We start from the raw sequence: 48,052 nt of genomic DNA on the forward strand, positions 1-48,052 counted from the left end.
CTCTGAATGTTGTACAGTCATTTTCCAAGAAAGGATATCCTTTCGATAATGCCTGCTGTGAATGTTTCTTCAAGTACCTCAAAAAAGAAGAAGTTAACCGTAAAACATATCATTCTCTGCAGGAACTCCGGTTATCTGTATTCGAATACATCGAAGGATTCCATAATGCCAAGAGACCGCATAGTTCTCTCGGAATGATGACACCAAATGAAAAAGAAGAATGGTACTGGGCACAGCACTAAGCAGCTGTACTCGGCACTTTTCTTTATAAATTGTGTCCACTTTATTGACTATAGTCCATTTCTTTACTCCAACTCACCCCACTTCCCCTCATTTCCTATTCCTTCCCATGTTTTCTTTTCTTCAAAATCAAACCACACTCGCAGCCCAAAAAATACCTCTTCTCCAAAATCCAAAACCAGAAAATCCCTTTGTCCTTTCTCAATGCAGCACTCCCTTCGCAGAACCATCATCTTCTTTCCCCCCTACAAAAAAAATAAACGCTCACCCCGCTTCACCAAAAACGCCCCCTTTTCAAAATTTTCGCTTATTCCATTTTCCCGCTGAATTTTCTCAATTCACTTTTCCTCCCCATCCCTTTTCCCCACAAAAACAAAAAAAGGATAAATCCTTTCGGATTTATCCTTTTTTGTATCCCTTATATTAGAATCTGTTTACAAATTCCAAATTAGTTTCTGGGGAAGTTGATCTGAGCCTGAGCTGCTGCCAGTCTTGCGATAGGTACGCGGAAAGGAGAGCAGGATACATAGTCCAGACCGATCTGGTGGCAGAATTCTACGGAAGAAGGATCGCCGCCATGTTCGCCGCAGATACCCAGGTGGATGTCAGGGCGTACGGGTTTTGCTTTTTCTACAGCAATCTGCATCAGCTGGCCAACGCCTGTTCTGTCCAGTCTAGCTGTAGGGTCGCATTCATAGATGTTTTTGTCGATGTAGTCAGCCAGGATTTTACCAGCGTCGTCACGAGACAGACCATATGTCATCTGTGTCAGGTCGTTTGTACCGAAGGAGAAGAATTCAGCTTCTGTAGCGATCTGGTCAGCTGTCAGAGCAGCTCTGGGGATTTCGATCATGGTACCTACCAGATATTTCAGTTTTTTGCCTTTTTCTTCCATTACTTTTTCAGCTGTTTCTACAACAACATTCTTAACGTATTTCAGTTCCTTGATTTCGCCAACCAGAGGAATCATGATTTCGGGTACGATTTCGATACCTTCTTCTACAGAAACTTCAACAGCAGCTTCGATGATTGCTTTTGTCTGCATTTCTGCGATTTCAGGATAGCTTACAGCCAGACGGCAGCCTCTGTGACCCATCATAGGGTTCAGTTCGTGCAGACCTTTTGCTTTGATTTTCAGTTCTTCAACAGTTTTGCCTGTTTCTTTAGCCAGAACTTCGAATTCTTCATCTGTGTTAGGCATGAATTCATGCAGAGGGGGATCCAGCAGACGGATTGTAACAGGTCTTTCGCCCATTGCTTTGTAGATGCCTTTGAAGTCTTCTTTCTGGAAAGGTTCGATACCAGCCAGAGCTGCTTTTCTTTCTTCTACTGTTTCAGCCAGGATCATTTTTCTGAATTTCATGATTCTGTCGCCTTCGAAGAACATGTGCTCTGTTCTTGTCAGACCGATACCTTCTGCGCCGAAGTCGATCGCTGTCTGAGCGTCGTGAGGTGTATCAGCGTTTGTTCTTACTTTCAGCACTCTCTTTTCGTCAGCCCAAGCCATGAATTTTGCAAAGTTGCCGCTGATTTCAGGGTCAACTGTAGGGATATCTTCGCCATAGATGTTACCTGTGGAACCATCCAGGGAGATGTAGTCGCCTTCTTTGAATGTTTTGCCGCCCAGTGTGAATGTTTTTGCTTCTTCGTTCATTTTGATTTCTTCACAACCGGATACGCAGCATGTACCCATACCACGCGCAACAACGGCTGCGTGAGATGTCATACCGCCACGAACTGTCAGGATACCCTGTGCAGCTGCCATACCTTCGATGTCTTCAGGAGATGTTTCCAGACGAACCAGAATTACTCTGTCGCCAGCTTCAGCCTGCGCTTTTGCGTCTTCTGCTGTGAAGCAAACTTTACCAGCAGCAGCGCCGGGAGATGCAGGCAGACCTTTGCCGATAGGAGTCGCTGCTTTCAGTGCTTTCTGGTCGAAAGCAGGGTGCAGGATCTGATCCAGCTGTTTAGGATCTACTTTCATCAGCGCTTCTTCTTTTGTCAGCAGACCTTCGTCTACCATTTCTACAGCGATACGCAGAGCAGCGTTAGCTGTTCTCTTGCCGTTTCTTGTCTGCAGGAAGTACAGTTTGCCTTCTTCAACTGTGAATTCCATATCCTGCATGTCTTTGTAGTGGTTTTCCAGTTTATTTGCGATTTCCATAAACTGCGCATATACTTCAGGCATATCTTCTGCCAGTTTCGCGATGGGCTTAGGAGTACGAACGCCGGCTACAACGTCTTCACCCTGAGCGTTAACCAGGTATTCACCCAGCATCGCTTTTTCACCAGTTGCTGCGTTTCTTGTGAAAGCAACACCTGTACCGGATGTATCACCCATGTTACCGAATACCATCATCTGTACGTTAACTGCGGTACCCCAGCTGTAAGGGATGTCGTTCATTCTTCTGTAAACGAATGCACGAGGGTTATCCCAGCTGCGGAATACAGCCATAGCAGCTTCAAACAGCTGTTCCTTAGGATCCTGAGGGAATTCTTTGCCCTGGTCTTCCAGATAGATCTGTTTGAACATTTCAGCAACTTTCTTCAGGTCGTCTGCGGACAGGTCTGTGTCGTATTTTGCGCCAACCTGTTCTTTGTATTCGTCCAGTTTTCTTTCGAATTTGGATTTGGAAACGCCGATAACAACGTCTGCGAACATCATGATAAATCTTCTGTAGGAGTCATAAGCAAATCTGGGGTTGCCAGTTTTTCTTGCCAGACCTTCTACGGAAACATCGTTCAGACCCAGGTTCAGGACTGTGTCCATCATACCGGGCATGGATGCTCTTGCACCGGAACGAACGGAAACCAGCAGGGGATTTTCGGGATCGCCCAGTTTTTTGCCAGCCATTTCTTCCAGTTTGCCCAGAGCCACTTCGATCTGTTCGATCATTTCGTCAGTCAGCTTTTTGCCGCCTTCGTTGTACTCTGTGCAGGCTTCAGTTGTGATTGTGAAACCCTGGGGAATCGGCAGACCCAGGATTGTCATTTCTGCCAGGTTTGCGCCTTTACCGCCCAGCAGGTTACGCATGGAAGCATTACCTTCGCTGAACATGTAAACATACTTTTTGCTCATACTTTTTACCTCCTGTAAACACTTTATAATGATAAAGATGATTTGGGATACATACAAAAATCAAAATCCGCCGTCCTATCAACCGGCGCATCTTGTAAAAAACTTTGCAAGCCGCCTCGCCTTCCCTTTTTTCTTCCCAATAAGAAACAGACGTAATTTCTTCTTCAGGGCAAGTGTTGATGCAGTTTGCCATGCTTTTTCTTTTGCAGAATTTTCCCTATACTAAGATTATACCAAAACGCCATGGAACGCAAGCCGATTTTTTTGATTTTTTTGAATTGTTTTTGACGTATTTTGCCGCAGGGCTATGTATACAATGTATGCTTTTCAATGAAATGCACAAAAATTTCCATGCGTTTTGTCCAAAACCACCAAAAGAAAAATCAACCTTTCTTTTCACATTTTCTTTTCCCCGTTTCTTGTCAGCAATCTCCTTGGCTTCTGGGGCTTTCCATTGACCCGGAAGCCCCTTGGTTTTACAATATCCATAACGGCATAAGAGGTGCTTTCCACCCCCTCATCATTACCTGCTTTCCATATATATTGATCGGAGGAAATCTTCATGCATAAAGAAACAAAAGCACTGCTTCAGGAAAACAACCAACGGGAAACCCTTCTTTCTCCCAATTTTCAATCTGTCCTCACCGACATGGTGGTCTATCTAAGAGCCTCTCGTCTGCCATTTTCCCTTCAGGAACAAGTGCGTCGGGACATTACGGATATGTTTTTGGCAGGTCAGGAAAAAGGGGCTTCTCCTGCCGAAATCATCGGCATGGACTTTCAGGAATACTGCGATAGGCTTTTGCAGGAACTTCCTCAGAATAACCGCCGCACGCAAACGCTCTGTACCATCCGTGATATGTCCCTGGTTCTCTGCGTGGGAATGGCTGTTCTGTTCCTGCCGGAACTAATTGGTGTGCTGCTGTCACACACCCCCTTTCTGACACTCACGTTGGGGAAACTGATTTTTCTCGTAATCCTCATTACCTTTGCTTATGCCCTCGTGGAGAATATCTGCAAAAACGCTTTCACCTCTACGGAAAAACAAAACGCTCTCATCAAAAACATGCATTTTCTATGGCTGTTTGTGGGTTTTATACTACTGTTTTTCCTGAAAAAACCCGCTTGGGAAATTCCATTCTTCATTTCCCTCCTCGTTTGTGCCGTCCTGCTTCTGTGCTACGGACTGCTGAACCATTTTCTGGACTGATTTCAAAAAGAAAGCACGAAACCTTCTATTATATATAGAAAGATTTCGTGCTTTTTCATTGCCGATTTTCAAATATTGCCGATTTTCATGGAAGATTAGAATTCCATTTTTTCTTTCAGGTAAGGAATCAGGTCTGCGATAGGCATTCTTACCTGTTCCATCGTATCTCTGTCACGAACGGTTACGCTCTGATCTTCTTCGGATTCAAAGTCGTATGTGATGCAGAAAGGTGTACCGATTTCATCCTGTCTTCTGTAACGTTTACCGATGGAGCCGGTTTCGTCGTATTCGCAGTGGAATTCTTTGGACAGCATGTTGTAAACTTCGATGGCTTTGTCACCCAGTTTCTTGGACAGAGGCAGTACTGCTGCTTTTACGGGAGCAATTGCGGGATGGAAATGCAGAACAGTTCTTACATCGTTTTCACCCACTTCTTCTTCGTCGTAAGCTTCGCACAGGAATGCCAGTGTCATTCTGTCTGCACCCAGGGAAGGTTCGATGCAGTAAGGAATATATTTTTCGTTCTTTTCCTGATCGTAGTATGTCATATCCTGACCGCTTGTTTCCTGATGGCATTTCAGGTCGTAGTCTGTTCTGTCTGCAATGCCCCACAGTTCGCCCCAGCCGAAGGGGAACAGGAATTCAATGTCTGTTGTGCCTTTGCTGTAGTGAGACAGTTCTTCGGGAGAGTGGTCACGCAGTCTGATGCTTTCTTCGGACATGTTCAGATCCAGCAGCCACTGTCTGCAGAAGTTTCTCCAGTAGTGGAACCAATCCATATCTTTGCCGGGTTCACAGAAGAATTCCAGTTCCATCTGTTCGAATTCTCTTGTTCTGAATGTGAAGTTACCGGGTGTGATTTCGTTACGGAAGGATTTACCAATCTGACCGATACCGAAAGGCAGTTTCTTTCTGCTTGTTCTCTGTACGTTTTTGAAGTTTACGAAAATACCCTGAGCTGTTTCGGGACGCAGGTAAACCACGTTTTTCGCATCTTCTGTAACACCCTGGAATGTTTTGAACATCAGGTTGAACTGACGAATATCTGTAAAGTTGTGGGCGCCGCAGGAAGGGCAAGCTACCTGGTGTTCGTCAACGAAAGCTTTCATCTGTTCGTTGCTCCAGCCGTCAACAACTTCTTCAGGCATGTTGTGTGTTTTCATGTGGTCTTCGATGAGTTTGTCAGCACGGAATCTTTCTTTACATTCCTTACAGTCCATCAAAGGATCACTGAAGCCGCCAACGTGACCGGAAGCTACCCATGTCTGAGGGTTCATAAGGATCGCGCAGTCAACACCTACGTTGTAAGGGCTTTCCTGAATGAATTTTTTCCACCAAGCTTTCTTTACGTTGTTTTTCAGTTCCACACCGATGGGACCGTAATCCCATGTGTTTGCCAGACCACCGTAAATTTCAGAGCCGGGGTATACAAAACCTCTGTTTTTTGCCAACGCTACGATTTTTTCCATTGTCTTTTCTACCATTTGAAAAACCTCCTTCAAAAATTCCATTAGAAACTTTTTTCGAGGAATAAAAAAAGCCTTTTCATCCCTCGCCGTAAAGCAAGGGACGAAAGGCATCGTGTCTTCCGCGGTTCCACCCTCATTGATTTGCATTGGTTTATGCAAACCCACTCTTGTGAAAAATTGCTGCTCCCAAGTGCCATTCTTCGCTTTGTCCTGCCGGTCTTGCACCAACCGCCGGCTCTCTGAAAGTCCGCCGCAAATACTCCTCTTGTTCGTCACAGCTATGTAATTTGGTATCAATCTAACACGTTTCCAGAAGAATGTCAAGGGGAATTTTGATTTTTTCAAAAACAAATGTCCGCCGCAAAACGTCTGCTTTTCAAATCCAGTCCCACGTGCATCTGCAAATACTGCCGCATGACCTTGTCCAATTGTTCCAAGGCTTCGGGAGAAAGACGGAACCCGAAGATCTGTTTTCCCTCGTTTTCCAGCACATGAGAAAGAGCCGCTCCCACTGCCGGCAAAAGGGGCTTTGCTCCCGGTCTTGTGTGGTTCTGACAGGTGAATCCTTCCCCGTCGAAATATAGCTGCGCCGGCGTTTCCTCGCACACCATGCAGTCTGCCGATGCCAGCAGACCGGATAGCTGCAAATACTTGATTTCAAAGATACGCCCTGCCAGTTTTGGCTCCAGATGTCCCTTTGCCATACCCTGCAAGGTAAAGAGAAGGAGCTGCATGATTTCATCCTGTTCCATGCCTTCGGGACAGGTTTTCTCCACCAGTTCCGCCAGATACACCGCCTGAGAAAGAACAGCCACGTCATTTCGCAGACCGTAAAAACTTTCAATCAAATCAATCTGCGTCACCGACCAGAAGCCCCGCCCTTCGTAGATGGTAAAATCGCAGTAGGCAAAAAGCTGTGTCCCTGCCAGCAGATGACTTTTGGCATTTTTTGCCCCTCTGGCAGACAGACGCACCTTCCCCATCCCTTTGGCAAGAACGATAATCTGCTTGCTGCTTTCGCCCCGCTGGGCTTCCCCTATGACGATGCCTCTGATTTTCCCTACGCTCATGGTCTGACTCCCTTTTTTCATAAAACCAACGGAGAAAGCCATGAGCTTCCTCCACTCAGGGTGTCGAAAAAGTCGACACCCTGTCGTCAAAATCAGGATTTTGACGAGATTCCTGTATGTATAAACAGTACGTTCCATCGGCATAAAAATGCCTTGAAACGTGCTGTTTTCCTCGTCGGAAGTGAATTCCGACTGCGGATTCCAGTTGGGAAACGCTTTGTTTCCCAATCCCTTCCGCGTTCTTGAAAAAATATATACCTTCGTTTTTCTACAGTTTGAACGGAGAAAGCCACAGGCTTCCTCCGCTATGTCAATAAAATTCTTTATATTTCGAGCTGTTTTCGATGCGTCTGCGTCCGTTTTCCTGCTCCCGTCTGGTGCTTTCGTGATACCGCAGATAATCGCTGACCTGCCCTGTCTGTGTGAACCGCTGCCATAATGCCGTCTGTTTTTTGTCCATATCCATCGTCCCTTTCCGTTTTTAGAATATGAAAGAGAACCAAAACCATACGGCACAATTCCTGCCAGTTCTTCCAGTGAATTTTTTAAATATTTTTCTTGTCGTAACCGAAATTTTTCAGCAGGAAATCGCTGTCCCGCCAGTCTTTCTTCACCTTTACCCAAATCTGCAAAAAGATAGGAGAGCCCAACAGCCGTTCCATATCCTGACGGGCATAGGTGCCGATTTTTTTCAGCATACTGCCGTGTTTGCCGATAATGATACCTTTATGGGAATCTTTTTCGCAGTAAATGAGTGCCTGTACGTCTACCATGTTCTGGTCAGGACGTTTTTTCATGGACATGATTTCCACAGCGATACCGTGAGGAATTTCATCCTGCAACAGATACAGCGCTTTTTCACGGATGATTTCAGACGCAATCTGTCGTTCCGGCTGGTCTGTCACCATTTCCGCAGGGAAATACTGAGGACCTTCCGGCAGGAATTTCCGAATGACAGAAAGCAGTGTTTCTGTGTTGCTGCCTGTTGCCGCGGAAATAGGCACCACTTCTTTGAAGGGGTACAGTTTCCGATATGCGTCGATGATCGCCAGCAGTTTTTCCTTATCGGGTACGGTATCGATTTTGTTGATAACCAGCACCACAGGTGTTTTTACGTTACCCAGTTTTTCCAGCACATACTGGTCTGCTTCCAGCACCTTGTCTGTGGGTTCCACCAAAAACAGTACCAAGTCCACTTCCTTGAATGTGTTTTCAGCAGAACGCACCATAAACTCGCCCAGTTTATGTTTGGGCTTATGGATACCGGGTGTGTCCAAGAATACACACTGGAAATCGTCTTTTGTCAAAATACTTGTGATTTTATTTCTTGTGGTCTGGGGCTTATTGGACGTAATGGCAATCTTTTCCCCAATGAGGCAGTTCATCAGTGTAGATTTCCCTACGTTTGGTCTGCCGATGAGAGATACAAATCCAGAATAAAATTTCTTCATCTTTCACTCTCCAATTCTTTTTATATTATTTTCCAACAGTTTCTAAAAATAAATCTTCTTGTTCTTCGTCCCAGTATAGAGTTTCTCCATCAATACTCAAATAGAACAAAGTTGCTTGTCCATTTTGATACTTTTCGTTATGTCCAATTCTAGCAGAATATGTATGCTCTTTCTTTGTGGTTAAATCTGTAAAGCCGTTTTTACAAGTCCACAACCCACAACCCATAGGGTCTGTTTCGACATAGTTTAATGTATCAAAATCAATGCCATTTTTCCAAATATCTTGAACACTATCTTCAATACTTAAACGATAATATCCATCTATTACACCGTCAGTGTTTTTGTTTTCTGTAAGATTTTGTTCTACCACTTGTCCTATTTCTGAATTCGCAGAGCCCGAATGATTACTCGAAGTTGGTAAAATCATTGGCAGAATATAAAGCGACATAAGTACACAATATACAAGACATCCAATAGTTGCTTTTTTCTTGAACGGAGATTTACCCAATAAGAATAGCACTGCTATTGGTGGTAATAAAATTATTAACCCTATAACTACCGCTTTATATCCTGTACCACAGTTTTCTTGTATTCCGTAATTAGAATAACCGCCACTTTGCCTTACAGCATTTCCTTGCCCATTTTCATTAGATTCCAAAATACCCGAATTTTCAGAAACAATAAAATTACAATTAGGACATTTGTTAAATTGAACATAGTTTCTTCTTAAAGTTTCGATTTGCTCACTTTGTTTCAAATATTTTTTACCATGGAAAAGCGTCCCTTTTTGCAATGTTTCTGCCTTGGATATATCTTTTGCTAGTTTTTTATTGCGAGCTATTTCTGTTGATGAAACAAACCATGTCTTTCCACAATGAGGGCAGGTAAACTTATATTGTGCCATAGCTACCTCCTTACGCCTGTTCTGCTTTTTCCGCTTCTTCCGCAGCCTTTGCCGCCGCTTCTCTGGCGTCCCATTCTGCCTGCATTTCCAGCATCATCATATACTGGAGCCATCTGTCGTTTTTGGTGTCGATGTCTTCCTGTGTCAGACCTTTCAGTACGGTCAGCGCCTGATAATACTTCATGCCGTCCTCAACGGTGATATATTCGGATTTCATACCCAGCACAATGCCGATGCGGTTGGGCAGCATATACCGGCGGATTTCTTCCTGTACGCCTTCAATGGGTTTGCCCAGACGTTTCATAAATTCCAGGGCATTTTTGTAGTGGATGATGTATTCACTTTCTTTGATTTTCACCCGCTGACCCTGCCATTTTGTTTCGATGTATTCCACGATTTCATCCATGGTTTTGGGATTTGCCTGTACTTCGATGCCTGCAAATCTTGCTTTCAATGCTTCAATGCCTTTTGCTTCCATTGTTTACACTCCTTGTTCTTTCAATTCATCATATTTTTTCCGAATGGCCTGCATATCTTCCCAAGCCGGTCGTTTTTTCGTTTCGTCCCGTAATAATGCGGAAGGGTGGTAAGTGGCGATGATGTGATAGCCTTTTCGCTCGATCCACTGCCCCCGCTGTCTTGTGATTTTAAAATCAGGAGAAATGATGGTGGTTGCCGCAATCCTGCCCAGACAAACAATGATCTTCGGGTGAATCATGGCAAGCTGATATCTGAGATAATTCAAGCACGCTTCTTTTTCGTCATCATGGGGATCTCTGTTTCCGGGGGGTCTGCATTTGACGATATTTGCCACATACACATCCTCCAGAGAAAGATTCACCGCCGCCAGCATTTTATCCAGCAGCTGTCCCGCGGAACCCACAAAGGGAATCCCCGTCAAATCTTCCTGCTGACCGGGGCCCTCCCCAATGAACATAATATCCGCGTTGCGGTTGCCCTTGCCAATGACCACGTTTGTCCGCATTTCGCTCAAGCGGCACTTTTTGCAGCTATAGCAGGCACCCTCTAAAATTTCCCAGCTTTTTTCCATAAACCATCACTCCAACATATACTGACGCAAAGCATCTTCCGCCAGTTCCACAAAGTCTTCTCCTGCGCCCCAGTCAAAGCGGAAAATAACGCCTTGTCCACCGCCGCCTGCCGCCAGATGCACATGAGTCACCCCATCAAAATCCGTAGCAAGAACTGTCAGTGTCGCCCGATTGCTGGAACGTATATAATATTTTTCAAATAATCCCATGGCTACAGTCCCCTGTTCTGTTTCCTGAATATATTTATCCAGAAATTGTGCGGAAATGGCATTGTTTATCTGCTGCCACACCAGTTCCAGCACCTCCTTGGGCGCAACGGATACTTTCAAATCTTTCACTTCCATGAGAAATCCCCCTTTTCCTCAGGTTCTTACTTGATGTCCTCCCCGCGGAAGCCAAAGGGCAGCAGTTCCGTCAGGGCAAATTCCTTCTCCCCTTCTAATTCGCTCCAAAGGACCACTTTTCCTTCTGGTATGAACTCAAAAAGTACCTGTCTGCAAATGCCGCAGGGAGCCGCATACTCGCCGCTGCTTGCCACAATGGCGATTTTCTCAAATTCTCGCACACCTTCAGAAACAGCTTTTGTCACCGCTGTCCGCTCTGCGCAAATGGTCGCTCCATAAGTGGCGTTTTCCACGTTGCATCCTGTAAAGACCCTGCCGTCCTTTGCCAGCAGTGCCGCCCCCACCTGAAAATGAGAGTAAGGGGCATAAGCCCTTGTCATGACTTCTTTTGCCTTTGCGATGAGTTCCTGATTTGTCATGGAAACACTTCCTTTCCCTTATGCGCGGGGAATTCCCGCCAGTTCCAGAATCTCTTTCTGTTTGGCGAACATTTCTTTTTCTTCTTCCGGCTCCATATGGTCATAGCCCAAAAGATGGAGCATGCTGTGAGCGGTGAGGAAGGCAATTTCCCGTTTCAGAGAATGACCGTATTCCTCCGCCTGTTCTCTTGCCCGTTCCAGAGAAATGATGATATCCCCCAGCACCACTTCGCCCTTCTCGTTTCTGTCCATGATTTCCCCTTCTTCAAAGGTGAGCTGGGGAAAACTCAGCACATCCGTCGGGCGGTCGATGCCGCGGAATTGTTTGTTAATCTGATGGATTTCCTCGTTATCCACGATGGAAATGCTGATTTCGCATTCTTCCTGAAAGCCTTCGTATTTCAGGCTGTCCAGAGCAATTTTTTCCATAACGGCTTCCATCTCTTCCGGGAAGCCCTCTGTCCGTATATCAATCAGTACTGTCACTGTTTGTTTCCTCCTGTTCTGTGTCTGCCTTTTTCTTGGCAGCCTCTTGGATTTCCTTCTGTTCGGGATAGGAAACCCGTTCATGATACATGCCGTGGAACACCTTCAGAAAAGCCAGTCGGATGGTTTCCAGTTCATTCAGGGTTAAACCGCTGTTGTTCAGCTGTCCATCGTCCAGTTTGTCTTTCATCAAGTTTTTCACAGCCGCTTCCGCTTCTTCCATGGTCTTGCCATGACCCAGCATGGAGCGCACCGCCGCTTCCACCGTATCCGCCAGCATCACCACTGCCGACTCCCGGCTGGAAGGGATGCGTCCCTGATAGCGGTAATCCGCTTCGTTCACATTCTCCGCGCCATAAAGCTTCAAAGCTTTGAAATAGAAAAATTTCACCAGAGAATTGCCGTGGTGCTCCACGATCATATCCCGCACCACCGGCGGCAGTTTATACCGTTCTGCCAGTTCCAGCCCGCCTTTGGTGTGTCCCGTGATGATTTTCGCACTTTTTTCCGGCGGCAGTTCGTCATGGGGGTTATACCCAGACTGATTTTCCGCAAAAAACTGTGGATACCGCAGTTTTCCCACGTCGTGATAGTAAGCCCCGGCTCTTGCCAGCGCCGTATTGCCGCCAATGTCATAGACGGCTGTTTCCGCCAGATTTGCCACAATCAAACTATGGTGATATGTCCCCGGTGCCTCAATCATAAGCTTGCGCAGCAGTTCGTTGTTGGGATTGGTCAGTTCCATCAGTCGCAGTGGTGTATTTGCCTCAAACATATTTTCCCAGAAAGGCAAACTGCCCACAGCCACAATCATGGACAGCAGCCCTGTTACGGCGCCAATGCCGCCTTGGAACAGCAATTCCGTAGAATACCCTTCCCCGAAGAAAAATCCCAGAGAAATGGTAGTCACAAAATCCACTGCCGCCATACCCAGCGCCGCCGGAATCAGATGGGAACGCTTGTCCGTTTTCTGAATGATGAGGGCAGCAAAGGTACCGCTGATGAGGGCGTACATCAAAAACTGCACATCCCCATTGAAGATAAAGCACCCAATGATGCAGAACAAAGCATTGAGCCACAACGCCATTCGTCTGCCCACCAGCAGGCTCACCAGCATAGCAAAGAGCCCTACGGGAACAATGGTAAATACCGTCAGGTTTGCCAGTATCCGTATGAGCAGCACCATCATCATGTAGATGGTGAATAACATGCGTATTTCATTGGGCTTGAGAAGAATATTCCCCTTGCCCCACCGGAAAAACAGATACAGCGCCGCAAAGAGCATGCCTGTAATGACCAGACTGCCCAGCATAGGCATCAAACTGCCTTCCAGCCCTGTTTCACTGACCAGATTCAGCGCCACCAGCTTGTCGTAAATCTCTTGGGTAATGATTTCCCCTTCGTCTACGATTTTCTGGTTTTTGCGGATGAGAACTTCATCCACTTCCGCCCGTTTTTCCTCTTTAGCCGCTTCCACAGCCGCCTCATCCACAATGAGGTTGGGTTCCACAGCTGCCGACAGGATGACCCCTGCCATGGTTTTCAAGTCACTGCTCCATGCCAGTTCCTGCAAATAAGTCAGCCCGGACGCTTTGGCTTCCGTCAAACCGTCTGCCGTGACCCCTTTATCATAAATCTGTTTCAGTACCGATACACAGTCATTGGCAAATGCCTTTCGCTGGTCTGCCGTGAGATTTTCATAAGCCATGAGCTGTCTGTTGGACAGCACCACAGGCAATTCCAGCGAAATCTCCTGGACGGCGTTGTAAAAACTTTCCCCTTCCGGCAGTCCTGCCAGAACTGTATCCAGCTCCTGAAAGACCCCTTCCACCATGGTCACATTTTTATCCATGACGGTGGTATCCGTTTTATAAATTGGCCCCACGCTGTTTGCCGCCGCTTCCCGGAGTTTTTCCGTTGCCGCTTCATCCACCGTGTCTTCCGGTGCCACATACCGCTTGGTTGCCACAGAGCCCACCTGCACCGTTTCCCGCTGCTGAATAGAGCCTGTCCCAATGCAGACGATGGTCACCGCAAAAGCCAGCACAAACAATACAATCCGGTGCAGCTCCTTACGCTCTGCCCCATCTGCTATCTTTCTTTCCATCTGCATCACTCCGCTTTCTGGATTCAAACTTTTCATATGCCAGAATGATTTTCTGTACTAAGGGATGACGCACAACGTCCTTGTTGGTAAGGGTAATCATGCCGATGCCCTCAATGCCGCTCAAAATTTTGGTAGCTTCCAACAAGCCGGAGCGTTTGCCCTCTGCCAAGTCGATCTGTGTCAAGTCTCCCGTAATGACCGCCTTGGAACCATACCCGATACGGGTCAGGAACATTTTCATCTGTTCCGGTGTGGTGTTCTGGGCTTCATCCAGTACAATATAGGCGTTATCCAGTGTACGTCCGCGCATATACGCCAGAGGCGCCACTTCAATCAGCCCTTTTTCCATATTTTTTGTAAAATTTTCAACCCCCATAATTTCGTAGAGCGCATCATAGAGGGGGCGCAGGTAAGGGTCTACCTTCTGCTGCAAATCCCCCGGCAAAAAGCCCAGTTTTTCCCCTGCTTCAATGGCAGGTCTAGTCAAAATGATGCGGTTGACTTCATTGTTTTTGAATGCGGTGATAGCCATTGCCATTGCCAGATAAGTTTTCCCGGTACCAGCAGGACCAATGCCAAATACCACCGTATTGTTCTTCATCAGGTCGATATATTTTTTCTGCCCCATGGTCTTGGGTTTTAAGGGTCTGCCGTTGGCAGTGATGCAAATCAGGTTGTCATAAACCTTTTCCAGTTCCTGCAAATCGGCTTCTTCGGCGGAAGAAATGAAGTATTCCAGATTCTGTTCTGTGATTTCTTCCCCTCTGCGGGCAAGGGCAGCCATGGAGTTGAGCACACTCCACGCCTTGTGTACACCTCTTTCTTCCCCAACCACTTTCACATCATCGCCGCGGTTGACAATCTGCACACCGCAGCTTTTTTCGATTTTTCTGATATTGCTGTCAAACTGCCCGAATACAGGCAGGATAATGTCATTCTCCAACTGAATGGTTCTCTCTATTTGACTCATCTTCGACATCAAATTCCTTTCTCACTTGTTTTTTTCCAATTTCTTCGGACAAAGTCACTTTGCACACTGCCCGGACTCTGTCTGTATATGTTTCATATCTGATTTCCGTCTGCGCCACGGACTCGCCTTCTGCCAGCCCTTCCGCCGCTTTTTCCTTGCATTTTGCTTCCAAAAGGGCTTTGGCTTCCTCTACAGTATAAGTCTTTTCCGCCGTTTCATAAGGGCGGTAAACTTCTGTCCGCAGAGAAAAAGGCAGTGTCCAGTCTCCCAGACCCATGTTTTTTTCTTCCAAAACTTCCTTGTCGAAGTCGCTTTCCATGTGTGGCTTGATGAAATCCAGTTCCAGATCCCCAAAAAGCAGCACATGATTCTCCTTCTCCTTGCCGCCGAAAATCTTTTCCGTTTCCGTCAGCATTTGTTCTTCCGTCACCTCTGCCCATGTGGTTGCCTGCACGCTTCCGCTGGCTGCCACATATTCCGTTTCCATGGGCTCCCCTTCCAGCCCCACCAGAACCTCCGCAGAAATGAGCACATCCCCAGCCTGTACCACATCTCCCGCCTGCACAAGGGGCGTTCCTTTGGCTGCCGTGATTTTCTCCACCACGCCGTCTTTTTCAGCAATGATGTCACAGGGCGTTTCTTCTTCCATGGGCGTAGGAGCCACAATGGTTTCCGCTACTTTTACCGTAGCTTCCGCCCCCTTGATGGACACACTCACCCAGGATAAGTCCGAAATATCCGCCAGCAGCGCCTTGGTCACCGCGTCTGCGTCCACCTGTTTTTTCCATTTTCCCGGCTTCAGACCGTATGCCTCGCAGGCAGTCAAAATCTCCTCCTCTGTCAAACGTTCATTGCCTTCCACATGAACCACCCAGACGAAAGAAGAAAGCACATAGAGGGTCGCCGCAAAAAATAAGATGCCCACTGCGAATATGGGATGGGTCTTTGCGTGCCGCATCTTTTCCGGCAAACCACCCAATGCCAAAATCTCCAAATGGCACCCTGTCTTTTGGGCACATTCTTCCAGTTCTTTCAGTCCCGCCAGAGAAGTTTTCATCTCCATACCGCCGCCGACACCCTTGGCATCCCAGAATAAAATCCGGCGGTATGCAGCCAGATTCATGAACCGTTCCATGGAAAAACCGGTTATTCTTATCATAACATATCCACGCAAATAATACCACAATACGGGCAACAAATTCCGCACCTGCCTTCCTTCCTACCGCAAAAATTCCAGGCGAAAAATCCGCCCTTTCACCACGATACAGGCTGCCGACATCTGCTTCAGTTCCAGCCCTTCTCCCGTCAGCAGCAGCCTGCCTGCGCCCGTGGCAATGCGTATGGTTTCAGCGCTGTATTCCAACAGCCCCTTATGGTTTTCCACGGTCACTTCCTCCTGCCCCACCATGGACACCAGCGGCAGATCCAGCACCACTTCCTTGGGCAAATCCAGCTTTTCCGCCATGCCTTTGCCAAATCCCATGACCAGAACCTCCTCTCTGTCAAATGCCCTCTCTTATAGGTATGCCCGCCGTCCCCGTCCCATACCCGCAAAAAAAGCCGGAAGCCCTTTCGGGGCATCTTCATAAGAAAACAAAGAAAGCCAAAATCCTTATCATTACAAAGGATTTTGGCTTTCTTATTTTATTAAGATTTTATTTGTTATGTTTTCTTCTGAAGACAGCCGTCGCAATTCCCCTTAAGAAATCAAGAAAAAGGAAAACCAATGTTTTCTTAAGGGGAAATTGCTTTGGCAAAAACCAAACTCCTTCCGGCTGTGTGTTTCTATGAATTTTTTATCAGGACAGCAGCGCGCGGTCGCTGGAAAATTCGCTGCCGCTGGCAACAGAGAACTGCCGCAGCAGGTCGTCCACCGTGAGTTTTTTCTTTTCTTCCCCGCGGATATCCAGAATAATCTGTCCGTTGTTCATCATAATCAGACGATTGCCGTGAGCAATGGCGTCTTTCATGTTATGGGTAACCATCAGGGCAGTCAGGTTATTTTCCGCAATGATGCGGTCGGAAATTTCCAATACCTTTGCCGCCGTTTTGGGGTCAAGGGCTGCCGTATGTTCATCCAGCAGCAGTACTTTGGGCTTTTTCAGGGTAGCCATCAGCAGTGTCAATGCCTGCCGCTGACCGCCGGAAAGAAGCCCCACCTTGGAACGCAGGCGGTTTTCCAGCCCCAAATCCAGTGTTTTCAAAAGTTCTTTGTATTCTTCCCGTTCTTTGGCTCGGATACCCCAGCATAAGTGCCGTGTTTTGCCGCGACGGTAAGCAATTGCCAGATTTTCCTCGATTTCCATATCTGCCGCCGTACCCATCATGGGGTCTTGGAACACACGTCCCAGATAAGCCGCCCGTTTGTAGTCCGGCAGTCTGGTGACATCTTTCCCGTCGATAAGCACCTGACCTTCGTCCAAAGGCCATGCGCCGCAGATGGCATTCATCATAGTGGATTTTCCGGCGCCATTGCCGCCGATGACGGTGACAAAATCCCCTTCTTCCAGCTTCAGATTCAAGCCGCTGAGGGCTCTTTTTTCATTGATGGTATTTGCATTGAATGTTTTCGATACGTTTCTTAATTCCAACATAATCTCAAGCCCCCTTTCCTGCGCGGCGAATCCGGCATCTTCCCTGGAGATAAGGCACTGCAAGGAAAAGCGCAACGATAAGCGCACTAATCAATTTCAAGTCTGTGGTTTCCAGTCCCAGCCAAAGGACAACGGCAATAACCACGAAGTATAAAATCGCGCCGAATACAACGCTGAGCATACGCAGGGCGAAATTATTGAAAATCTTGCCGAACAGCACCGCACCGATGATAACTGCCGCCAAACCGATAACGATGGCACCTCTGCCCATGTTGACGTCAGCATTGCCCTGATACTGGGCGTACAGCGCACCGGAAAGTCCTACCAGCGCATTGGAGAGCACCAGACCAAATACTTTCATACGGTTTGTGTTAATGCCCTGGGCACGGGACATATTGGCGTTATTGCCGGTAGCACGAACAGCACGGCCCACTTCTGTGCCGAAGAACCAGTATAAAACGGCGATGGTGACCGCTACAAAAATCACAGATACCAAAATGGCATGAGGAATATCCCGAAGGCTCAAAATCAGGTCATACTGATTGACGTTGATGGCTTTGTTGGACGCCCCCATAATACGCATATTCACGGAATACAATCCCAATTGTGTCAAAATCCCGGACAGGATAGGCGGAATCCCAAACAGGGTATGGAACAGCCCTGTCACCAGACCAGCCAGCGCCCCTGCCGCTGTGGCACATACCAGCGCCACATAAGGATTGACCCCTGCCAGCATCATGACCACTGCCACAGCGCCGCCGGTGCCGATGCTGCCGTCTACCGTCAGATCCGCATAGTCCAGAACTTTATAAGTGATGTATACCCCAATTGCCATAATTCCCCAAATGAGTCCTTGGGCTACAGAGCCGGGCAGTGCTCGTATCAGATCCATGATTTCCATGGGTGATCCCTCCTCTTTTTTTCTTTCCTCTTTCCTTTGGAAGAAAAAACAACGGGACGGTTGGTCCCGCTGTTCCTTCTAAAATGATTACGTCATGTCAATGTTCATTTTTTATTCTTCAGCACCGATGGCAACCATGTCTTCCGGCATAGTGATGCCAAGTTCTGCCGCGATTTCCGCATTGTACTTCGGTGTGATGTTTTCGGAAACATATTCGATGGGCATGGTGGCAGGGTCTGCGCCATTTACCAGAATTTCGTAAGCCATTTCACCAGCTTTGCAGCCCAGTTCGTAGTAGCTGATGCTCAGTGTTGCCAGGCCGCCAGCTGCACACATATTTTCTTCTCCAGTGATTACGGGAATTTTCGCAGGTACGGTCACGTTTTTGATGATCTCCATGTTGTTTGCCATAGTGTTATCTGTAGGGATATATACTGCATCACAGTCTGTGATGGCGTTTGTGATCACTGCCTGTACTTCGTTGGAGTCAGCCGCCGTAAATTCTTCCCACGCGATGCCGGCTTTGTCCAATTCTGCCTGTGCCAGCTGAGACTGGAACTGGGAGTTGGGTTCCGCGCTGCAATATACAATGGCCACTTTCTGTGCGTCAGGTACTACTTTTTGCAGCAGTGCAATCTGCTGGTCAACAGGCGCCAGGTCAGATGCGCCGGTTACGTTATAGCCCGGTGCCTCATTGGATTCGATAACACCTGCTGTCATATAGTCAGTAACAGATGTACCGACGATGGGGATATCGCCTGTTGCCGCCGCAGATGCCTGCAAAGCGGTTGTGGCATTGGCCATAATCAGATCCACGTTATTGGAAACGAATTTGGTTGCGATGGTAGCGCAGTTTGCCTGTTCGTTCTGGGCGTTCTGATAGTCAAATGTCACTTTATCCCCAAGCTTTTCTGTGAGGGTATCCTGAAAACCTTTGGTGGCTTCGTCCAGTGCCGCATGTTCCAGCTGCTGGATGATCCCTACGGTATAAGTACCGTCGCCAGTGGTTTCTGCTGTTGTTTCTTCTGCTTCTCCGCTGCTTCCACAGCCTGTCATGGCTATCATGACAGCCGCCATGGCTGCCGCCGCAATCACTCGCATCTTTCTTTTCATAGTCATACACTCCCTTATCTATTTTTTGCTTTTGTAACACACTTACGGTTTACTTTCGCACGCACACACGGTTATGCTGTGCTTTGTTAAAGTACATTATAGACCTCAAAAACAAAAAGTCAAGGATTTTTCTTTTTTTCTAATGCAAATACATCGTGCATGATATTGATGCGTTTTTTCCCAACAAAAAAAGCAGTCCCTCTCAAGGACTGCTCCACAAGTGCCCAAAAATAGCCAAAAACCCTGAAACACCAAGGATTCCGGTCAATTCATTTTTATAAAAAATAATGTTTTCCACCCTCTGCCGAACAGAAAAAAGCGAACCACATAAGTGGTTCGCTCTGAACTCTGATTTTATTTGCCTTGGAGCATTTTTCTCACAAGATTGCCTACGACTTTGTTGTCCGCACGACCTTTTACCTTAGGGGTAACAATGGCCATTACTTTCCCCATTTCTTTTACGGATGCTGCGCCGCTTTCGGCAACGGCTTCCTCTACAATCTTCTGAATTTCTTCTTCACTTAACTGCTCTGGAAGGTAACCCAATAAAATTTCGATTTCTCTGTTCAGTTTGTCGATCAGATCCTGTCTGCCGCTTTTTTCATATTCAGGCAGAGAGTCACGGCGGCTTTTCAGCTGTTTGGCAATAACGTCCAGAACACCGTCCTCATCCAGTTCGATCTTCTTATCTTTTTCAATCTGCAGAATACCAGAACGAATGAGCTGAACGGTATCTTTCCGAACCGTGTCTTTCTCTTTCATGGCAGTCTTCAGGTCCGCAAAAAGCTGTTCTTTTAATGACATAACCATCATTCCTTTGTGCAACAAAATAAAGTAAAATTATTTGAATTTACGTTTTCTGGCAGCTTCGGATTTCTTTTTGCGTTTTACGCTGGGTTTGTCATAATGCTCTCTTTTGCGTACTTCGCCCATGATGCCGTCTCTAGCACATGTTCTTTTAAAACGACGCAGTGCGCTGTCTAAGGATTCATTTTCTTTAACTTTTACCTCTGACATGAATTTCCCTCCCTCCAGATGCGAGATTCGTGTACGGGAAAGGCTTACCTTTTTTACCGTACATTTAGGAATTATACACAAAAAAACGGCTCTCGTCAATAAAAATAAACGGATTGGGGCGAGAAAATTTGATTTTTCCGCAAATTTTGGCTTTCCCGACCAAAAAGCAGACCATCTTTTCCCCCTTCTGTCTGTTTCCCGCCAGACAAAAAAACGGAAAAACCACAGGCTTTCGCCCGCATCTTGCCTGCTGGAGAGAAAAACGGAGGCTGCTCCCCCAGAAAACAAGTACAGCCGGAACCCCTTGGATTCCGGCTGCCATATTCTCTTACTTCAAGAAATCAGCTTAAAGCATATTTTCACGCTTTTTTCTTTTCTGTTTTCTTAGCGGGTTTCTTTTCTGCCTTTGCTTCTTCCGGCACTTTCCGCTCCAGCACCACCATACCCAGAGGAGGTACTTTCACGCGGATGCTGTTCTGGTAGTGATTCCAAGGCATTTTTTCGCTGACTGCGGCTTTTTTGTTGACCACGCCGCTGCCGCCGTATTTTTCCGCGTCACTGTTGAAGACTTCTTTGTATGTTCCCGCAAAAGGCACACCAATGCGGAAATCTTCATATGTTTCCGGTGTGAAGTTGCAGATGAAATACAGTTCCTTGTCCTGACTGCGGCGGATGAAGGAAACCACAGAGGATTCCGCGTCGTCGCATTCAATCCATGTAAAGCCATGGGGGTCATAGTCCTGCTGCCAGAACGGACTTTCGGACAGATAGAAGTGATTCAGGTCTTTCATGTACAGCTGCATCTGCTGATGGTCTTTGTACTGAAGCAGATGCCAGTCCAGAGAACGGGATTCGCTCCATTCGTTGAACTGTGCAAATTCCCCGCCCATGAACAGCAGCTTTTTGCCGGGATGACCGTACATGAAACCATAGGACAGACGCAGGTTTGCGTATTTCTGCCACAGGTCGCCGGGCATTTTGCCAATCATAGCGCTCTTTTCGTGTACCACTTCATCATGGGACAGTACCAGTACGAAGTTTTCAGAGTAATTGTATGCCATACCGAAAGTCAGGTTGTTGTGGTGATACTTCCGGTAGATAGGGTCTTTTTTGATATAGAACAGGAAGTCATTCATCCAGCCCATGTTCCACTTCATGGTGAAGCCCAGACCGTTGTCGTCGGCGCTCTTTGTAACGCCTTTCCAGGATGTGGATTCTTCCGCAATCATCATGGTACCGGGCAGACGTTTGGACACGATAGAGTTCATGTGCTTGATGAATTCCACAGCTTCCAGATTTTCTCTGCCGCCATATTCGTTGGCAGCCCATTCGCCGTCGTTCTTGCAGAAATCCAGATACAGCATGGAAGCCACCGCGTCTACACGCAGACCGTCGATGTGGTATTCATCCAGCCAGAACAAAGCGTTGGCAATGAGGAAGTTGCTGACTTCTTTTCTGCCGTAGTTGAAAATATAGGTACCCCACTGGAGATGTTCTCCCCGTCTGGGGTCCTGATGTTCATACAATGCTGTGCCGTCGAACCGCCCCAGACCGAATTCGTCTTTGGGGAAATGAGCAGGCACCCAGTCCAGAATGACGCCAATGCCGTTCTGATGGCAGGTGTCAATGAATTCTTTGAACATGGCAGGTGTGCCGTAACGGCTGGTAGGTGCGTAGTATCCTGTCACCTGATAGCCCCAGCTGCCGTCAAAGGGATGTTCTTCCACAGGCAGCAGTTCAATATGGCTGAAGCCCATTTCTTTCACATAAGGCACCAGTTTTTCCGCCATTTCCGTATAGGTCAGGAAACGGTCCCCTTCTTCGGGCACACGCATCCAGGAACCCAGATGAACTTCATAAATATTCATAGGCGCTGTGTAGACATTAGCTTTCTTTCTGGCAGTCATCCATTTTCTGTCTTTCCATTTGTACCGCCCGATGGGGTAAATCACAGAAGCCGTTTCTGGACGGAGCTGTGCGTAGAAAGCGTAAGGGTCGCACTTGTCCACCTGTTTGCCAGTGGACTGTACCACATGGAATTTATACTGGTCCATGGCAGCCAGACCGGGAATGAACAATTCCCAGATACCGGACTGTCCCAACAGACGCATGGGATGTCTGCGGGTGTCCCAGCCGTTGAAGTTCCCAATGACGCTGACGCTTTTTGCGTTGGGTGCCCAAACGGCAAAGGAAACGCCTTTTGCCCCTTCAAATGTAATCAGGTGCGCGCCTAATTTTTCATAAATTTCGTAGTGATTGCCTTCACCAAACAGATACCGGTCATATTCAGAAATGGTCGGGCTGAAGGCATAAGGGTCATATGTGTGCCAGCTGTTGCCCTGATAATCGGTGCATTCCAGCCGGTAACGGAACCATTCTTCTCTGTCAGGAATAATGACTTCAAAAAATCCGTCCTCGTGAATGCGTTCCATGGGATATTTCAGTCTTCTGGTGTTGGCATCCACAACGGTAATGGTCTGGGCGCCGGGGATAAACGCACGTACAACCACGCATTTTTTTCCGTCTTCCTCCACTTCGTGCATTCCCAGCACGGTATGGGGGTCGGCATGCTCCCCGTTAATGATTTGGAAAAGTTCATTCAAGTGTTTAATGGTAATCATCCTCTCATCCCCTTTTGTATCTCTCAACTTTTGCTGGCGAGATGTATTCAGATTATATTATATACCATTTTTGTTCTGAATTCTATCCAATTTCATAAATCTTTGCACATAAAAAACGACAATTCTTTCAGGGCATCTTCATCAAAAACCGAAATCCTTCTCATAAAAAAGCTTTGCCTATCCTATTTTTACAAGGCATGTTTCTTCTGAAGACAGCCGTCGCAGTTCCCATCCAGAAATCATGAAAAAGAAAAACACGGTTTCTGAATGGGAAACTGCTTTTGACCTGTCTTTTTCATGGGAAAACAGATTGTAAAACACCATAAAAACAGATATACTGTAAGTAGAAAAACAAATGTCTTTCACAGACATTCATTCTATAAAGTGTTTGTAAATCACTGAGGGGGGATTGCTTTATGAAACTGATGTTTTTAGGCGCTGACCATGAAGTCACCGGCAGCTGCCATTATATCGAAGCCTGCGGCAAAAGCATCCTGTTGGACTGCGGCATGGAACAGGGACGGGATACTTACGAAAATCAGGAAATTCCCGTTGCCGCTTCCGCCATCGACTATGTGTTTTTGTCCCACGCCCATATTGACCATTCCGGGCTTTTGCCCCTGCTGTACAAAAACGGTTTTCAAGGGAAAATCTACGCCACCGATGCCACCACAGACCTGTGCCGCATCATGCTGTTAGACAGTGCCCACATTCAGGAATTTGAAGCCCAGTGGCGGAACCGAAAGGCAAAACGTGCTGGCGCACCGCCCTTTGAACCTCTTTACACCACAGCAGAAGCCACAGCCGTTATGGAACACTTTGTTCCCTGCGACTATATGGAAATGGTGGAAGTCTGCGACGGCATCCGCCTGCGTTTTACAGACGTTGGGCATCTCTTAGGCTCCTCCAGCATGGAAATCTGGCTGACAGAGGGAGATGTGACCAAAAAACTGGTATTTTCCGGTGACATCGGCAACATCAACCAGCCCATCATCCACGACCCCCGCTACACAGCGGAAGCGGACTACGTCATCATGGAAAGTACTTATGGTGATCGGCTCCACACAGTTCCTCCTGACTATGTGCAGGCATTGGCGGAAGAAATCCAGGAAACACTGGATGCCGGCGGCAATCTGGTAATTCCTTCCTTTGCCGTAGGACGTACACAGGAAATGCTCTATTTCATCCGGGAAATCAAGGAACGGAATCTGGTAACGGGACACGATAACTTCCCTGTTTACATCGACAGCCCCCTTGCCATTGAAGCCACAAGGGTATTCATGGAAAACCGTCTGGACTGCTTCGATACCGCCGCCATGGAGCTGGTGAAAAAGGGCATCAACCCCCTGCAGTTCCCGGGTCTGAACCTTGCCATCACTCCGGAAGATTCCACTGCCATCAACTTTGACCGGACACCCAAAGTGATCATCTCCGCTTCCGGCATGTGCGAAGCGGGACGTATCCGCCATCATCTGAAACATAATCTCTGGCGTCCAGAATGTACCATTCTCTTTGTAGGCTATCAGGCCATCGGCACACTGGGGCGCAACATTGTGGAAGGCGCTAAGGAAGTGCGGCTGTTCGGTGAAACCATTGAAGTCAACGCCAAAATCCATCAGCTTGCCGGCGTCAGCGGTCATGCGGACAAAAAAGGTCTGCTGAACTGGATTCACCACTTTGACCAGAAACCCCAGACCGTCTTTGTGGTACACGGGGAAGATCTGGTCTGCGAATCCTTCAAAAATTGCCTGAAAGAAGACTATGGCTTCCATGCCGTAGCCCCTTACAGCGGTGCCTGCTTCGATCTCTCCGACGGCTCCATGATTTCCGCCGGTGTGAAAATCCCTGTGGTGCCGAAACTCTATCCCCATGCCCGTGCGGCAACGGAAGGCGGCAAACGCGCCATGTACCTTTCTGATCAGCTGGACGAAGCCGGCAAACGCCTCCTGCGCATCATCAGCCAGAACAAAGGCGGTGCCAACCGGGATATGGAAAAACTCCTCAAGCAGATCAATGCCCTTTGCGACAAATTGGAAAGTTGACTTTCCCTTCTCATACCCAACCCCTGAAAACGTCGGAATTCTTCGGATTTCCGGCGTTTTCCCGTTTTTCCAAAGAAAAAGCACGAAATCCATCGAGATTTCGTGCTTTATATTATTTCCCTGCAATGTCCATTTCTCTCACCCGTACGGAGGGTGCCCCCTTGCCGCCGCTGGTGAAATACAGGTCATTTGCCGCTTCTGTGATGTTTTTCAGCAGTTCGTAAAAATTCCCTGCTACAGTGATTTGTTCCACCGCCTGTCCCAGTTTTCCGTCTGTCACCAGAAAGCCTTCTGCCGACAGGGAGAAATCACCGGAAACGGTATTGGCGCCTGCGTGCAGCCCCGTAATATCCGTAATGAGGATGCCTTCGCCCATATCCGCCAGCAGTTCCGCCTGACTGCGCTGTCCCGGTGCCAGATAGAAATTGGTCACCGCTGTTTTGATGGGCGCTGTCAGCCCTGCTTTAAAGCCGTTGCCTGTGGAAGGCACGCCGTCTTTTCTTGCCGCCTTCCGGTTATACAGATATGTTTTCAGCACCCCATTTTCCACAACAGCCTTGTTGTAACAAGGTACCCCCTCGCTGTCAAAAGGCGTAGAGGCGTACCCCTCTGGCAGCAGAGGATCATCCCGCAGTGTCACACAATCTGCCGCAATCTGTTCTCCCACTTTTCCGCCCAGCATGGAAAATCCCTTCTGGATGTTTTCCGCAAAGAATACCCCACAGAATACCCCCAGAAAGTTTGCCATAACAGGACCATCCAGCACCACTTTATATTTTCCGCTGGCAATGGGTGCCGCGCCCAAATGGCTTGCGGCAATCTGCGCCGCCTTTCTGCCTGTTGCCACAGGGTCAAACTGTTTCCAGTCGTTTCCTTTCCAGAAGTAAGAGCCGGTCTTGACTTCTTCTCCATCTTTTGCAATGGCACAGACGTAAGCCGTTACGCTGTTTTTTGCATGATAGAGGGATAAGCCGTAGCTGTTGGCAATGGCAGTTTCCATCCAATCCGTATCCAGCACGCAGTAATCCATGGAGGCAATGGAATCTTCCCCTTTCAGGGCAGCATGCTCCATTTTCTTTGCCGCCAGTATTTTTTCTTCTGTGGTCAGCCGTTCCAGCGCCTTATTTTCTCCTTCCAGCGCAGGATAAGCGTCCCCAGCGTGATACAATTCCTCCCATTCGCTTTCGGAAAGGAGTTCCGCGTGTTCCTTCGCCGCTGCCACCAGATAATCCGCCGCCGGCTCTGTCAGTTTTTCCGTATAGGCATAGCCTGTCCGTCCCTGCCATGTGCCCCGGAAAGAAATCCCCTGCAATGCGCTGTTTTCGTAATCGGAAACTTCTCCCTCCATAATCATGACTTCAAAATGTTTGCTGCCTTTATAATATACCTCGCAGTCAGAAAATCCTGCGGCGAGGGCTTTTTCGATGAGTATTTTCTGAAAATTCTTGTAATCCATTCTTTTCGGTTACCCCCTTCCGCCTACGGTCATTTCTTTGACCCGAATCATAGGCTGTCCCACATCTGTGGGAATGGAGCCGCTGATGCTGCCGCACATGCCCTGTGCCCGCTTCAGGTTGTTGCCCACCTTGTCAATCTGCATGAGGACTTCCGCCCCTTTGCCGATGAGGGTCGCTCCACGGACAGGCTCACAAATCTGTCCATTCCGGATGATATAAGCTTCCAGCACCGCAAAGTTGAATGCGCCCGTTGCCGGGTCTACACTGCCGCCGCCCATCTGCTTTGCATACAGCCCATAAGGCGTATCGGCAATGATGCTTTCCGGTGTGCTGTCCCCCGGAGCCAAAAATGTATTCGTCATGCGGCTGGTAGGGGCGAAACGGTAGTTTTCCCGTCTGGCACTGCCTGTCACTGCCGCTCCCATTTTTCTGCCGTTCATACGGTCCACCAGATAGGTTTTCAGGATGCCATTTTCAATGAGCACATTCCGTCTGGTGGGTGTGCCCTCGTCGTCCATGTTAGCAGAACCCCAGCCGTTGGGAATGGTGCCGTCATCAATGGCTGTCACCAAAGGGGACGCAATCTGCTGCCCCAGTTTTCCGGCGAATACGGAAGCGTTTCTTGCCACAGCTGTGGCTTCCAGTCCATGTCCGCAGGCTTCATGGAAAATAACGCCGCCGAAGCCATTGTCGATGACTACGGGCATTTTTCCAGCGGGACAAGGCTTTGCCCCCAGCATGGTCATGGCAATTCTTGCCGCTTCTCTTGCCGTATCTTCCACGTTGATCTGGTCGAAGAGTTCAAAGCCCACAGAACCGCCGGGACCCAGATGTCCGCTCTGTTTTTCCGTTGCGGAAGACGCCACCGCTTCCACCGTAAAACGGCTCCGCACCCGTCTTTCTTCCGCCCAAACGCCTTCGGAATTGGCAACCAATACGTTTTTGGTCACATCCAGAAAACCCGTCCGTGTCTGGGTGATGGCAGGGTCATAGGCAAAAGCCGCCGCCGATGCCGCTGCCAGATAATCGGCTTTTTTCCGTTTTTCCACATCGTCCGGCAGTACAAAAATGGGGTTGATGTTCTGCCACTGACGTGTTTTCCAGTCCGGCAGACGCAAAAGATGGGTGCCCTTCACCGTGGACGCCATTTCCCGTGCCGTCCGCACCAGATTTTCTTCGGAAGTATCATTGACAAAGGCGTAAATGACACGATTGCCGCAGAACAAGCGAATGCCTGCGCCGTAATCCAGTCCGCCCAAAGCCGTTTCCACCTGCCCGTTCACCATGGCAATATGATTGCGCTTGGTCTGTTCCACATATAGTTCCGCAAAGTCCGCCCCTGTTTCCAGAGCCGCTTCCAATGTATGTTCCACCACAGATTTTTTCAGCATGTGCCATCACTTCCTTTCGGTTCCGTTTCTTCCAGATAGCGGGCAATGGCTTCCAGATAATGAAGCATGCCGCCGCCCTGCTGGAATATCTGATATTTCTTCTCAAAAGCGGCATAGGGGATGGATTTGCGTCCGCCTTTCTGTGCCGCCTCCCAGTAGACTTGCAATGTTTCCAGAGGTAAAAAATAATATTCCCCCAATGTGGAAAAATACACCAGCAAAAAGGCAATGCCCCTTTGTGCCTGAAAATCCTCCATAAACCGCAGCTGATGCTCGTGGATATTCTGGAGGGGCAGGTGCTTCTGTGCCGTTTCCTTGGCATCAAAGCATACAGGAATCCCCTGCACCACGCCCATGTAGTCTACGGTACTGTTCTGGTCAAAGTATGCCAGCGTAATGGTGCGGCGTTTGTTGTCCACCTCCACCGGCGTAATGGGAGTGGGTATTTTCTGAAACAACGCCAGCCCTTTTTTCCGGTAGGATTCGTTTGTGAAATTGATGATTTCTTCTAAAGCGCTGCCCCGCAGCCCTCTGGAATTCCAGTATGCCATATGACCTCCTAGGAGAAAAATTTCTCCTGTTCTATTCTGCAAATTTTATTTTGCAGACATTATACCACAGTTTTGGTTTCCCGGCGCAACTATTTTAATGGCTGCCTGCCAGCTCTGACACCGTCACAAAACGGATGCCTTCTTTTTCCAGTTCCGGTGCCATTTCCGCCAAAACCTGTGCTGTCAGCACGCCCCCTTCCGGCCCCACATGACCAATGGCAACGGCGCTTCCTTTTGCTTTGGCAATGTTTGCCGCTTCCCGCAGCCGTTCCTCCACCACGCTTTTTTCCGTGGTGCTGTCCAGAAATACATCCCGTTCCAGTAAAGGTACCCCTTTTTCTCCTGCCAATGTGCCGCATTTGCTCTCCGCCGTGGTGACGCTGTCCACAAAGACGCCGCCTTTTTCCCGTACCACATCCAGCACACAGCCCAATGTATTCGCGTCCTCCATGACTGCCGAACCCATGTGGTTATTGACGCCTGCCGCCTGTGGTACCGCGCTGTAAGCCGCCTCCATACACTGCCGGACTTCCGCCGCCGACATGCCCCGGCACACAGCACCATCCCCTACCCATTCGGGTTTTCCTGTCAGGGATTCCATGGGCATATGTATAATGACCTCTTTTCCTGCCGCTTTCGCCTGTGCCGCGTTTTCCGCCGTATGGGAAGAAAAAGGCAGCACCGCCGCTGTAAAAGGAATGTCCAACGCCAGCATTTCCGCCGTTCCTGCGCCGTTGTAGCCAAAATCGTCAATGATGACTGCCAGTTTTGCCTCCTCCACTGTCATTTGTGCCGCCGGTACAAAAGCCGCCTGCAATTTCCCTGCTGTCCTGCCTGCCAGAAAACAACACACAAACAGCAACCCAATTCCCAGATATTTCTTCTTTTTCATGGCATCCACTTCCGTTTTTTACCTTTATCCTATCCTCCTTTGCTCGTCCTTATGCCTTTTGGGCAGAAAAAAAGCCGGTATCCACAAAAAGCAGATACCGACCAAATTTATGCCATACTGTTTTTCTTCCAGAACCGAAACTCTGTCCAGATGAGCACTGCCGCCAGCAGACACGCCAGCACATCGGCAATGGGTGCCGCAGCCAATGCCCCCGTCAATCCGAATCTGCCGGACAAAATCAGCGCCAGAGGAATCAGGAAGATAATCTGTCTGGACAATGCCACCAACAGGGATTTCGCGGGCTTGCCAATAGCCTGGAAAAAGGACGCTGTCACCTGCGGCAGACCATACACGAAGAAGCCCAGCATATACAGCTGGAAGCAGAACACCGCAAATTCCAGATACAGAGGTTCATTCTTCACAAAAAGCCCAGCCATGAAGCCGCCGCCCAGCTGGAAAATACCGAACCACACAATGGAAATGATGAAAGACACCGTCACCGCCACACGGAAGGTCTGTTTCACCCTGCCATACTGTTTTGCCCCGAAATTGTAGCCGTTGATAGGCTGTGTGCCGGATGCCACCCCAACGAACATGGCATGCGCCACCTGATAAATCTTCATCATGATGCCGTAGCAGGACAGGGCGATTTCACTGCCGTATTTTGTGACTGCACCGCAGTCTGTCATGAGGTTGTTCATGACGATCTGTGTCAGCGCTGTTGCCATCTGCATGCAGAAACTGGGGAAACCCAGAGAAAGGATACTGCCGCAGGTCTTGCCGGAGAGTTTCAGATATTTTTTATAGAAGGTGATGTGTTCAAATCTGGGAATATAGGCCACACAGATAAGCCCAGCCACTACCTGCCCAATGATGGTAGCGATAGCTGCCCCTGTGACACCCATATCAAAGCCGAAAATGAAGATAGGGTCTAAAACCAGATTGATGCCTGCCCCAATCATCATACTTCGCATGGTATACTTGGGATTGCCGTCAGAACGGATGATTGCCGTAAATGCCATATTTGCCATCTGGAAAGGCAGCCCCAGTGCAAGGATGCGCATATAAGTCACAGACAAATCCAGAACCGCCTCTGACGCCCCAAAAAGACGGGCGCAGGCAGGGCCGCCGATGATGATGACAGCTGCCAGAAGAACCCCTGCCAGTATCAGCAGTACAAAGGCATTGCCAAAGGTCTGTTCCGCTTTGTCCCGTTCTTTCCTGCCCAAACAAAGGCTGATGTTGGCAGCACAGCCGTCCCCCACCATAAGGGCAAGGGCTGCCGAAATGGTAATCATGGGGAAAGCCACGTTGGTAGCTGCTACGCCGTTGATGCCCACGGCGCGCCCCACGAAAATCTGATCCACAATGTTATACAGACAGTTGACAATAAGCGTCAGCACTGTTGGTATGGAAAACTGCATCAATAACTTACTGATCTTTTCCGTACCCAGAATGTTTTCTTTTCCCGTTTCCATGCCATTCCCTCCTCATTTTGCAGAAAAAAAAGACGCCTTTCGGCGTCCTTTTGAAATTCTTCTGTTCTCTGGACAGCCGAAAAAATCAATGTCATTTCCATTGTATTTCTTCTCCCATCCAGACTGTCTGTCGGCTTCGTAATTTCAACGAATCAGCCTTTCGGCTCGCGGGCTGTTACCGCCGGTAGAGATGCACTCGTTTCCGAAGAATGTGTCTTTGTTTTTTTATTTTACATCATCAGCAGGTTTTCCGCAAGCGCCGCAGAACTTTTGTCCTTCTGCCAAAGGTGCGCCGCAGCCGCCGCAGAATCTGCCCACTTCGCCGTCAGCGTCAGTGATTTCCACATCTCCTGCTGCCTCCGCCGCTTTCTGGGCAGCCCTTTCTGCTGCCTCCTGTGCCGCAGCTTCCGCTTCCAGACGTTTCTGCTCTGCCCGTTCGGCTTTTTCCGCTTCCCGGTCTGCCTTCACCTGTTCGATTTCCGCTTCCAGTTCCTTGATGCGGTCTTGTGCCTTTACGATTTTATCACAAATGGCTGTAGCTTCTTCGTCCAGCTGGTCGCCCATGACGAATTTTGCCCAGTAATACATGCCAAGCTCCCGCTGGTACTCATTGATATTGCCTTTCTGTATGACAATATCGCTGTTGATGCGGTTGATTTCCAGTCCATCATTGGCTTTGTCCGCCGCGGTTCTTGCCAGTTCTCCTAATTTATCCAAAAAAGCCATTTCCAGCGCCTCCTCATTTGTTCCATTTGCTTTGTATATTCGCCAAAACATACGCTTTTTCCTGCAAAAAAGCAGAAAAATGCATCTGCTTGCATGAAATTTGTATCTTTCCCCCTGTTTTTTTCCTGTCCATTAGGGAAAGCGTCCGAAAATTGCTCCTTTTCTTTGGACTTTTCCTCTAAATGCACAAAAAACAACCTTTTCCCAAAACACCTGTTTACATTGCAAAAATACTACCGTATAATGATAATACTTTATTTTGATACGGAACGTGTTATTGCAGTGAGAGGGAGTCTGAATCATGGAGTTGTTGAAACAAAGAATATTAAAAGATGGGACAGAAATCGGCACCGAAGTCGTAAAGGTAGATTCTTTTCTGAACCATCAGTTAGATATCGGTCTGTTTATGGCGCTGGGCAAGGAGATCCACCGTCGTTTCGGTCATCTGGGCATCAATAAGATCCTGACCATCGAAGCGTCCGGCATCGGCATCGCTGCCATCACCGCCATTTATTTTGATCTGGTGCCTGTAGTTTTCGCCAAGAAAGCACAGCCCAATACCATGACAGAGGAATTTTACGGCGCGCCCGTCAAATCCTTTACAAAGGGTACCGTGTCCATCGCTCGTGTATCCAAAAATTATCTCAACGCCAATGATAAAGTTTTGATCATTGATGATTTTCTTGCCCACGGCGAAGCAGCAGCAGGTCTTGCCAATCTGGTAGAACAGGCAGGCGGCACTGTATGCGGCATTGCAGCCATCATCGAAAAAGAATTCCAGGGCGGCAGCAAAAAACTCAGAGATGCCGGCTATCTGGTGGATTCTCTGGCGGTCATCACCAAAGTGGAAGACGGCAAGATCTATTTCAAAGACTGAAAATCATACACGAAACAGAGGCACAGGGCTTTTCCAAAGAAGAAAACTCCTGTGCTTTTTTCATGTTTTCTCTCCCCTTTGTCCATCCGCAAAAGACATTCGGAATTTTTGCATATTTTGTTATATCATTGTATGTTTCCATTTTCCCTTTATGAAAGAATGTCAGTTTTTTCCATTTTTCTCAACACCTTCCCCTTACAACATAATATACAAAAAAATGTATGACACCCATGGTGATTTTTTCCATTGCTTTTTCCATTTACCCATTGAGAAACCATCTGCTTTTTGCTATGATGGAAGCGCATGTGCCCCTTTGATTGTCATGACCAAGAGACACTGGGAGCAGATGCATTTTTTATGTTTTTGAATGGATTTATGTGAAAATTTAAGGGGGTTTTTTCTATGCTGCGAGGGTTCGCAGAAGATTTGAAGCACGAGTTTCGGGGATACAATTCCGCCGCACTGATGAAAGACCTGATGGCAGGTCTGACGGTCACCGCCGTTGCACTGCCGCTGGCACTGGCATTCGGTGTCAGTTCCGGTGCCGATGCCGCATCTGGTCTGATCACCGCCATCATTGCCGGTCTGGTCATGAGCTTACTGGCTGGGGGATATTATCAGATTTCCGGTCCAACAGGGGCTATGGCAGCCATCCTCACATCACTGGTGGCAGGCTATGGTCTGGACGGCGTATTCATTGCCACACTGCTGGCTGGTATCCTGCTGCTTCTGGCGGGCATCCTCCGTCTTGGGAAACTGACCTCTTTCATACCTGCCCCCGTTATCACAGGCTTTACCTCCGGTATTGCCATCGTCATTGCTCTGGGGCAAATTGACAACTTCTTCGGCACCCACAGCGAAGGCGCCTCCACCATTGCCAAACTGGCAAGCTACGGCACACTGGGCTTCCATCCCAATCTGACTTCCGTAGGCATTGGTCTCTTTGTGGTGCTGTTTATGGTGTTCTTCCCGAAAAAATGGAATGCTGTGGTTCCTGCATCTCTGGTGAGCATCATTCTCACCACTGCCTTTTCCATTTTCGTTGGTTTGGAGGTGCCCACCGTTGGCACCATTCCCCAGACCCTTTTCCCGGAAAAACGACTGCTCTTTTCCGCACTGGATTTGACCACCGTCACAAACCTCATTATGCCTGCTTTCAGTATTGCCATTCTGGGCATGATTGAAAGTTTGCTCTGCGGTGCCAGCGCAGGTCAGATGACAGGTGTTCGACTGAAAAGCAATCAGGAGCTTATCGCCCAGGGCGTGGGCAATATCCTGCTGCCTTTCTTCGGCGGCATCCCTGCCACAGCAGCCATTGCCCGTACCAGCGTTGCCATCCGTTCCGGCGCAAAAACACGTTTGACGGGTATGTTCCACGCCGTAGGGCTTTTGATTTCCATGTTCCTGTTGGCTCCCGTCATGAGCCAGATTCCCATGGCAGCCCTTGCCGGTGTCCTCATGGTCACTGCATGGCGCATGAACGAATGGAACTCCATCCTGTATATGTTCTCTCATAAATTCAAAGGGGCTATGCTGGAATTTCTGGCTACTATGATTGCTACCATCGTATTTGACCTGACCATTGCCATTCTGGTAGGCGTTGTCATCGGTCTGATCTTCCTGGTGTCCCGTCTGTCCTTCATCGAAATCAACTACGAAAAGGTAGACATGGAACGTCTGCGTGTGACAGATCCTGCCCTGCGGAATCGTTACAATAACGCCATGGTGGCTTACATCACCGGTCCTATGATTTTTGCCAACACCCAGAACGTGGCAGATATCTCCACAAAAATCGGCGACTGCGACACACTGCTCTTGTCCATGCGTGGTGTATCCAACATTGACATTTCCTGTGCCCAGACCCTCCGCACCCTCATCGGAAACCTGCGGATGAAAGGCGTAGACGTGGTTCTCTGCGGTCTGCCCTCCCGTGCCATGGAAATGATGCGCAGAACAGACCTGGACGAATATGTAGGCAAAGAAAACTTCTACTGGAGCGTAGAACGTGCCCTGCTGACAAACCGTCCCCTGCCTCCCTGCCGTCAGGACTGAAAAAACGCAGTTTCATAAGAAAACAAAAAAGGCTGAAATCCTTACCATACCAAGGATTCCAGCCTTTTTTCTTATGCTTTTTCCGCCTCGTATTCCACTACGCAGTTTTTCAGGATTTCATCCAGCTCCTGCCATTTCTGTTTCAGCCGCAGAGGCTTGCCTGCCTGGTCTAAGAAGCAGTGTTCAGAAACGCCTGTAAAGAGCACCTGTTCGCTTCCTGCCAGCTTCATTTCGTATGCCAGATGCATCATCATGCCGTTGTATTTCTGCACCTTTACGGTGATTTCCAGCACATCGGCAAATGTGCAGCTTTTTTTGTATCGTCCATGTACCCCTACCACAGGGGAAACAATGCCCTCCGCTTCCAGACGGTCAAAACCCCAGCCGATTTTCTCCAGAAAATCCACCCGGGCTTCTTCCATCCAGCGGATGTAATTGGAATGATGGGCAATGCCCATTTTGTCTGTTTCGTAATACTGTACTTTATGCAAATATGGTTCCATAATTCGCCTTCTTTCTTCAAATGGTTTCCTTTTTTTGTATTCGCCGCCGGTGCTGCGATTCCTTCCCACTTCTGCATATTGACATAATTTTTCCGCAAAAGGGCTGCCTGCTTTGCCAAAATTTTACAAATCTGAAAAAATCGTTGCCAAAACATGCCGTTTCCCACTAAACTTAGAATAGAAACTTATGCCGCCGGCAGGCAGAACAGGAGGAATGTCCATTGAACGAAATTTTATTGCTGACAGGCATTGTCATCATCATCTGCATTCTGGTGCATCGTCTGACCTTTCGCCTAGGGGTGCCGTCCCTGTTGGCGTTTCTGGCTCTTGGCATGTGCTTCGGCGTTGATGGCATACTGCATATTTCTTTTAACAATTACCATATTTCAGAAGTCATCTGTTCCGTCAGCTTGATTTTTATCATGTTTTACGGCGGCTTCGGCACCAACTTTGAAGAAGCCCGTTCCGTTGCCGTCAAATCCACATTGCTTTCCACCCTGGGCGTACTGTTCACCGCTGGACTGGTAGGCGTCTTTGCTCACTTCGTCCTGCATCTTCCCTGGGCAGAAAGCATGCTCATCGGCTCTGTCATTTCGTCTACAGACGCCGCTTCCGTATTCAGCATTCTCCGTTCCAAAAAGCTGAATCTGAAAGACCACACCGCTTCCATGCTGGAAATGGAGTCCGGTTCCAATGACCCCATGTCCTATATGCTGACATTGCTGTGGATCACCATACTCACAGGGGATCAGGTATCTGTGCCTTTGTTGGTGCTGCGTCAGCTTGCCATTGGCAGCATTTTGGGTCTGCTGTTGGGAAAAGGCGCTGTTTTTGTGCTGAACCGCTGCAATTTCTACATCGACCAGGGGAATACCATATTCCTTCTGGCTGTTTCCGCGCTGACTTATGCTCTGCCTTCCGCTCTGGGCGGCAATGGGTATCTGAGCGTATATCTTTGCGGCATCGTCATGGGGAACTCCTATCTGCCCCATAAACGCGATCTGGTGCTGACATTCGACGTATTGACAGGCATTGCCCAAATGGTCATCTTCTTCCTGTTGGGACTGCTGGTGACGCCTTCTCAGCTGCCTGCGGTGTTCCTGCCCTCTGTGCTTATCATGGCGTTTTTGACCCTTGTGGCAAGACCCCTTTCCGTAACTGCGGTGCTTGCGCCCTTCCGTTCTTCCAAAGAACAGATTGGTCTGGTTTCCTGGTCTGGGCTGCGGGGAGCCGCTTCCATTGTGTTTGCCATTCAGGCAGTCCTCAGCGGTGCGCCTATGGAATACAATCTGTTCAACCTGGTGTTCTGCATCGTGCTCCTTTCCATTTCTCTGCAAGGCACTTTGCTGGCACCTATGGCACATAAACTGAACATGATCGACGAGAAAGCCGACGTCCGCCGCACATTCAATGACTATCAGGTAGAAAGCGACATCACCTTTTCCAAGATTTCCATCAGCCCTCATCATCCATGGGTAGACCATTCCCTGAAGGATGTCCCCCTGCCGCCGGAACTGCTGGTGACCCTGATCCTGCGAAATGGTGTTTCTCTGGTGCCCAATGGCTCCACCGTCCTGCAGGCAGGCGACCTGCTGGTACTGGCAGGACATGAATTCGAAGACCGGGAAAACCTGACTCTCTACGAAGTTTCCATTGACAAGACCCATAAATGGAAAGACAAATCCCTGCGGGAACTGTCCCTGCCCAAAGGCACCCTTATCGTCATGATACAAAATGAAAAGGGCACTGTCATTCCCGATGGCAATACGGTCATTCATGGGGAAGATACCCTGGTCATTGCCAGATTCTGATACCAAAAAAGCTGATTCTCAAAGAGAATCAGCTTTTTTTATCTATATCATGCCTGTTCCGGCACCAGTTCGCAAACGCAGTAATCCCATTTTTCACACAGATGCTTCTGCGCCTCCTTGGATGCCTGTCGCATACAATCCAGAGAAAGCACATCCCCTTCCGTGTGGAAATATACAGAAACCCACATTCTGCGTCCCGTGCGGGTCACATCATAAAACACAGGCTCAAATCCATATGCCTGCAAAAGAGGCTCACAAATCCCCTTGACCTGCTCCAGTACTTTTTCATCAGGCGCAAAAAGGAAAATATCTTTCACGGCGCCAAAAAACATCTTGGCTGCCCCCGGCAGTGCGAAAGCCACCACCAGCAGTGCCACCACCTGGTCCACGTAGGGCGCCATCCACGCAAGGCTGGTATCCTTCAGTACCTTTGCGCCAAAGAATGCCGCCGCCATACCCATGCTGTAAAGGACATCCAGCCGCCACGCCATCCATTCTGTCTGCAATATGGGAGAAGCCACTTTTCTGGCACCCACATACATAACACCCAGAATACAAAGGCTCACCAACCCCAGCAGTAGCTGGAACATGGATACGGCACCATATGCCACATGAGCGCCGCCGGAAAGCATGGTCTGGATAACATTCACTGTCAATCCTGCCATAACGGAAAGCATCATGGCAGACTTCACTGCTGTAAATACAGATTCCACCTGGGCATAGCCAAAGGGATATTTCTCTGAAATCGGTCTGTAAAAAAGAGGTGTCAAGCAGACAGCCGCTGCCATCATGAGCATTTCCGCCCCATCATAGGCGGCATCCATGAGTACCGACTGGGAATGGCTGGCAAAAGCAAACAACAGCTCTGCCGCCACAAAACACACGTCTGCAAAGACAGAGAGCTGCAAAATCCGTTTTTCCGTCTGCAATTCTTGATTTCTCGACCTTTTGGGCATCACTGCCCCTTGGGTTTGTTCCATTTTCATTCACTCCTTATAAAGACGCTTGCTGTTTTTGAAAACCATCACCGTCCCATCTGCGGCAGACCGCTGCCCCCGTGATGTTCTTCCAAATGGTTTTCTCTCGCTTTTTTGCGGCTAAGGAAGATATATTGTTGTCCCAAACCCCTTTCTTTTGATTTCTGCTTCTGATTTATCATATAAAAAAAAGAGAGAATATGGATTCTCTCTTTTTTCGTCGCATTTTAAAACTTTAATTCATCGATATCCATAGTGCCCATGGGGATGCTGTTGCCGCAAGCAGGACAGGCAATTTCCTTCTGGGTTTCCATGGTTTCCTCATCCACGTCGATTTCCTCGCCGCAGTTGGGGCAGATGAAGGAATAGAAGTACACGGGTTCTTCCGTTTCTTCTTCATCCAGTTCCATTTCTTCCAGTTCTTCATCGTCCAGGAAGGTTTCCAGCATAAATGCCATATCTTCCAGAATATCCATGATGCCATGGAAAATCTTGCCTTCTTTGGTGTCGGGATCAAACCCGCTGCCGTCGCAAAGCCCTCTCAGATATGTGATTTTCTTATCGAAATATTCCATTTATCACTGCCTCCTTCCGAAAGATTGGAAAAAAGATTAGTTGTTTACTCTGCTCAGGTATTCGCCTGTACGAGTGTCGATTTTGATGATTTCACCCTGGTTGATGAACAGAGGTACCTGAACGGATGCGCCTGTTTCAACGATAGCGGGTTTTGTAGCGCCCTGTGCTGTGTTGCCTGCGAAACCGGGTTCTGTGTCTGTGATTTCCAGTTCAACGAACAGAGGGGGTTCGATACCGAATACGTTGCCGTCATGAGCCAGCAGTTTTACGTTTTCGTTTTCTTTTACAAATTTCAGGGAATCGCCAACGTCATAAGCGTTCAGAGCGATCTGGTCGAATGTTTCGTTGTTCATGAAGTGATACAGTTCACCGTCGTTGTACAGGTACTGCATATCCATTCTGTCGATGTGTGCTTTGGACATTTTTTCAGTAGGACGGAATGTTTTTTCCACTACTGCGCCTGTTTTGATGTTTTTCAGTCTTGTACGAACGAAAGCCGCACCTTTACCGGGTTTTACATGCTGGAATTCCAGTACGCTGTAAATTTCGCCTTCGTATTCCATGGTTACGCCGTTTCTAAGTTCACCTGCAGAAATCATGTTTCATTTCCTCCTCAAATTTCATCTTACGGAAAAAAATTCCCGCTGCTTTTAAAAATTATACTATATTTCTTATTCTAAAAATAAGCATATCCTATTATATTTTAATGGAAAATCAATGTTTTTTCAATACATAATCTGAAAAAAACCATCTTTTTGGCTCAGATCATGCCATTTCTCTTGAAATAAACCTGCATGACTTTCCGCTCTGCCCCGCGTTTTACCTTTGTGATGAGCTGGTCACGGTCGCAGATGGGCGCTGTCATGATGCAGTACAGACCGCCTCTGTGGCCGCACCACATATCTGTAAATACCTGATCGCCTACCATAGCCGCTTCCTGGGGCACCAGCCCCAGTCGTTTCAATGCCTGTTTCATTTTTCTGGGATTGGGCTTGCCTGCTTTGTGGATAGCAAGGGCTTTCAGGGGCTTATTGAAGCGATGTACCCTCTCTTTGTTGTTATTGGACAGGATGCACAGGCGGAAACCCATGTCCTGCATCTGGGCAAAAAAGTCAATGAGCTTTTCATCCGGGTCTGCCACATCAAAGGGCGCCACCGTGTTGTCGATGTCGAATACCAGTCCCCGTATGCCCATTTCCTTCAGCTCCGCCAAAGGCAGGTCATAAATGGACTGAATGTATAAATCAGGGAAAAAACGTTCCAGTATCATATTGCCTCCTTATATCCTCTCGTCCAGTTCAATACGCAGCAAAGCGTTTTCCTCCACCGTTCCCAGCTGCTCCCCGCTGAGATAACGGATCATGGCTTCGTCGGCGTTTCCCGTCACGCCGTAAATCAGTTCAATGCGCTTGGTGCGGAGCAGGGTTCTGCCTGCGGACCGGATATTGGCGCAGAGCACCACATTGATGTCCTGTTCCGTGAGAAACTCCGCAATGGTCTTATCCCCCAAGGGCACCACTTCTTTTGCCTTCACCAGTTCGATTTCCACATCATAGACCGTAAATTCTTTCGTTTCGCTGTACCGGAGAAAAATCTCCCCGTCCTTTGTGGGAATGGCAACCCGCATGGCCCACACCTTCCTTTCTTTGTCCTATTGTATCCATCCTTTGGGGGCGTGTCAAATTTTCCCGAAATTTTTTTTGCGTATTTCACCGAAAAAGGGTAAAATAGGAACGAATACAGAAGGTTACATCGAAAGGAGATTGAAATATGGACCCTAGAATCGAACAATTGGCTTATAATCTGGTGCATAATTCCTGCGGCCTGCAAAAAGGCGAAAAAGTCATGATTCACCAGAACGGCATCCATCCGGCGCCGCTGGTAAAAGCCATCATCAAAGAAGTATACAAAATCGGCGCGACACCCTTTTTGCAGCTGATGACAAACTCTCTGGAACGTGAACTGCTGCTGGGCGCCACAAAAGAACAGATGGAACTCATGGCAAAGGCAGACAGCCTGCTCATGAACGAAATGGACGCGTTCATCGGTGTCCGCGGTGAGGATAACATCACCGAACAGGCAGACGTGCCCAACGAAAAACAGAGCATTTACGAAAAATATTACTCTGCCCCTGTTCACCATGAAATCCGTGTGCCCCATACAAAATGGGTGGTACTGCGCTACCCCACAAACGGCATGGCACAGTCCGCACACACCAGTCTGGAAGACTTTGAAGATTTCTACTTCAATGTATGCAATCTGGACTACGGCAAAATGTCCAAAGCCATGGACAGCATCGTTGACCTGATGAACCGCACAGACAAAGTTCGTCTGGTGGCAAAAGGCACCGACCTGACATTCTCCATCAAGGACATTCCCGCTGTGAAATGCGCCGGCACCTGCAACATTCCCGACGGTGAAATCTACACCGCCCCTGTTCGTGACTCCATCAACGGCGTCATCACTTACAACACCCCTTCCGAATACAACAGCTTTACATTCGAAAATGTAAAACTCACATTCAAAGACGGGAAAATCATCGACTGCGACGGCAACGACAAAGAACGTCTGGAACACATCTTCAACACCGACGAAGGCGCAAGATATGTGGGTGAATTTGCCATCGGCGTAAACCCTTATATCACAAAGCCCATGAACAACATCCTCTTTGACGAAAAAATCGCCGGCAGTATCCACTTCACTCCCGGCAACTGCTATGACGACGCACCTAACGGCAATAAATCCGCTATCCACTGGGATTTGGTGCTGATTATGACACCGGAATACGGCGGCGGCGAAATCTGGTTCGACGATGTGCTCATCCGCAAAGATGGACGTTTCGTACTGCCTGAACTGGAATGCCTGAATCCTGAAAATCTGATGTGATTTTGTTTCGGCAGGAAACATAATATAGAAACATAATATAATAGTAGAAACAGCCTTTTTCTGTTTGAGAAAGGCTGTTTTTTTCGCATATTTTTGAAGAAAATAGAAAAATTTGGGGCAAATTCTGCCCTTTCAAAATCCCTATGTTGTCGTTTCCGACTCTCCCAATCCGCACCGGACTGGCGAAAAGGTTTCCAAAGGGAAAATCTTTCCCTTTGGTCGCCTGCGGGGGTTTGGGGACCATGGGAAAGGTCCCCAAGTTTTGGGTACTTTTGCGCCAAAAGTACCTCTCCGAAGGACACTAGCCCTTAGGGGCATCTTCATAAGAAAACAAAGAAAGCTGAAATCCTTTTCATATATGAAGGATTTCAGCTTTCTTATTTTTACTAGTTTATAATGGATATGTTTTCTTATGAAAACAGCCATCGCAATTCCCCTTAAGAAATCAAGAAAAAAGAAAACCAATGTTTTCTTGAGGGGAAGTTGCTTTAGATATCCGTTTTCTGCGCCTTTCGCCTCTCCCGAAACAGTTCCTCCGTTGCTGCCAAAAGTTCCGTCTGTATTTCCTCCACCATCTCCGCCATGTGGGATATTGTCACCACATAAGGCGTTTTCCATGGGTCACAGCCTGCTGTCATGGCATCCAGCAAAAGGGAAAGGATGCTTCGCACCAGGTCTGTTTTCTGGTATAAATCCTGCAATACATCCAATGGCTTTTCCATGATTTTCTCCCCTCCTTTTGCCCATGGTATCACACCTTTTTCCCTTTCATGGGAAAATGCCACAATCCTGTGGCATAATTTTTTTCCACAAAAACCATTTATTTCTCCTTTTGCCTGTATATCCGTTGACAGAAAAGCCCAAAATATAGTAAAATGCAAGGGACAACAGCAATGAAAAGGAGAGTAGGCGGCACAAAATGCCACAGAGAGCCCCGGCAAGCTGAAAAGGGGCGCAGGAATGACGCTGAACATGGCCTTGGAGCTTCGCACCGACTGCTTAGGCATAGGCTGCGACGGGTTGCGCCCGTTACTGCGTGAGGGTATGTTTTGTACCTGCTGAGGTCTTTTTTGTGAAAAAAAGATAAACTAAGGTGGTAACACGGTCACTTCCGTCCTTTGCAGAAAGGGCGGTTTTTTTATTGTGTGCCATCTTCCATTTTTGTAGAAAACCATTGAAAAGGAGAGATATTTGTGGCAAAAGAAAAATTTTATATCACCACACCCATTTACTACCCCAGTGATAAGCTGCATATCGGTCATTCCTACTGTACCGTTGCAACAGACACCATGGCACGTTACAAAAGACTGCGTGGCTACGACGTTATGTTCCTGACAGGTACCGACGAACACGGTCAAAAAATCGAACGTATCGCCAACGGTCAGGGCATGACACCCAAGGAATACACCGACAAAATCGTCAAAGGCATCAAGGAACTGTGGAGCACACTCTGCATCTCCTATGATAAATTCATCCGTACCACAGACGATTACCATGTAAAAACCGTTCAGAAAATCTTCAAACAGCTCTACGATCAGGGCGACATCTACAAAAGCTCCTATGAAGGCTGGTACTGCACACCTTGCGAATCCTTCTTCACAGAACATCAGCTGGTAGACGGCAAATGCCCCGACTGCGGCCGTGATGTGGAACTCTTGAAAGAAGAAAGCTATTTCTTCCGTCTTTCCAAATATCAGGACAGAATCATCAAATACATGGAAGAAAATCCCGAATTCCTGCAGCCCAACACACGCCAGAACGAAATGATCAACAACTTCCTGAAACCCGGTCTGGAAGATCTGGCTGTTTCCCGTACCTCCTTCAAATGGGGCGTACCTGTAGAATTTGACCCCGGACACATCGTATACGTTTGGGTAGACGCGCTGTCCAACTATATCACTGCTCTGGGTTACGGCACAGAAGATGACAGCCTGTTCAAGAAATTCTGGCCTGCTGACGTACACGTTGTAGGGAAAGAAATCGTACGTTTCCACGCTATCATCTGGCCTGCAATGCTGATGGCTCTGAATCTGCCTCTGCCTAAACAGATCTTTGGTCACGGCTGGCTGGTTATCAACGGCGGCAAAATGTCCAAATCCGTTGGTAACGTTGTAGACCCTAACGTACTGGTTGACAAATACGGCGTAGACGCTATCCGTTATTTCCTGCTCCGTGAAATCGCATTCGGTCAGGACGGCAACTTCAACAACGAAGCTCTGATTCAGCGTATCAACTCCGACCTGGCAAACGACCTGGGCAACCTGGTTTCCAGAACCGTTGGTATGATTGACAAATATTTCGGTGGCACACTGCCCGCAGACCGCACTGCAACACCTTTTGACGAAGACCTGAAAGCTGTTGCACTGGCTACCACAGAAAAAGTGGAAAACGCTATGGAAAAAATGTTCTTCAGCGACGCTCTGGTAGAAATCTGGAATCTGGTTCGCCGTACAAACAAATATATCGACGAAACACAGCCTTGGATTCTGTGCAAAGACGAAGCAAAGAAAGCGGAACTGGCAAACGCGCTGTACAACGTTGCAGAAAGCATCCGTATCGTTTCCATCCTGATTCAGCCTTTCATGCCCAACACACCTGCAAAAATCTGGGCACAGTACAACATCACAGAAGGCGACGCAACTGCTTGGGACAGCACAAAGACATGGGGCGTACTGCCTGCTGAACTGAAAGTACAGAAAGGCGAAACACTGTTCCCTAGAATTGATATGAAGAAAGAACTGGCAGAACTGGAAGCAGCCATCAAAGCTTCTCAGGCAACATCCGTTGCAAACCAGCAGAAAAAAGAAGCGGAAAAGAAAGCAGAAGCGGAAAGCGAATACCCTGCAGAAATCACCATTGAAGACTTCTGCAAAGTACAGCTGAAAGTAGGCGAAGTGCTGGAAAGCAAAGAAGTAGAAGGCTCCAAAAAACTGCTGCGCAACGTCATCAAAATCGGTGACGAAGAAAGAGTTATCTTCTCCGGCATCAAAGACGCTTATGCCCCCGGCGAACTGGTAGGCAAACGCGTTGTCGTTGCTTATAACCTGAAACCCAGAAAAATGATGGGTGAAATGTCTTACGGAATGATTCTGTGTGCCGAAGACGGAGACGGCAAACTGAGCGTTCTGACAACAGACGACAAAGACTTTGCAAGCGGGAGCAGCATCAGCTGATGTATTTCGAATCTCACGCACATTATGACGATAAACGCTTTCGTGAAGACAGGGAGAAGCTCTTAGAGCTTCTCCCCTCTTGCGGTATTGACCATGTAGTCAATATTGGCTGCGACCTGAAAAGCTCTCAGGAAAGCATCCGTCTGGCTGAAAAATATGACTACATTTACGCATCCGTCGGCGTACACCCTCACGAAGTCAGCGAAATGACCTCTCAGACCATCGAAGAACTCCGCCGCCTTGCGGCTCATGAAAAGGTGGTTGCTATCGGCGAAATCGGTCTGGATTATTATTACGATTTCAGTCCCAGAGAACTGCAGCAGTTCTGGTTCCGCCAGCAATTACGCCTTGCAGAATCTGTTAACAAACCTGTAATAATTCACTCCAGAGATGCTTCTCAGGAGACCTTTGACATCATCAAAAGCAGCCCCATCCGCCGGGGTGTCATCCACTGTTACTCCGGTGCATGGCAAATGGCGCAAGATTATGTCAATATGGGCTTTTTTATCGGTGTTGGGGGGGTAGTGACCTTCTCAAACGCCAAAAAACTGGTAGAAGTGGTGGATAAAATCCCCATGGAAAAAATTCTCATCGAAACAGACAGCCCTTATCTGGCACCCAACCCCAACCGCGGCAAACGTAACGACTCCAGAAATTTACAATTTGTTGTCGAAAAGATTGCGGAAATTAAGAAATTGTCACCGGAAGATGTCGCAAAAATTACGTTTGATAACGCAAAATCGCTCTTTTTTTAAAAAAGGGTTGCATAAATGTTACAAATATGTTAATATAAGCAACGTAATAAAAATGAAGGTATATCGTTATGGTATATCTTCATTTTTTGCAGTTGTGAATTTAACGAAATTTATCGATAGAAGTGACGACTTCCATCCCTTACGACTGCGATACCGAATGACCCCTAAGGTCTTTCGGGAAAGGCATAAAATCTAATGTCTATCATCTGAATACGAGAGGAACGCCAGGCGGCCTTGGAGAAAAGACGCAGAATTTTTTCCGAACCGTCAACCCCAATCCTTTTCGGCTCCCACTCATTTTTACCCACAAAAAAGAGTGGTACAGAAAAAAGGAACCAACGTTCAAGGAGGAAAACAATGAAAAAACATCTTAGAGTATTTGCTATCGTGGTATCTATTTTAGCAATCGGCTGCGGCACAGCGTCCGCTTATGACAAAAACACACAGTCCGTATTACTGGATATGGACGGTGTCCCCCGCATGGTGACAACAGATAAGACGACGGTCGGTGAACTGATGGCTGACCTTGCGGAAAACGTGGAAACAGAATACATCGTAACAAACGCAGATGAAAGCGATGTACTGGTAGACGATATGGAGCTGACTCTCACATCCGTGACTGAAAAAACAGTTTCCACAACAAAAACAGTGCCCTACGAAACAGTAGAACGCACAAACAACAATCTGAAAAGCGGTGAATCCCGCGTGGTACAGGAAGGTGTCAACGGCACCGCAACTGTTATCAACAAAGAAATCTATCACGGCACAGAACTGGTAGAAACCGTTTTCGTAGAAGAAAAGGTTGTTACCGAACCCGTAGATAAAATCGTGGAAGTAGGTCCCGAAAATGTCATCAATGGTTATACCTACTCCAAAGCAATCAATGTAAAAGCAACAGCCTACACACCTTATGACGCAGGCTGCACCGGCGTTACAGCCACCGGCATGAAAGCCGGCAGAGGCGTAGTAGCCGTTGACCCTAAAGTAATCCCTCTGGGCTCCAAAGTATACGTGCCCGGTTACGGCGTAGCCATTGCCGCAGACACTGGCGGCGCCATCAAAGGCGGCAGACTGGATGTATGTGTGGACAGCGTTTCCGAAGCATACAGCTGGGGCGTTAGAAACGTAACTGTATACGTTCTGGAATAAGACCCATTCATATAAAATCAAACATCATATACCACAAAAAATAGCAACAGCGTCCGAGAGATCGGGCGCTTTTCTTTTTGTCTTTCTTCTCCCCTTCAAAATCCCCTTCCCCAAGAAAAACAGCCCCTTTTTCCACAAAAATCCCTTTCTCCACAGACTTTTGTATCTTGTATACATCTATTTTCCATTATAAGCCCCTCTTAGACGTTTTTCCCCCTTCCACGAAACTTTCCCCATAAAAAAGAAAAAGTCCTCTGAGAGCCCCCTTTTTGACGTTTTCAAGCTAGGGTATCCCCTTTACGCTTTTTTCCATAGAAAAAGGAGCATGGATTTTCCATGTTCCTTCTGGATTTCCTTATTTTGTACTATCTACAGTGATGGTCTTTGTAGCATCGTCCCAGCCTACAGCAATATCCATCAAGCTGCACAGGTCACGCAGTTTGAAATATGTGCTGCCATTGATGGTGTAAGCAGGCATTGCGTATTCCATCCATCCTCTGTACACAGGTGCAGCGGAAGGTAATGCCTGTTTTGCGGTGCCGTCCCCTGCTGCCAGTTCGCCGCCTACTGCCACGTAAGCTGTGCCGCCCTGCAAACTGATGGCTTTGGCATTTGCATCCCAAGTCACATTAAAGCTCTTCGCTGTGCCATTGACAGCTGCCGCTACGTCACGCAGTTTGAAATATGTATTGCCGCCGATGGTATAAGCGTCAAAAGCCACTTTCTTGCCATTTACCAGCACTTTGGCTGTACTGGGCACAGCTGTGGTATACTGGGGCTTTGTGAGGCTTGCCGCTGTCTGTCCATTGCCTTCCACCACCAGATATACTTCCGCGCCGCCTGCAATGGCAGGATACATGCCAAGGGCACGATAAATGCCGGGTTCATTGATGGTATAAGTGGTGCCAACTTGCACGCCAGCATCCCCCTCGCTTTCAAAATGGAGAGCGTCCCAGCTTTCCTGTGTGTAACCATCAGGAAGCATGACCCCCTGGGCAGCCAGCGCGTTTCCGGCACTGAGATACTTTGTCACTTCAAAAGTCTGCAGCTCGTCCACAGAACTGACTTTCACAGGTGCCTGACACACATAGGCTTCCTTTCCAGCCACAGTGGTCTTGCCTGTCACGTTGGAGATGCTGAACTGATATTCAGCCGCTTCCCCTTCCATTCTGTCATAGCCGTCCACCTGCACGGTTTCTGCCCCGAAAGCTGTCACAGGCAGTGCCATGGTCAGCACTAGTGCCGCAGCCAGCACCCTCATACTTCTTTTTTTCATAAATAACCCCTCCTAATACATAAACATTTTTTTGTATCCACACAGATACAAGCCCATTATAACAAGGAAGGTGTTCCCCTACAAGAACATTTTTCCTCCCCATAATCAAAACCACCCGTTGAACGGGTGGTTTGATCAGACCCTATAAGGGTCTATCTCTTGTGGTAGCCCCCTAAAGGGGGCATTGAATAGTCTGGCAACCACACTTTTAACTCTGGCTGCCCCCTACTCGGGGGCACTTTTTATGCCTTATTTCACCGGCTCACCCGTGAACGGGTCTGTAAATTCCTTTAAACTTATTTGATCATTCATAATATCATCTTCCAGCTGATTTTTGATGTATTCTTTTATTGCCGTTTCATATCTGCCTACTGTATCTACAAAATATCCTCTACACCAAAAATGTCGATTTCCATACTTGTACTTTAAGTTT

At 47.9% G+C, this 48,052-nt stretch carries 47 protein-coding genes, 1 riboswitch and 2 other annotated features; of the genes, 11 read left to right on the plus strand and 36 right to left on the minus strand.

Translation table 11 applies throughout. The annotated features are described in order from the left end of the window. A partial coding sequence (locus BUB35_RS07215; protein WP_159432870.1) for an integrase core domain-containing protein occupies positions 1–242 on the plus strand: 242 nt, incomplete at its 5' end. A gap of 446 nt (positions 243–688) precedes the next feature. Here BUB35_RS07215 and ppdK read toward each other — a convergent pair. Then, entirely contained in the window at positions 689–3,319 is a 2,631-nt protein-coding gene (gene ppdK / locus BUB35_RS07220; RefSeq protein WP_072850481.1) for a pyruvate, phosphate dikinase, read from the minus strand. 179 nt (positions 3,320–3,498) lie between these two features. Here ppdK and BUB35_RS07225 point away from each other — a divergent pair, with 179 nt between their 5' ends. Both BUB35_RS07225 and BUB35_RS07230 read left to right on the plus strand, forming a co-directional pair. Beyond that, complete coding sequence (locus tag BUB35_RS07225) at positions 3,499–3,777, plus strand: hypothetical protein (protein ID WP_072850483.1); 279 nt, start codon at positions 3,499–3,501, stop codon at positions 3,775–3,777. A gap of 104 nt (positions 3,778–3,881) precedes the next feature. Beyond that, positions 3,882–4,529, plus strand: coding sequence for a DUF1129 domain-containing protein (locus BUB35_RS07230; protein WP_072850485.1), 648 nt, complete (start codon positions 3,882–3,884; stop codon positions 4,527–4,529). A 95-nt stretch (positions 4,530–4,624) separates the two neighbouring features. Here BUB35_RS07230 and BUB35_RS07235 read toward each other — a convergent pair whose 3' ends face one another. The 20 genes from BUB35_RS07235 to glgB form a co-directional block, all read right to left on the minus strand. Further along, positions 4,625–6,013 carry a glycine--tRNA ligase gene (locus tag BUB35_RS07235; RefSeq protein WP_072850487.1) on the minus strand — a complete coding sequence of 463 codons (1,389 nt, stop codon included), beginning with the start codon at positions 6,011–6,013 and terminating at the stop codon, positions 4,625–4,627. A gap of 78 nt (positions 6,014–6,091) precedes the next feature. Then, positions 6,092–6,280 (minus strand) — a binding site (T-box leader). A 59-nt stretch (positions 6,281–6,339) separates the two neighbouring features. Beyond that, on the minus strand, positions 6,340–7,068 hold the full coding sequence (gene recO, locus BUB35_RS07240) for a DNA repair protein RecO (RefSeq protein ID WP_159432871.1): 729 nt from the start codon (positions 7,066–7,068) through the stop codon (positions 6,340–6,342). 310 nt (positions 7,069–7,378) lie between these two features. After that, complete coding sequence (locus BUB35_RS19030) at positions 7,379–7,528, minus strand: hypothetical protein (RefSeq protein ID WP_159432872.1); 150 nt, start codon at positions 7,526–7,528, stop codon at positions 7,379–7,381. Between the two features lie 85 nt (positions 7,529–7,613). Next, positions 7,614–8,519, minus strand: a complete 906-nt coding sequence (gene era / locus BUB35_RS07245) for a GTPase Era (RefSeq protein WP_072850491.1) — start codon at positions 8,517–8,519, stop codon at positions 7,614–7,616. 25 nt (positions 8,520–8,544) lie between these two features. After that, positions 8,545–9,423: a hypothetical protein gene (locus tag BUB35_RS07250; protein WP_072850492.1), complete on the minus strand. Its 879-nt coding sequence runs from the start codon at positions 9,421–9,423 to the stop codon at positions 8,545–8,547. Positions 9,424–9,433: 10 nt separating this feature from the next. Then, a complete protein-coding gene (locus BUB35_RS07255) occupies positions 9,434–9,901 on the minus strand; it encodes a hypothetical protein (protein WP_072850494.1) in 468 nt (155 codons plus the stop codon). Between the two features lie 3 nt (positions 9,902–9,904). Next, complete coding sequence (locus BUB35_RS07260) at positions 9,905–10,474, minus strand: uracil-DNA glycosylase (RefSeq protein ID WP_072850496.1); 570 nt, start codon at positions 10,472–10,474, stop codon at positions 9,905–9,907. A gap of 6 nt (positions 10,475–10,480) precedes the next feature. Beyond that, complete coding sequence (locus tag BUB35_RS07265; protein WP_072850498.1) at positions 10,481–10,819, minus strand: DUF6054 family protein; 339 nt, start codon at positions 10,817–10,819, stop codon at positions 10,481–10,483. Positions 10,820–10,845: 26 nt separating this feature from the next. Then, positions 10,846–11,238 (minus strand): cytidine deaminase, encoded by a 393-nt coding sequence (locus tag BUB35_RS07270; RefSeq protein ID WP_072850500.1) that lies wholly within the window; start codon positions 11,236–11,238, stop codon positions 10,846–10,848. A gap of 18 nt (positions 11,239–11,256) precedes the next feature. Then, positions 11,257–11,724: an rRNA maturation RNase YbeY gene (gene ybeY, locus BUB35_RS07275; RefSeq protein WP_072850502.1), complete on the minus strand. Its 468-nt coding sequence runs from the start codon at positions 11,722–11,724 to the stop codon at positions 11,257–11,259. Further along, on the minus strand, positions 11,708–13,831 hold the full coding sequence (locus tag BUB35_RS07280; RefSeq protein ID WP_159432873.1) for an HD family phosphohydrolase: 2,124 nt from the start codon (positions 13,829–13,831) through the stop codon (positions 11,708–11,710). Before BUB35_RS07280 ends, ybeY begins: the two co-directional genes overlap by 17 nt. Beyond that, complete coding sequence (locus BUB35_RS07285) at positions 13,797–14,801, minus strand: PhoH family protein (protein ID WP_072850506.1); 1,005 nt, start codon at positions 14,799–14,801, stop codon at positions 13,797–13,799. Before BUB35_RS07285 ends, BUB35_RS07280 begins: the two co-directional genes overlap by 35 nt. Further along, a complete protein-coding gene (yqfD, locus tag BUB35_RS07290) occupies positions 14,764–16,008 on the minus strand; it encodes a sporulation protein YqfD (RefSeq protein ID WP_072850508.1) in 1,245 nt (414 codons plus the stop codon). Before yqfD ends, BUB35_RS07285 begins: the two co-directional genes overlap by 38 nt. Positions 16,009–16,020: 12 nt before the next feature. Next, a complete protein-coding gene (gene yqfC, locus BUB35_RS07295) occupies positions 16,021–16,284 on the minus strand; it encodes a sporulation protein YqfC (RefSeq protein WP_072850510.1) in 264 nt (87 codons plus the stop codon). Positions 16,285–16,600: 316 nt separating this feature from the next. Continuing rightward, positions 16,601–17,395: an ABC transporter ATP-binding protein gene (locus BUB35_RS07300; protein WP_072850512.1), complete on the minus strand. Its 795-nt coding sequence runs from the start codon at positions 17,393–17,395 to the stop codon at positions 16,601–16,603. A 4-nt stretch (positions 17,396–17,399) separates the two neighbouring features. Next, the gene (locus tag BUB35_RS07305) at positions 17,400–18,296 is read right to left on the minus strand and encodes an ABC transporter permease (protein WP_072850514.1); all 897 of its coding nucleotides are present in this window, start codon (positions 18,294–18,296) and stop codon (positions 17,400–17,402) included. 111 nt (positions 18,297–18,407) lie between these two features. Beyond that, entirely contained in the window at positions 18,408–19,409 is a 1,002-nt protein-coding gene (locus BUB35_RS07310; RefSeq protein WP_072850516.1) for an ABC transporter substrate-binding protein, read from the minus strand. A gap of 354 nt (positions 19,410–19,763) precedes the next feature. Beyond that, complete coding sequence (locus tag BUB35_RS07315; RefSeq protein ID WP_072850518.1) at positions 19,764–20,213, minus strand: GatB/YqeY domain-containing protein; 450 nt, start codon at positions 20,211–20,213, stop codon at positions 19,764–19,766. Between the two features lie 36 nt (positions 20,214–20,249). Further along, positions 20,250–20,426 (minus strand): 30S ribosomal protein S21, encoded by a 177-nt coding sequence (gene rpsU / locus BUB35_RS07320; protein WP_022255363.1) that lies wholly within the window; start codon positions 20,424–20,426, stop codon positions 20,250–20,252. Positions 20,427–20,785: 359 nt separating this feature from the next. Further along, a complete protein-coding gene (gene glgB, locus BUB35_RS07330; RefSeq protein ID WP_072850522.1) occupies positions 20,786–23,047 on the minus strand; it encodes a 1,4-alpha-glucan branching protein GlgB in 2,262 nt (753 codons plus the stop codon). Between the two features lie 416 nt (positions 23,048–23,463). On the opposite strand from glgB, the gene BUB35_RS07340 reads away from it, so the two are divergent. Continuing rightward, positions 23,464–25,089, plus strand: coding sequence for an MBL fold metallo-hydrolase RNA specificity domain-containing protein (locus BUB35_RS07340; RefSeq protein WP_072850526.1), 1,626 nt, complete (start codon positions 23,464–23,466; stop codon positions 25,087–25,089). 112 nt (positions 25,090–25,201) lie between these two features. On the opposite strand, the gene BUB35_RS07345 is transcribed toward BUB35_RS07340, so the two are convergent. The 6 genes from BUB35_RS07345 to BUB35_RS07370 all read right to left on the minus strand — a co-directional run bounded on the left by BUB35_RS07345 (position 25,202) and on the right by BUB35_RS07370 (position 31,584). Next, positions 25,202–26,545 (minus strand): TldD/PmbA family protein, encoded by a 1,344-nt coding sequence (locus BUB35_RS07345; protein ID WP_072850528.1) that lies wholly within the window; start codon positions 26,543–26,545, stop codon positions 25,202–25,204. A 9-nt stretch (positions 26,546–26,554) separates the two neighbouring features. After that, on the minus strand, positions 26,555–27,937 hold the full coding sequence (locus BUB35_RS07350; protein ID WP_072850530.1) for a TldD/PmbA family protein: 1,383 nt from the start codon (positions 27,935–27,937) through the stop codon (positions 26,555–26,557). Next, on the minus strand, positions 27,931–28,488 hold the full coding sequence (locus BUB35_RS07355; protein WP_072850532.1) for a Holliday junction resolvase RecU: 558 nt from the start codon (positions 28,486–28,488) through the stop codon (positions 27,931–27,933). The genes BUB35_RS07350 and BUB35_RS07355 overlap by 7 nt, the downstream gene beginning before the upstream one ends. Before the next feature lie 94 nt (positions 28,489–28,582). Next, positions 28,583–29,380: a divergent polysaccharide deacetylase family protein gene (locus tag BUB35_RS07360; RefSeq protein ID WP_072850534.1), complete on the minus strand. Its 798-nt coding sequence runs from the start codon at positions 29,378–29,380 to the stop codon at positions 28,583–28,585. 107 nt (positions 29,381–29,487) lie between these two features. Beyond that, positions 29,488–30,858 (minus strand): MATE family efflux transporter, encoded by a 1,371-nt coding sequence (locus BUB35_RS07365; RefSeq protein ID WP_072850536.1) that lies wholly within the window; start codon positions 30,856–30,858, stop codon positions 29,488–29,490. A gap of 102 nt (positions 30,859–30,960) precedes the next feature. Next, a riboswitch (FMN riboswitch) is annotated at positions 30,961–31,072 on the minus strand. Positions 31,073–31,083: 11 nt separating this feature from the next. Beyond that, positions 31,084–31,584: a zinc ribbon domain-containing protein gene (locus tag BUB35_RS07370; protein ID WP_072850538.1), complete on the minus strand. Its 501-nt coding sequence runs from the start codon at positions 31,582–31,584 to the stop codon at positions 31,084–31,086. A gap of 301 nt (positions 31,585–31,885) precedes the next feature. On the opposite strand from BUB35_RS07370, the gene BUB35_RS07380 reads away from it, so the two are divergent. Both BUB35_RS07380 and BUB35_RS07385 read left to right on the plus strand, forming a co-directional pair. Further along, positions 31,886–32,461: a xanthine phosphoribosyltransferase gene (locus tag BUB35_RS07380; RefSeq protein WP_072850542.1), complete on the plus strand. Its 576-nt coding sequence runs from the start codon at positions 31,886–31,888 to the stop codon at positions 32,459–32,461. Positions 32,462–32,863: 402 nt separating this feature from the next. Continuing rightward, positions 32,864–34,513, plus strand: coding sequence for a SulP family inorganic anion transporter (locus BUB35_RS07385; protein ID WP_072850544.1), 1,650 nt, complete (start codon positions 32,864–32,866; stop codon positions 34,511–34,513). Between the two features lie 71 nt (positions 34,514–34,584). Here BUB35_RS07385 and BUB35_RS07390 read toward each other — a convergent pair whose 3' ends face one another. Beyond that, complete coding sequence (locus tag BUB35_RS07390) at positions 34,585–35,016, minus strand: acyl-CoA thioesterase (protein ID WP_072850546.1); 432 nt, start codon at positions 35,014–35,016, stop codon at positions 34,585–34,587. Between the two features lie 221 nt (positions 35,017–35,237). On the opposite strand from BUB35_RS07390, the gene BUB35_RS07395 reads away from it, so the two are divergent. Further along, a complete protein-coding gene (locus BUB35_RS07395; RefSeq protein WP_072850548.1) occupies positions 35,238–36,827 on the plus strand; it encodes a potassium/proton antiporter in 1,590 nt (529 codons plus the stop codon). Between the two features lie 47 nt (positions 36,828–36,874). Here BUB35_RS07395 and BUB35_RS07400 read toward each other — a convergent pair whose 3' ends face one another. The 5 genes from BUB35_RS07400 to BUB35_RS07420 all read right to left on the minus strand — a co-directional run bounded on the left by BUB35_RS07400 (position 36,875) and on the right by BUB35_RS07420 (position 40,007). Beyond that, positions 36,875–37,807 (minus strand): cation efflux transmembrane domain-containing protein, encoded by a 933-nt coding sequence (locus BUB35_RS07400; protein WP_159432874.1) that lies wholly within the window; start codon positions 37,805–37,807, stop codon positions 36,875–36,877. Between the two features lie 224 nt (positions 37,808–38,031). Then, positions 38,032–38,379, minus strand: coding sequence for a CD1247 N-terminal domain-containing protein (locus BUB35_RS07405; RefSeq protein WP_022255378.1), 348 nt, complete (start codon positions 38,377–38,379; stop codon positions 38,032–38,034). A 36-nt stretch (positions 38,380–38,415) separates the two neighbouring features. Next, complete coding sequence (gene efp, locus BUB35_RS07410) at positions 38,416–38,979, minus strand: elongation factor P (RefSeq protein WP_072850550.1); 564 nt, start codon at positions 38,977–38,979, stop codon at positions 38,416–38,418. Positions 38,980–39,140: 161 nt separating this feature from the next. Beyond that, positions 39,141–39,650: a YqeG family HAD IIIA-type phosphatase gene (locus BUB35_RS07415; protein WP_072850552.1), complete on the minus strand. Its 510-nt coding sequence runs from the start codon at positions 39,648–39,650 to the stop codon at positions 39,141–39,143. A 9-nt stretch (positions 39,651–39,659) separates the two neighbouring features. Next, entirely contained in the window at positions 39,660–40,007 is a 348-nt protein-coding gene (locus tag BUB35_RS07420) for a NifB/NifX family molybdenum-iron cluster-binding protein (protein ID WP_072850554.1), read from the minus strand. Between the two features lie 143 nt (positions 40,008–40,150). Between BUB35_RS07420 and BUB35_RS07425 the strand changes: the two genes are divergently transcribed. Further along, a complete protein-coding gene (locus BUB35_RS07425) occupies positions 40,151–41,266 on the plus strand; it encodes an aminopeptidase (protein ID WP_072850556.1) in 1,116 nt (371 codons plus the stop codon). 488 nt (positions 41,267–41,754) lie between these two features. On the opposite strand, the gene BUB35_RS07435 is transcribed toward BUB35_RS07425, so the two are convergent. Next, entirely contained in the window at positions 41,755–41,988 is a 234-nt protein-coding gene (locus BUB35_RS07435; protein WP_072850560.1) for a hypothetical protein, read from the minus strand. 162 nt (positions 41,989–42,150) lie between these two features. After that, positions 42,151–42,388: a binding site (T-box leader), on the plus strand. 71 nt (positions 42,389–42,459) lie between these two features. Between BUB35_RS07435 and metG the strand changes: the two genes are divergently transcribed. From metG to BUB35_RS07450, 3 genes are all read left to right on the plus strand, one after another. Beyond that, entirely contained in the window at positions 42,460–44,439 is a 1,980-nt protein-coding gene (gene metG / locus BUB35_RS07440) for a methionine--tRNA ligase (RefSeq protein WP_072850563.1), read from the plus strand. Next, complete coding sequence (locus BUB35_RS07445) at positions 44,439–45,194, plus strand: TatD family hydrolase (protein ID WP_072850565.1); 756 nt, start codon at positions 44,439–44,441, stop codon at positions 45,192–45,194. The genes metG and BUB35_RS07445 overlap by 1 nt, the downstream gene beginning before the upstream one ends. Positions 45,195–45,551: 357 nt before the next feature. Further along, complete coding sequence (locus tag BUB35_RS07450) at positions 45,552–46,343, plus strand: G5 and 3D domain-containing protein (protein ID WP_072850567.1); 792 nt, start codon at positions 45,552–45,554, stop codon at positions 46,341–46,343. A gap of 355 nt (positions 46,344–46,698) precedes the next feature. Here the strand turns inward: BUB35_RS07450 and BUB35_RS07455 are convergent, their stop codons facing one another. Together BUB35_RS07455 and BUB35_RS07460 are read right to left on the minus strand one after the other, a co-directional pair. Continuing rightward, entirely contained in the window at positions 46,699–47,619 is a 921-nt protein-coding gene (locus BUB35_RS07455) for a stalk domain-containing protein (RefSeq protein ID WP_072850569.1), read from the minus strand. Positions 47,620–47,868: 249 nt separating this feature from the next. After that, on the minus strand, positions 47,869–48,052 hold a 184-nt coding region (locus BUB35_RS07460; protein WP_200777578.1), incomplete at its 5' end, for a transposase.

It is taken from the genome of Anaerotignum lactatifermentans DSM 14214, assembly GCF_900142265.1.
Classification (GTDB): Bacteria; Bacillota; Clostridia; order Lachnospirales; family Anaerotignaceae; genus Anaerotignum; species Anaerotignum lactatifermentans.

Bases quoted from the DNA above. Each gene is read 5' to 3' on its own strand.
- BUB35_RS07285 (WP_072850506.1), bottom strand. From the start codon at position 14,801: ATGAGTCAAATAGAGAGAACCATTCAGTTGGAGAATGACATTATCCTG.
- BUB35_RS07360 (WP_072850534.1), bottom strand. From the start codon at position 29,380: ATGAAAAAGAAGAAATATCTGGGAATTGGGTTGCTGTTTGTGTGTTGT.
- BUB35_RS07445 (WP_072850565.1), top strand. From the start codon at position 44,439: ATGTATTTCGAATCTCACGCACATTATGACGATAAACGCTTTCGTGAA.
- BUB35_RS07455 (WP_072850569.1), bottom strand. From the start codon at position 47,619: ATGAAAAAAAGAAGTATGAGGGTGCTGGCTGCGGCACTAGTGCTGACC.
- BUB35_RS07425 (WP_072850556.1), top strand. From the start codon at position 40,151: ATGGACCCTAGAATCGAACAATTGGCTTATAATCTGGTGCATAATTCC.
- ppdK (WP_072850481.1), bottom strand. From the start codon at position 3,319: ATGAGCAAAAAGTATGTTTACATGTTCAGCGAAGGTAATGCTTCCATG.
- BUB35_RS07340 (WP_072850526.1), top strand. From the start codon at position 23,464: ATGAAACTGATGTTTTTAGGCGCTGACCATGAAGTCACCGGCAGCTGC.
- BUB35_RS19030 (WP_159432872.1), bottom strand. From the start codon at position 7,528: ATGGACAAAAAACAGACGGCATTATGGCAGCGGTTCACACAGACAGGG.
- rpsU (WP_022255363.1), bottom strand. From the start codon at position 20,426: ATGTCAGAGGTAAAAGTTAAAGAAAATGAATCCTTAGACAGCGCACTG.
- efp (WP_072850550.1), bottom strand. From the start codon at position 38,979: ATGATTTCTGCAGGTGAACTTAGAAACGGCGTAACCATGGAATACGAA.
- BUB35_RS07370 (WP_072850538.1), bottom strand. From the start codon at position 31,584: ATGGCTTTTTTGGATAAATTAGGAGAACTGGCAAGAACCGCGGCGGAC.
- glgB (WP_072850522.1), bottom strand. From the start codon at position 23,047: ATGATTACCATTAAACACTTGAATGAACTTTTCCAAATCATTAACGGG.
- recO (WP_159432871.1), bottom strand. From the start codon at position 7,068: ATGAGCGTAGGGAAAATCAGAGGCATCGTCATAGGGGAAGCCCAGCGG.
- BUB35_RS07405 (WP_022255378.1), bottom strand. From the start codon at position 38,379: ATGGAATATTTCGATAAGAAAATCACATATCTGAGAGGGCTTTGCGAC.
- BUB35_RS07255 (WP_072850494.1), bottom strand. From the start codon at position 9,901: ATGGAAGCAAAAGGCATTGAAGCATTGAAAGCAAGATTTGCAGGCATC.
- BUB35_RS07345 (WP_072850528.1), bottom strand. From the start codon at position 26,545: ATGGATTACAAGAATTTTCAGAAAATACTCATCGAAAAAGCCCTCGCC.
- BUB35_RS07380 (WP_072850542.1), top strand. From the start codon at position 31,886: ATGGAGTTGTTGAAACAAAGAATATTAAAAGATGGGACAGAAATCGGC.
- BUB35_RS07415 (WP_072850552.1), bottom strand. From the start codon at position 39,650: ATGATACTGGAACGTTTTTTCCCTGATTTATACATTCAGTCCATTTAT.
- BUB35_RS07365 (WP_072850536.1), bottom strand. From the start codon at position 30,858: ATGGAAACGGGAAAAGAAAACATTCTGGGTACGGAAAAGATCAGTAAG.
- BUB35_RS07225 (WP_072850483.1), top strand. From the start codon at position 3,499: ATGCAGTTTGCCATGCTTTTTCTTTTGCAGAATTTTCCCTATACTAAG.
- BUB35_RS07250 (WP_072850492.1), bottom strand. From the start codon at position 9,423: ATGGCACAATATAAGTTTACCTGCCCTCATTGTGGAAAGACATGGTTT.
- BUB35_RS07280 (WP_159432873.1), bottom strand. From the start codon at position 13,831: ATGGAAAGAAAGATAGCAGATGGGGCAGAGCGTAAGGAGCTGCACCGG.
- BUB35_RS07420 (WP_072850554.1), bottom strand. From the start codon at position 40,007: ATGCGGGTTGCCATTCCCACAAAGGACGGGGAGATTTTTCTCCGGTAC.
- BUB35_RS07435 (WP_072850560.1), bottom strand. From the start codon at position 41,988: ATGGAAAAGCCATTGGATGTATTGCAGGATTTATACCAGAAAACAGAC.
- BUB35_RS07230 (WP_072850485.1), top strand. From the start codon at position 3,882: ATGCATAAAGAAACAAAAGCACTGCTTCAGGAAAACAACCAACGGGAA.
- BUB35_RS07390 (WP_072850546.1), bottom strand. From the start codon at position 35,016: ATGGAACCATATTTGCATAAAGTACAGTATTACGAAACAGACAAAATG.
- BUB35_RS07270 (WP_072850500.1), bottom strand. From the start codon at position 11,238: ATGACAAATCAGGAACTCATCGCAAAGGCAAAAGAAGTCATGACAAGG.
- BUB35_RS07265 (WP_072850498.1), bottom strand. From the start codon at position 10,819: ATGGAAGTGAAAGATTTGAAAGTATCCGTTGCGCCCAAGGAGGTGCTG.
- era (WP_072850491.1), bottom strand. From the start codon at position 8,519: ATGAAGAAATTTTATTCTGGATTTGTATCTCTCATCGGCAGACCAAAC.
- BUB35_RS07400 (WP_159432874.1), bottom strand. From the start codon at position 37,807: ATGGAACAAACCCAAGGGGCAGTGATGCCCAAAAGGTCGAGAAATCAA.
- BUB35_RS07235 (WP_072850487.1), bottom strand. From the start codon at position 6,013: ATGGTAGAAAAGACAATGGAAAAAATCGTAGCGTTGGCAAAAAACAGA.
- yqfC (WP_072850510.1), bottom strand. From the start codon at position 16,284: ATGGGATTTGGCAAAGGCATGGCGGAAAAGCTGGATTTGCCCAAGGAA.
- BUB35_RS07305 (WP_072850514.1), bottom strand. From the start codon at position 18,296: ATGGAAATCATGGATCTGATACGAGCACTGCCCGGCTCTGTAGCCCAA.
- BUB35_RS07315 (WP_072850518.1), bottom strand. From the start codon at position 20,213: ATGTCATTAAAAGAACAGCTTTTTGCGGACCTGAAGACTGCCATGAAA.
- BUB35_RS07385 (WP_072850544.1), top strand. From the start codon at position 32,864: ATGCTGCGAGGGTTCGCAGAAGATTTGAAGCACGAGTTTCGGGGATAC.
- BUB35_RS07350 (WP_072850530.1), bottom strand. From the start codon at position 27,937: ATGCTGAAAAAATCTGTGGTGGAACATACATTGGAAGCGGCTCTGGAA.
- BUB35_RS07450 (WP_072850567.1), top strand. From the start codon at position 45,552: ATGAAAAAACATCTTAGAGTATTTGCTATCGTGGTATCTATTTTAGCA.
- BUB35_RS07355 (WP_072850532.1), bottom strand. From the start codon at position 28,488: ATGGCATACTGGAATTCCAGAGGGCTGCGGGGCAGCGCTTTAGAAGAA.
- BUB35_RS07260 (WP_072850496.1), bottom strand. From the start codon at position 10,474: ATGGAAAAAAGCTGGGAAATTTTAGAGGGTGCCTGCTATAGCTGCAAA.
- BUB35_RS07300 (WP_072850512.1), bottom strand. From the start codon at position 17,395: ATGTTGGAATTAAGAAACGTATCGAAAACATTCAATGCAAATACCATC.
- BUB35_RS07310 (WP_072850516.1), bottom strand. From the start codon at position 19,409: ATGAAAAGAAAGATGCGAGTGATTGCGGCGGCAGCCATGGCGGCTGTC.